54 protein-coding genes and 1 other RNA gene (1 of these 55 running past the window's edge) are annotated in these 57671 nt (G+C 50.5%); 17 read left to right on the top strand and 38 right to left on the bottom strand.

What is annotated here, in order from left to right; all coding sequences use genetic code 11:
* The 10 genes from AJE_RS14205 to AJE_RS14160 all read right to left on the bottom strand — a co-directional run.
* Nucleotides 1–142 carry the start of a methyl-accepting chemotaxis protein gene (locus tag AJE_RS14205; RefSeq protein WP_008951424.1) on the bottom strand. It extends 1787 nt beyond the left edge of the window, so 142 of the gene's 1929 nt are visible here — the first part of the coding sequence; the start codon lies at nt 140–142; the stop codon falls past the left edge of the window.
* Nucleotides 143–284: 142 nt separating this feature from the next.
* On the bottom strand, nt 285–2216 hold the full coding sequence (gene htpG, locus AJE_RS14200) for a molecular chaperone HtpG (protein WP_008951423.1): 1932 nt from the start codon (nt 2214–2216) through the stop codon (nt 285–287).
* A 111-nt stretch (nt 2217–2327) separates the two neighbouring features.
* Nucleotides 2328–2930 carry a recombination mediator RecR gene (gene recR, locus AJE_RS14195; protein ID WP_008951422.1) on the bottom strand — a complete coding sequence of 201 codons (603 nt, stop codon included), beginning with the start codon at nt 2928–2930 and terminating at the stop codon, nt 2328–2330.
* Nucleotides 2931–2935: 5 nt separating this feature from the next.
* On the bottom strand, nt 2936–3262 hold the full coding sequence (locus tag AJE_RS14190; RefSeq protein ID WP_008951421.1) for a YbaB/EbfC family nucleoid-associated protein: 327 nt from the start codon (nt 3260–3262) through the stop codon (nt 2936–2938).
* An 83-nt stretch (nt 3263–3345) separates the two neighbouring features.
* Entirely contained in the window at nt 3346–5562 is a 2217-nt protein-coding gene (gene dnaX / locus AJE_RS14185; protein WP_008951420.1) for a DNA polymerase III subunit gamma/tau, read from the bottom strand.
* Nucleotides 5563–5603: 41 nt separating this feature from the next.
* Complete coding sequence (gene apt / locus AJE_RS14180; protein WP_008951419.1) at nt 5604–6152, bottom strand: adenine phosphoribosyltransferase; 549 nt, start codon at nt 6150–6152, stop codon at nt 5604–5606.
* A 410-nt stretch (nt 6153–6562) separates the two neighbouring features.
* Entirely contained in the window at nt 6563–8962 is a 2400-nt protein-coding gene (locus AJE_RS14175) for a TonB-dependent receptor (protein WP_008951418.1), read from the bottom strand.
* A gap of 376 nt (nt 8963–9338) precedes the next feature.
* A complete protein-coding gene (locus AJE_RS14170) occupies nt 9339–11288 on the bottom strand; it encodes a S9 family peptidase (RefSeq protein ID WP_008951417.1) in 1950 nt (649 codons plus the stop codon).
* A 30-nt stretch (nt 11289–11318) separates the two neighbouring features.
* Entirely contained in the window at nt 11319–12275 is a 957-nt protein-coding gene (locus tag AJE_RS14165; protein WP_008951416.1) for a class I SAM-dependent methyltransferase, read from the bottom strand.
* Nucleotides 12276–12337: 62 nt separating this feature from the next.
* Nucleotides 12338–15022, bottom strand: a complete 2685-nt coding sequence (locus tag AJE_RS14160) for a TonB-dependent receptor plug domain-containing protein (RefSeq protein ID WP_008951415.1) — start codon at nt 15020–15022, stop codon at nt 12338–12340.
* Nucleotides 15023–15582: 560 nt separating this feature from the next.
* On the opposite strand from AJE_RS14160, the gene dinG reads away from it, so the two are divergent.
* The 4 genes from dinG to AJE_RS14135 are packed head-to-tail and all read left to right on the top strand — an operon-like array spanning nt 15583 to nt 19966.
* Complete coding sequence (dinG, locus tag AJE_RS14150; protein ID WP_008951413.1) at nt 15583–17643, top strand: ATP-dependent DNA helicase DinG; 2061 nt, start codon at nt 15583–15585, stop codon at nt 17641–17643.
* 33 nt (nt 17644–17676) lie between these two features.
* Nucleotides 17677–18465 (top strand): sulfite exporter TauE/SafE family protein, encoded by a 789-nt coding sequence (locus AJE_RS14145; protein WP_008951412.1) that lies wholly within the window; start codon nt 17677–17679, stop codon nt 18463–18465.
* Complete coding sequence (gene priC / locus AJE_RS14140) at nt 18462–19028, top strand: primosomal replication protein PriC (protein ID WP_008951411.1); 567 nt, start codon at nt 18462–18464, stop codon at nt 19026–19028. Before AJE_RS14145 ends, priC begins: the two co-directional genes overlap by 4 nt.
* Complete coding sequence (locus AJE_RS14135; protein WP_008951410.1) at nt 19028–19966, top strand: histone deacetylase family protein; 939 nt, start codon at nt 19028–19030, stop codon at nt 19964–19966. Before priC ends, AJE_RS14135 begins: the two co-directional genes overlap by 1 nt.
* Here AJE_RS14135 and AJE_RS14130 read toward each other — a convergent pair.
* The gene (locus tag AJE_RS14130; protein WP_008951409.1) at nt 19937–21034 is read right to left on the bottom strand and encodes a tryptophan 2,3-dioxygenase family protein; all 1098 of its coding nucleotides are present in this window, start codon (nt 21032–21034) and stop codon (nt 19937–19939) included. The two genes, AJE_RS14135 and AJE_RS14130, sit on opposite strands and share 30 nt — an antisense overlap.
* A 123-nt stretch (nt 21035–21157) precedes the next feature.
* Between AJE_RS14130 and AJE_RS14125 the strand changes: the two genes are divergently transcribed.
* Nucleotides 21158–21418 (top strand): late competence development ComFB family protein, encoded by a 261-nt coding sequence (locus AJE_RS14125; RefSeq protein ID WP_008607418.1) that lies wholly within the window; start codon nt 21158–21160, stop codon nt 21416–21418.
* Nucleotides 21419–21459: 41 nt separating this feature from the next.
* Here the strand turns inward: AJE_RS14125 and ffs are convergent.
* An RNA gene (gene ffs / locus AJE_RS18290) (signal recognition particle sRNA small type) lies at nt 21460–21556 on the bottom strand.
* 140 nt (nt 21557–21696) lie between these two features.
* Nucleotides 21697–22545, bottom strand: coding sequence for a DUF3014 domain-containing protein (locus AJE_RS14120; protein WP_008951408.1), 849 nt, complete (start codon nt 22543–22545; stop codon nt 21697–21699).
* 137 nt (nt 22546–22682) lie between these two features.
* Between AJE_RS14120 and AJE_RS14115 the strand changes: the two genes are divergently transcribed.
* On the top strand, nt 22683–23849 hold the full coding sequence (locus AJE_RS14115) for a patatin-like phospholipase family protein (protein ID WP_008951407.1): 1167 nt from the start codon (nt 22683–22685) through the stop codon (nt 23847–23849).
* Nucleotides 23850–23956: 107 nt separating this feature from the next.
* A complete protein-coding gene (locus tag AJE_RS14110) occupies nt 23957–24916 on the top strand; it encodes a GGDEF domain-containing protein (RefSeq protein WP_008951406.1) in 960 nt (319 codons plus the stop codon).
* Here AJE_RS14110 and tilS read toward each other — a convergent pair.
* The 18 genes from tilS to rpsB form a co-directional block, all read right to left on the bottom strand.
* On the bottom strand, nt 24894–26198 hold the full coding sequence (gene tilS, locus AJE_RS14105; RefSeq protein WP_008951405.1) for a tRNA lysidine(34) synthetase TilS: 1305 nt from the start codon (nt 26196–26198) through the stop codon (nt 24894–24896). The two genes, AJE_RS14110 and tilS, sit on opposite strands and share 23 nt — an antisense overlap.
* A gap of 11 nt (nt 26199–26209) precedes the next feature.
* Nucleotides 26210–27166, bottom strand: coding sequence for an acetyl-CoA carboxylase carboxyl transferase subunit alpha (gene accA, locus AJE_RS14100; RefSeq protein ID WP_008607413.1), 957 nt, complete (start codon nt 27164–27166; stop codon nt 26210–26212).
* An 18-nt stretch (nt 27167–27184) separates the two neighbouring features.
* Nucleotides 27185–30685 (bottom strand): DNA polymerase III subunit alpha, encoded by a 3501-nt coding sequence (gene dnaE / locus AJE_RS14095; RefSeq protein WP_008951404.1) that lies wholly within the window; start codon nt 30683–30685, stop codon nt 27185–27187.
* A complete protein-coding gene (gene rnhB / locus AJE_RS14090; RefSeq protein WP_008951403.1) occupies nt 30685–31287 on the bottom strand; it encodes a ribonuclease HII in 603 nt (200 codons plus the stop codon). Before rnhB ends, dnaE begins: the two co-directional genes overlap by 1 nt.
* On the bottom strand, nt 31284–32435 hold the full coding sequence (lpxB, locus tag AJE_RS14085) for a lipid-A-disaccharide synthase (RefSeq protein WP_008951402.1): 1152 nt from the start codon (nt 32433–32435) through the stop codon (nt 31284–31286). Before lpxB ends, rnhB begins: the two co-directional genes overlap by 4 nt.
* Before the next feature lie 143 nt (nt 32436–32578).
* Nucleotides 32579–33349, bottom strand: coding sequence for an acyl-ACP--UDP-N-acetylglucosamine O-acyltransferase (gene lpxA, locus AJE_RS14080; RefSeq protein ID WP_008951401.1), 771 nt, complete (start codon nt 33347–33349; stop codon nt 32579–32581).
* Between the two features lies 1 nt (nt 33350).
* Complete coding sequence (gene fabZ, locus AJE_RS14075) at nt 33351–33803, bottom strand: 3-hydroxyacyl-ACP dehydratase FabZ (RefSeq protein ID WP_008951400.1); 453 nt, start codon at nt 33801–33803, stop codon at nt 33351–33353.
* Nucleotides 33804–33805: 2 nt separating this feature from the next.
* Complete coding sequence (gene lpxD / locus AJE_RS14070) at nt 33806–34861, bottom strand: UDP-3-O-(3-hydroxymyristoyl)glucosamine N-acyltransferase (protein WP_008951399.1); 1056 nt, start codon at nt 34859–34861, stop codon at nt 33806–33808.
* Between the two features lie 3 nt (nt 34862–34864).
* Nucleotides 34865–35383 (bottom strand): OmpH/Skp family outer membrane protein, encoded by a 519-nt coding sequence (locus AJE_RS14065; protein ID WP_008951398.1) that lies wholly within the window; start codon nt 35381–35383, stop codon nt 34865–34867.
* 18 nt (nt 35384–35401) lie between these two features.
* On the bottom strand, nt 35402–37891 hold the full coding sequence (bamA, locus tag AJE_RS14060; RefSeq protein ID WP_008951397.1) for an outer membrane protein assembly factor BamA: 2490 nt from the start codon (nt 37889–37891) through the stop codon (nt 35402–35404).
* Nucleotides 37892–37917: 26 nt separating this feature from the next.
* Nucleotides 37918–39273 carry a sigma E protease regulator RseP gene (gene rseP, locus AJE_RS14055; RefSeq protein ID WP_008951396.1) on the bottom strand — a complete coding sequence of 452 codons (1356 nt, stop codon included), beginning with the start codon at nt 39271–39273 and terminating at the stop codon, nt 37918–37920.
* On the bottom strand, nt 39273–40463 hold the full coding sequence (ispC, locus tag AJE_RS14050; protein WP_008951395.1) for a 1-deoxy-D-xylulose-5-phosphate reductoisomerase: 1191 nt from the start codon (nt 40461–40463) through the stop codon (nt 39273–39275). The genes rseP and ispC overlap by 1 nt, the downstream gene beginning before the upstream one ends.
* Nucleotides 40460–41326 carry a phosphatidate cytidylyltransferase gene (locus tag AJE_RS14045; protein ID WP_008951394.1) on the bottom strand — a complete coding sequence of 289 codons (867 nt, stop codon included), beginning with the start codon at nt 41324–41326 and terminating at the stop codon, nt 40460–40462. The genes ispC and AJE_RS14045 overlap by 4 nt, the downstream gene beginning before the upstream one ends.
* A gap of 5 nt (nt 41327–41331) precedes the next feature.
* Nucleotides 41332–42102: a polyprenyl diphosphate synthase gene (gene uppS / locus AJE_RS14040; protein WP_008951393.1), complete on the bottom strand. Its 771-nt coding sequence runs from the start codon at nt 42100–42102 to the stop codon at nt 41332–41334.
* A gap of 154 nt (nt 42103–42256) precedes the next feature.
* Complete coding sequence (frr, locus tag AJE_RS14035) at nt 42257–42814, bottom strand: ribosome recycling factor (RefSeq protein ID WP_008607400.1); 558 nt, start codon at nt 42812–42814, stop codon at nt 42257–42259.
* Between the two features lie 59 nt (nt 42815–42873).
* Nucleotides 42874–43614: a UMP kinase gene (gene pyrH / locus AJE_RS14030; RefSeq protein ID WP_008607399.1), complete on the bottom strand. Its 741-nt coding sequence runs from the start codon at nt 43612–43614 to the stop codon at nt 42874–42876.
* 176 nt (nt 43615–43790) lie between these two features.
* Nucleotides 43791–44663, bottom strand: coding sequence for a translation elongation factor Ts (tsf, locus tag AJE_RS14020; protein ID WP_008607397.1), 873 nt, complete (start codon nt 44661–44663; stop codon nt 43791–43793).
* Nucleotides 44664–44768: 105 nt separating this feature from the next.
* A complete protein-coding gene (gene rpsB / locus AJE_RS14015; protein WP_008607395.1) occupies nt 44769–45497 on the bottom strand; it encodes a 30S ribosomal protein S2 in 729 nt (242 codons plus the stop codon).
* Between the two features lie 338 nt (nt 45498–45835).
* Between rpsB and map the strand changes: the two genes are divergently transcribed.
* The 5 genes from map to cysZ all read left to right on the top strand — a co-directional run bounded on the left by map (nt 45836) and on the right by cysZ (nt 51212).
* The gene (map, locus tag AJE_RS14010) at nt 45836–46624 is read left to right on the top strand and encodes a type I methionyl aminopeptidase (protein WP_008951391.1); all 789 of its coding nucleotides are present in this window, start codon (nt 45836–45838) and stop codon (nt 46622–46624) included.
* A gap of 30 nt (nt 46625–46654) precedes the next feature.
* Nucleotides 46655–49279, top strand: coding sequence for a [protein-PII] uridylyltransferase (gene glnD, locus AJE_RS14005; protein WP_008951390.1), 2625 nt, complete (start codon nt 46655–46657; stop codon nt 49277–49279).
* A gap of 7 nt (nt 49280–49286) precedes the next feature.
* Nucleotides 49287–50114 (top strand): 2,3,4,5-tetrahydropyridine-2,6-dicarboxylate N-succinyltransferase, encoded by an 828-nt coding sequence (dapD, locus tag AJE_RS14000; RefSeq protein ID WP_008951389.1) that lies wholly within the window; start codon nt 49287–49289, stop codon nt 50112–50114.
* 5 nt (nt 50115–50119) lie between these two features.
* Nucleotides 50120–50329: a hypothetical protein gene (locus AJE_RS13995; protein ID WP_008607391.1), complete on the top strand. Its 210-nt coding sequence runs from the start codon at nt 50120–50122 to the stop codon at nt 50327–50329.
* 124 nt (nt 50330–50453) lie between these two features.
* Nucleotides 50454–51212, top strand: a complete 759-nt coding sequence (gene cysZ, locus AJE_RS13990; protein ID WP_008951388.1) for a sulfate transporter CysZ — start codon at nt 50454–50456, stop codon at nt 51210–51212.
* Here the strand turns inward: cysZ and AJE_RS13985 are convergent.
* Genes AJE_RS13985 through AJE_RS13975 form a run of 3 tightly spaced genes read right to left on the bottom strand, consistent with a single transcriptional unit; the run spans nt 51209 to nt 52758 of the window.
* Nucleotides 51209–51649, bottom strand: a complete 441-nt coding sequence (locus tag AJE_RS13985) for a flavodoxin domain-containing protein (protein ID WP_008951387.1) — start codon at nt 51647–51649, stop codon at nt 51209–51211. The two genes, cysZ and AJE_RS13985, sit on opposite strands and share 4 nt — an antisense overlap.
* Nucleotides 51650–51655: 6 nt before the next feature.
* Nucleotides 51656–52456 (bottom strand): tRNA pseudouridine(65) synthase TruC, encoded by an 801-nt coding sequence (gene truC, locus AJE_RS13980; RefSeq protein WP_008951386.1) that lies wholly within the window; start codon nt 52454–52456, stop codon nt 51656–51658.
* Nucleotides 52438–52758, bottom strand: coding sequence for a YqcC family protein (locus tag AJE_RS13975; protein ID WP_008607385.1), 321 nt, complete (start codon nt 52756–52758; stop codon nt 52438–52440). Before AJE_RS13975 ends, truC begins: the two co-directional genes overlap by 19 nt.
* 131 nt (nt 52759–52889) lie before the next feature.
* Between AJE_RS13975 and AJE_RS13970 the strand changes: the two genes are divergently transcribed.
* On the top strand, nt 52890–53192 hold the full coding sequence (locus AJE_RS13970; protein ID WP_008607383.1) for a DUF3301 domain-containing protein: 303 nt from the start codon (nt 52890–52892) through the stop codon (nt 53190–53192).
* A gap of 14 nt (nt 53193–53206) precedes the next feature.
* On the opposite strand, the gene AJE_RS13965 is transcribed toward AJE_RS13970, so the two are convergent.
* Together AJE_RS13965 and AJE_RS13960 are read right to left on the bottom strand one after the other, a co-directional pair.
* Nucleotides 53207–53551 carry an Mpo1-like protein gene (locus AJE_RS13965; RefSeq protein WP_008951385.1) on the bottom strand — a complete coding sequence of 115 codons (345 nt, stop codon included), beginning with the start codon at nt 53549–53551 and terminating at the stop codon, nt 53207–53209.
* Between the two features lie 10 nt (nt 53552–53561).
* On the bottom strand, nt 53562–54206 hold the full coding sequence (locus AJE_RS13960; RefSeq protein WP_008951384.1) for a GNAT family N-acetyltransferase: 645 nt from the start codon (nt 54204–54206) through the stop codon (nt 53562–53564).
* Nucleotides 54207–54330: 124 nt separating this feature from the next.
* On the opposite strand from AJE_RS13960, the gene AJE_RS13955 reads away from it, so the two are divergent.
* Entirely contained in the window at nt 54331–54558 is a 228-nt protein-coding gene (locus AJE_RS13955) for a DUF2789 domain-containing protein (protein WP_008607378.1), read from the top strand.
* Nucleotides 54559–54566: 8 nt separating this feature from the next.
* Here AJE_RS13955 and AJE_RS13950 read toward each other — a convergent pair whose 3' ends face one another.
* Nucleotides 54567–54941 carry a DUF3192 domain-containing protein gene (locus AJE_RS13950; RefSeq protein WP_008951383.1) on the bottom strand — a complete coding sequence of 125 codons (375 nt, stop codon included), beginning with the start codon at nt 54939–54941 and terminating at the stop codon, nt 54567–54569.
* 164 nt (nt 54942–55105) lie between these two features.
* On the opposite strand from AJE_RS13950, the gene AJE_RS13945 reads away from it, so the two are divergent.
* On the top strand, nt 55106–55414 hold the full coding sequence (locus AJE_RS13945) for a hypothetical protein (RefSeq protein WP_237709367.1): 309 nt from the start codon (nt 55106–55108) through the stop codon (nt 55412–55414).
* Nucleotides 55401–56183 (top strand): DUF2310 family Zn-ribbon-containing protein, encoded by a 783-nt coding sequence (locus AJE_RS13940; protein ID WP_008951381.1) that lies wholly within the window; start codon nt 55401–55403, stop codon nt 56181–56183. The genes AJE_RS13945 and AJE_RS13940 overlap by 14 nt, the downstream gene beginning before the upstream one ends.
* On the opposite strand, the gene syd is transcribed toward AJE_RS13940, so the two are convergent.
* A complete protein-coding gene (gene syd, locus AJE_RS13935) occupies nt 56162–56719 on the bottom strand; it encodes a SecY-interacting protein (protein WP_008951380.1) in 558 nt (185 codons plus the stop codon). The genes AJE_RS13940 and syd overlap by 22 nt on opposite strands.
* 88 nt (nt 56720–56807) lie before the next feature.
* Between syd and queF the strand changes: the two genes are divergently transcribed.
* The gene (gene queF, locus AJE_RS13930) at nt 56808–57647 is read left to right on the top strand and encodes an NADPH-dependent 7-cyano-7-deazaguanine reductase QueF (RefSeq protein ID WP_008951379.1); all 840 of its coding nucleotides are present in this window, start codon (nt 56808–56810) and stop codon (nt 57645–57647) included.
* Nucleotides 57648–57671 lie beyond the last annotated feature (24 nt).

Raw genomic sequence — 57671 nt, 5'->3', positions numbered from 1 at the left:
AGCTCACGACGCCTTGAGTTTGTGATTCCTGATAGCGAAAAAAGAGTAAGCTGGTCAGCAACAAAATGGCTGCCAAAAACAACGAAATCATACTAAGGGTCAAACGGCCGCCAAAGCCAAGACGTTGCCATAACTGCTGCATAGATCACCTGTCTGTCGTTATTATGTTACTTAATAAAGTATAGACAGCGCAGACAGTAATAAAATGATGCAGAATAAGTTATCCGAACAATAAGCGTAAATAAGGGCTGGTCAGGCCAGCCCTTTTGGGGATATAGAATGGTTTATTTAGCCAAAGATAGTAGCAGGCTATTTAAGCGGGTGACAAAGCTGGCCGGATTTTTCAGGCTGCCACGCTCGGCCAGTAATGCCTGTTCAAACAGCACTTCCGCCCATTGCTGGAAGCGACTTTCGTCCTGCTCGTCGGCGATATGTTTCACCAGTTGATGCTCCGGATTCAGCTCAAAAATCGGTTTCACCTCTGGCACCTTCTGCCCTACCGATTCCATCAGCTTGATCATCTGGGTGCTCATATCAAACTCATCGGTCACCACACAGGCCGGGCTGTCGGTTAGACGATGGCTAACCTTAACATCTTTAACCTGCTCACCCAGCGCCTTTTTAAAGCGCTCCAGCACTGAGGTAAAGGCTTCTTCGGTTTTCTTCTGTTCTTCTTTGGTTTGCTCGTCATCCAGTTTCGACAAGTCCAAACCACCTTTGGCAACAGAGCGGAACTTCTTACCGTCGAATTCCGGCAGATGCTGCATCAGCCACTCATCGATGCGATCGGATAACAGTAATACTTCCAGCCCCTTCTTGCGGAACACTTCCAGATGTGGGCTGTGTTTCGCCGCTTCATGGCTATCCGCGACCAGGAAATAAATCTCGTCCTGGCCTTCTTTCATCCGGCTGACATAGTCGGCCAGTGCTACGTTTTGCGCACTGCTGTCGTTATGGGTAGAGGCGAAACGCAGCAAGGCGGCAATTTGCTCTTTATTGGCGAAATCTTCTGCCGGGCCCTCTTTTAGCACCTGACCAAACTCATTCCAGAACAGCTGATACTGCTCGCTGTCTTTAGCCAGCTTCTCCAGCATTTTCAGCGCGCGGCTGCTACAGCCTTTGCGCAGGCTCTGGCTGACTTTGGTATCCTGCAGAATTTCACGCGATACGTTCAGCGGCAGATCGCTGGAATCCAACACCCCCTTGATAAAGCGCAGGTAGCTTGGCATAAACTGCTCGGCATCATCCATAATAAAGACGCGCTGTACATAGAGCTTCAAGCCATGCTTGGCTTCACGGTTCCACATATCAAAGGGCGCTTTCTTCGGCACATACAACAGGCTGGTGTAGTTGTTGTTCCCCTCAACCTTGTTATGGCTCCAGCTTAACGGCTCGCTCCAGTCGTGGGAAATATGCTTATAGAACTCTTTGTATTCGTCATCAGTGATTTCTGACTTATCACGGGTCCACAGTGCTGTGGCCTTATTCACTGCCTGCCAGTGACCTTCGGTCGCCGGGATTGTTTCGCCGTCTTCTTCACGCTCCGGCGTGCCTTCCTGCCACATTTCCACCGGAATCGAGATATGATCTGAATACTTAGTGACGATACTTTCAACTTTCCAGCGACTTAGGAACTCATCCTCGCCATCACGCAGGTGCAGCACGATCTCGGTACCGCGACTGGCTTTATTGATCTTGCTAATGGTGTAGTCACCCTCACCGGCCGACTCCCACTCTACGGCGCTATCTGCCGGCAGACCAGCTTTACGGGTACGCACTGTAACCTTATCGGCTACGATAAAAGCAGAATAGAAACCCACACCAAACTGACCGATTAACTTGGAGTCTTTACTCTGATCACCTGACAGCTGGGAGAAAAACTCTTTGGTGCCGGATTTGGCGATTGTACCCAAATGGGCAATGACGTCGGCCTCATCCATACCGATACCGTTATCGCTGATAGTCAGGGTACGCGCCTGCTCATCCAGGCTGATCCTTACCCGCAACTCGCCATCATCACCGTATAAGCTACTGTCTGATAAAGCTAAAAAGCGCAGTTTGTCGGCAGCATCCGAGGCATTGGATACCAATTCACGCAGGAAGATTTCTTTGTTGGAATACAGCGAATGGATCATCAGCTGCAAAAGTTGTTTTACTTCTGCCTGAAAGCCATGAGTTTGCTTCTGGCCAGCAGCGTTGGCAGTGGTCTCACTCATCTTGGGGTCCTCTATAGGTATAACGAGACAAAAAGACGGCGCGGCGCGCCGATAACAGCACCAGATATGGGGGTATTCAGGATGATTTCAAGAGTGGATTAAAAGCGCTGATTAAAAACGTTTACGCCCGGATAAGGCATGCGCCAGGGTAGAACCGTCGATATATTCCAGCTCACCGCCGACCGGCAACCCTTGCGCCAGGCGGGTGACGGTACACTGATATTGCTGACACAGCTCAGCAATATAAAACGCCGTGGCTTCCCCTTCGACCGTCGGATTGGTAGCTAGAATCACCTCAGTGATGCCACCACTGGCCAGTTGCTTGGCCAGTAAGTCAAGGCCGAGTTGCTCCGGGCCTATGCCATCGAGCGGCGATAAATAGCCCATTAGCACAAAGTAGCGCCCCTGAAACTGGCCGGTTTGCTCGATGGCCAATTGATCAGCGGCCGAGCCAACAATACACAGCGTTTCTGCATTAGCCCGTCGCGGATCACTACAAATACTGCACAGTGCCTGTTCGCTAAAGGTTCGGCATTGTTGACACTGCCCAATCCCGGTCATGGCTGCGCTCAGGGCGGCGCCAAGCCGGGCACCACCACTGCGGTTACGCTCCAGCAGCTGCAACGCCATGCGTTGGGCTGATTTGGGCCCAACACCCGGTAACACTCGCAGTGCGTCAATCAGCTGCTGTAACAGCGGCGGGAGCTTAGCCATAATGCTTAGAACGGCAGCTTCATGCCCGGTGGCAATTGTAAGCCGCCGGTGATCTTGGCCATTTGTTCTTTATTATTTTCTTCAACCCGACGCACAGCATCGTTTAACGCAGCCGCGATCAGATCTTCCAACATTTCTTTATCATCGCTCATCAGGCTATCATCAATACTGACGCGACGTACGTTATGGTTACCGGTCATAGTGACCTTCACCAGACCGGCACCCGATTCACCGGTCACTTCCATATTGGCCACTTCAGCCTGCATCTTTTGCATCTTTTCCTGCATGGCCTGTGCTTGTTTGAGCATATTGCCCATACCGCCTTTAAACATAATCAGCTCTCTCTTGTTAATTTGCTAAAGTTAATCTGCCAAAGTTGGCGACAAGATAATGACTCAGCGTCCAAATTACAAGGTTAATTCACCTCTAGGGTGTCCAGTTGCAGCTCAGCGGCAAAACGCAACTGGATCGCCTGAATATGCGGATCCTGCTGTAATAAACGGCTGACATAGTCCTTGCGCTCCTGCTCAATCCGCTGCTGGATCGCCAGCGGTGACGTCGGCACCTCTTCCTGATACTGAATATCAAGTTGAAAACCCGGCGCAAATACCGGCGCTATCGCCTGATACACTTTACTACGAAACGTCGGGTTATCCAGATGTTGCTGATGCCGGGCCACCGTCAGCAACACCTGTTGCTCCTGCTGACTAAGTGCACTATTCAGCAAATAAAGCCGCAGCAGTCCTCCCAGCTCCAGCTGTTCAATCAGCCGCGCCCAGGCGTCGACCTGGGCCGCAAAACGGATAGAAAAACGTTGCTCATCCAGCACATCACTATCGGCTGCTGGCAAGCTGTCAAAATGCTGTGCCTGCCACCAGCCCTCGCTAAGTGCGGCTTGTGTATCGGCATCGTCGGCAAATTGTGCATCCGCTTGCTCATCTTGCTGTGCGTAATAAGCTGCCTGCTGCGACTCACTGCCGTCAGCAGAACGCAAGTCAGCACCTGCATTAACCTCAACCGGTGCCGCATACTCAACATCAGATGGTAGCCAATTATCGGGTTCAGGCTGTGCGTGCTGCTGTGGCTGTGGCTGGGGCTGTTGTGGCTTTAGCACAGCTGCTAGCTGGCCGATGGCCTGAGTTGCGGCACTGCCTGCAGCGGTATTCGTTATTGGGTTGGACTCCGGCGCCGCCTGGCGCTCAGACTTTTTTGCCGCAGTCTCCTGTGCTGCCAGAGTACCAGGTACCACTACACCACGTCTGGCCATAATACGGGCGGTAACCGGATCAATAGCGGCTGTCGCAGGTGTTAAGACCTCATCTGTACTGGTAACCACAGCGGTATCAGCAATCACTGCAGCAGGCTGCGGCTGAAGCGGTGTTGCTGGGTTGGTATCAGGCGGCATCACACTGGTTAGGGGCTCAGCGGCTGTGGGCGGTGCCGGCTGAACCGGCGTTGGCGCGACCGTTGTCACCACAGACGACTCAGTAGCGGGGCGCTGTGGGCTCAATGCCTTATTTTCGGTTAGCACTGGCGGCTGACCGCCTTGCGCCGCCGGCACAAAAGCCAGGGTGCGTAACAGCGCCATTTCCAGGCCTATTGCCGGCTCAGGCGCGTAAGGCAGATCTTTTTTGCCACTTAACAGCAATTGATAATACAGTTGGATGGCTTCCGGGCTTTGGCTGGCGGCAAAATGGCGCACCGCATCCGGATAATCACTGTGCTCAGCCAAGGCCGGCTGTAACTGACTCAGAGCGGTCAGATGCAACAGGCTTAACACATCGTCCAGTACTTGCAGATAATCCGCCTGCTGGCTTAACAGCTGCTGTAAACTGTGTTGCAGTGCCGCTAAATCAGCCGTGAGCAGGCTTTGCAGTAACTGCACTGCCCAGCTGGTATCTAACAGTCCCAACATCTCCCGCACCGGCTGCAACCTGACCTCACCGTTACCGAGCGCAATAGCCTGATCGGTCAGACTTAACGAATCGCGCAGGCTGCCTTTGGCCGCCTTGGCTAACAGTTGCAGCGCAGACTCATCAAAGGGTAAATCTTCGGCACTCAGCACCGCCGCCAGATGCTGCTGAATTTGACCGACGGTGAGCGCCTTTAAACTAAACTGCAAACAACGTGACAGTACCGTCACCGGCAGCTTTTGTGGATCCGTCGTGGCAAGTAAAAACTTAACGTGTGGTGGCGGCTCTTCCAGCGTCTTTAACAAGGCGTTAAAGCTGTGCCGCGACAGCATATGCACTTCGTCTATCAGGTATACCTTGTAACGGCCCCGGCTTGGTGCATATTGCACATTGTCCAGCAAGTCGCGGGTATCTTCGACCTTAGTCCGCGATGCGGCGTCGATTTCCATTAAATCAACATAGTTACCGCCATCTATCTCTAAGCAGGTGCTACATTGACCACAGGGCGTTGCGGTAATACCGGTCTCACAGTTCAGACTTTTGGCGAAAATGCGGGCGATGGTGGTTTTACCGACACCCCGGGTGCCGGTAAATAAATAGGCATGATGTAAACGGGCACTATTGAGCGCATTGGCCAGCGCTGTTTTCACATGCTGCTGTCCCACCAGTTCACTAAATTGGCGTGGCCGCCATTTCCTGGCCAGAACCTGATAACTCATGCCGGCATCCTGTGTTGTTGCGAAGTAACGCTAGCCTAACCCTATTCGCCGTGATACTCAACCAGACTACACAGGGTTAAACCGAGCTTTTCTAAGCGTGCAACACCGCCCAGTTCTGGTAAGGCGATCACAAAGGCGGCATCAGCTACAGTGCCACCTAAGCGACGTACCAGTTTTACCGTGGCGTCAATGGTGCCGCCGGTGGCCAGTAAATCGTCGACTAGCAATACCTTGTCGCCAGCGACGATAGCATCAGCATGCAGTTCCAGCGCATCTTCGCCGTACTCCAATGAATAGGCCTGTGAAATACGCTCGCGTGGTAACTTGCCGGGTTTACGTACCGGTACAAAGGCGACACCCAGCGCATAAGCCAGCGGAGCACCAAAAATAAAACCGCGCGACTCAGTACCGATAATTTTCGTGATACCGGCAGCCTGATACCGGGCGACGAAAGCATCAATCACCTTTTTAAAACTGGGGCCATCCTGCATCAGGCTGGTGACATCGCGAAAAGTAATGCCCGGTTTCGGATAATTCTCAACCGTTTTAATTACCTGCTGCAATTCGATAGCAAGCTGTTGGTAGTCCATCTCTATACCCTTAAATCAATACAGACAAAAAAGCCGCCCCGGTGGCGGCTCATACCCGATGTAACCTTACTTTTAGGAAAGTAACTGGATCCAGCGGAGGATCGGGGCCAGACATAACAGGCCAGCGAAACAAATAACGAATAATATTAACTGCTTCAGGTTGAAGCTGTCTTTAAAGTTTTCATCAGCCATACTGCTTTACCGCCTACAAGTTGATCTACATCAAAACCGGCGCCTATGGTAATGAATTTTGGCAGCATTGAAAAGCGTAGTAGCATACATAAGCTTTCTACTTGACAACATAGCATGCAACTAGAGCAATCCGAGAAGCTTCGCTTTATGAGTCACGCATAAAAAAAGCATGGTTTAACGAATTAAACCATGCTTAAGATCATTGAAACAAGTCTAACTTATAAGAACGTGTAATCAACACGTAAAGTAAAACTTCTCTCTGGTGCGAATAACACATTCAGATTGTTCGTGCTACCTGAGCGTGTACGAGCTTGACGGTAAAGATCGATTTGCTTGTCAAAAACGTTATTAATATAAAAACTTAAGCGAATATTATCATTTAACTCCATCCGGCTGGACAAGTTCACGCGCTGATAAGACGGTGAGGTATCGGAACCATCTAAACGGGCATTAAAATGCGATTTATATTCACCATAAGCTTCGATATCCAAACGCAAGTACGTTTGTTTATCAAACAGACTCAAGCCTTTATCAAGACCAAGATAGGCATTGTATTTAGGGACCTGGGTCATATCCTGCCCAGCTTTTGCCTGTAACGAAGGGACATCACTCAACATTTTGGAATTGGTATAAGACGCATTAAATACCAGATCCAAGTCGTGATCAAAACTGTACTTGCTTTCCCACTCCAGGCCGCGTGAGCGGGCTTTAGCGGCATTGGCTGTATAGCTGAAACCACAACTGGGCATATATACACTGGCCCATACGTCGCTCCAATTAATTTGATAGATTGCAGTTGAGAACTGTAATCGCCCTGTATTCGCTTTGTAACCAATTTCATAGTTGTCTATGCTATCACTCTTATAACGCTCCTGGAACGCCCCGGCAAATTCGTCATTCCGACAAGCATTAGCCAGAGGCGCATTATTACCACCTGGGCGATAGCCCTCTGAATAAAGAGCATAAATTGACATATTTGAAGAATCTGGTAACCAAGCGATGCTCACCTTCTTCCGATTGCCGGACTCCTCACCCTGACTCAATACTGCACGTCCTTCCCGAGCTTCCCAGATTCCAGAATAGCCATAAGAAGCATAGTCCTCTAAATCAAAATAGCGAATCCCACCTGTCAGCTCGAAACGACCAATATTGTCTGTTTTTATGATGTAACTGACTTCACCGAAAAGTGCGAACTCTCTCGCATACTGTCCATCATAGTAAAAATTATAATTCTTACTACTATCACCGTATAACGCCTGCCCTAACTGACCGACGTTAAAAATACCCAGTTCACCCCAGTAATCTTCCCAGTCTACCCAGTCGTTCCAGTCCGAAAAGACCGCTATACTGGCTGCATCCTTTTGATGATACTGGTACTGACTATTCGGGATTGCACCTCTCCAATTTTTGTCATAAAACGCACCGACGGTCCACTTTACGCTATCTTGTTGGCCATTATCCTGGATCCTGAATTCGTGAGTAACCCGAGAGATCTTGTCGTAATTGATAATCCAGGTTTTAACCATATCGGCCATATCCAATCGTGACCAATTATCGAGCGAATCTTCCTGAAACTGCCGATATGAACCTGCATAAGTTACGTCTGCAAAGTTGAAAACATTGTCTATATTGGCAGTCACAGTAAATAAGTTAGTTTCAGTTTCTAACCAGTTATCCATGCTCTCCCAAATCAGATAATCACGCTTTGACCTGTTCGTCACATTACCAAAGCACTCCGCGCGGTTCTGTCCCGCCGGGCACGGTTGTACGGTATAGGCAACGTCATAACCCCATAAAGAGTCAGGATTAGGTGTGGTACTTGCAATTCGTCTTCCGGTCGGCTGCGACAAATCGGCTATTCTTGTACCTATGGAGTTGCTGCTGACATTGTAATAACCGAAGTTAACATTGGTATCGTCGTTGATTTGCCAGAGCACCTGGGTGCGTAAATAACGATCTTCCACTTTACGTTGCACGCCTGTATTAGCATTAACGATTGCACCCGGTTTATGTGAGTTGTGCCCAGTAATGCGCATTGCAAGAGTGTCATCAATCAAAGGTATGTTAATCGCAGCCCATGCTTGCAGCTCGTTACCACCAACATTTTTGGTAGACTTTGTTTGTGCTGATGAAATAAACTCGAATGTATCCAGCCGCGGTTTCTGCGTAATCACGCGAATCGTGCCACCAATCGCATTTGACCCCCATAAAGTTCCTTGCGGTCCGCGCAGTACTTCAACTGCCTCGGTGTCATACAAATCGACAAAGTTAAATGGGATGTCATCGGTAAAAGAGGATGTGGTTGAAGGAGCAGCGCTGTTACCCCCAGATAATCCCCGAAGAATTAATACTCCCGTTGGAGAGGCTGCACCAGCTAACGTCCGCTGCAGATCATCTTTTGTAATAAGATTCCGATCTGCAATCTCCATTGCTGAAACAGACGTCACATTCATCGGTACTTCTACCAGCGTTTCAACCCTCTTGCGCGAAGTAACGGTAATAACCTCTATATCTTTGGTATCTTTAGCTTCTTCCTCATTAGCATAAGCAGTAGTCCCTGGAATTAATACGGATGCCATGGCCAATGACAAACAACTAAGTTTAAGTTTTTTATTCATTAGATTATCCTTCAATTTTATTATATTTGAGAGTTCATTGAACTCAATTTTAACTCAGTATACAAAACTCAAACATCATTGCCAGCCGCACGGCTTTGCTTAATTTATTATTGGTGAACATATTTTAGCTCCCTGGATAGCTTTACAAACTATCTCATTTTTGTTGGCAGACACGTTCGTGAGAGGAACGTGCTTAAAACATTCAGATAGTAACCTGAACTAAACAATTAATAATATGCAGCAAAAAAAATTCAGGTCAAGCTTAAATATTGATAAATAGTAGCAGGGATGCAACTTTTTTACGGTGAGATGGTCAGACGGCGCTGGCCACCCAGAACTTGGGAACAACTGAGTGGCCAGCGCAGCGATGCTGTTGTTAGTTTGCGCGATTTTCAACCGGCAGCGGCGTCTTCTGACCAATATGTTGGTTAAAGAATGTTAGCATGGTTTCGTATAACTCGACCCGATTGGCAACCTGATAGAAACCGTGTCCATCCTCCTTTACCAACCACTGATACTGTTTACCAGCAGCGTCCAGCGCACGACGTAAATTATTAGCGTGAACAATAGGAACCCGCACATCTTTCGAGCCGTGCACGATCAGCAGTGGAACCTGAATTTTATCGACATTATGCACCGGAGAAATACTCTGTAAATACTCCTGCCCTTCGCCAACATGAGAGCGCAGGTACTGCCCTATGTTGCGACTACGACTGGCGTCCGAACCGTCACCTTTGAAAAACAGCGGCATATCATACACACCAACATAGCCAACTGCGCAGCGATATAACTCCGGATCCTTAATTACGCCCCAAATGGCCGCATAACCGCCATAGCTACCACCATAAATACAAACACGCTCAGGATCGGCAATACCCTGTGCTACAGCCCAGTGCACGGCATCAGCCAAGTCATCTTGCATGGCGCGGCCCCACTGTAACCGACCAGCCCGTTGAAAGTCTTCGCCATAACCACCCGAACCTCGGAAATTCACTTGTAAAGTGGCATAGCCATGATGTGCAAAAAATTGTGCTTCAGCGTTAAAGCCCCAGCTATCATAAGGACCATAGGGGCCACCGTGTACATTAACGATCAGCGGCAACTTGCTGCTCTGCTGCTGCGGCAAGGTTAAATAACCGTGCAAAGCCAAGCCATCACGTGCCGCGAAACTTACCGTTTGCATTGGCACCAGCTGCTTAACATCCAGATTGGGTTTTACTGACGCCAAATAGCGCGCTTGCTTCTTCTGCATGTCATATAAATAAAACTCGCCGGGGTTGCGGTCACCGCTCACATGAAATAACGCCAATTGTCCTTTGCGATCAAAGGACGTTATAGTCACTTTTTGACCTTCAAACGCATTTTTCAGACCAGCCAATAACAAGGCACCCGGATGACTGGCGGTAATAAACTCATGTTCGGCTATCCCAGCAACATAATTGACTGCCAGTAATTCGCCATCATGTGCCACGGAGCGACCATTAATATCAGAGTATTCATGCCGAGCCACCAGCTCTAGCGTCTTATTGTCAAAGTCGTAGGCGAAAACGCCTTGCCGATCACCCTCTGCTAGGTCGAAATTAGAAATAAAATAGGCGATTTTGTTATCCGCACTAAAACCCAAAGGTTGCACCAGCGGATTGACTCTGCGGGACGGTAACTCCATACGTTGCCACTGCCCTTGTTGTTTGATATGCAGTACGGCTTTATTCTGGTCAAACTCTTTGCCTTCAATAAATTCGATTCCCATCCGTAAAGTGCCGCTATTATCGGCCATCAGGCTGGCCACCACGCCTGGTGGCTGGTCATCAAGGAAACGCTCTGTGCCGCGATTTACATCCAGCGTAAAAGCGCGCATACCGTTCTTTTCTGCCCAGTGATACTTACCAATCAAGATCCGATCAGGTTGGTCTGGTAATAGATGCAAAATGGTGTAGGTAGACATATTGGTTTGGAAAAGCTGAGTGCGGCGGCGACCGTCAGGATTGGCAGCATAGAGGTCAACACTGGTGCCCTGCATAGAGACTAGGTTGCCGGTTACCTCTGCCACTTCCATCAGTACGCGGTCATTGTTGGCCCAATGAAAGTTTAATACATGCTTATTCTCGCCAAAGGCAAAGCTACTCTTAATCTGCATATTACTCAGCTGCATTACCGCCAAGCGCACTTCTGAGCCCTCTTCGTAATTAAACGCCAGTTGTTTACCATCTGGCGATATTTTCATATTTTTTACTTTTGCATGATCGAAGAAATCTATGGTTTTAATCGCCGCGCCAGCAGCGAAGCTGGCTAAACACAGCAACAGGCTTAATACTAACTTTTGCATAACAGCTTCCAATCAACACAATTCCAATATTTACTGCTTTAAAACTGACAAATGCCAGCCAAACAGTTCCTTGTTAAGGTAAAGCGGCTCACAACTTACTTGGCACTTATACCTGGCAAAACAGCTTACCCAAAATTCACATTTTTTAACATCCCAGGCGGCAGCAATTTGATCTGCTAGCCGTAACCGGTAATAGCCCAGCTCAGTCAGAAAGAACGCCAGTTTATCCGGCGTTGCCAGCGATAAATCGACGAAGCAAGCAGCAAATTTTGCCAATACGTCCTGAAAATCATCGGCAATCCCCAGTTGTTCTGCCTGCAAATGCAGCTGACGGGCAGTTTCCAGCAGCTTGCGGTTAACAACTTCAAATTGCTGATAAGCCGGTTCAGAGTTATCACTAGCCAGTTGCAGCACGCTTTCTTTAAATTTAGCAAGCAGAGACAGAAAATCTGGCGTAGTAAAAGCGGTTAACAACTGTAATAGCTGACGGGACTGCTGCAGCAAGGGCGTCTCAGCATGATGAATTACCGCCTCTAAACGTCCTGCCGGCTTCAGTACACGCATACAGCTTTGTACCGCCTGACTTGGCTGCGCATACTCTAACGCAAACTGGCTGGTAATCAGACTCAGAGATCCATCAGCAAAGGGCAGGCTTTCAATTTTGGTTTCCGGGTAGAAATCAATTCGTGAAATATCCGCCCGTAAAGCAGGAAATTTTCTCATAATCAGTTCTTTGTCTATCTCAGCCGCATCAGATGCCCTGACTGTAAACTGAGATCCCGAGGCATCGGCGTACTGCAGCAGCATTAATGCCAGTGCACCATTTCCAGTCCCGACATCCAGAACCTCTGCCGCAGCGGGTAAGCAAGAAAAAATCTGATACCAAAAGTCTTTTAATTCTCCCTGATAGCCGGCTGCCATTTCACCTTCGCTAAAACTGTTCAGGCTTAACGCACTTTGCCAATAGGTAGACCAATGTTGTGCCATAACAACTCCAATAAAAAAGGGCAGTTAAACACTGCCCTTTTCGGATTTTACTTAATCAGCTATCAGAAACGTTGAGTGTAACGTACGTAAGAAATACGGCCTGAACCATCATACAAGGTGTAGTCAAAACCACGACCATCAGCTGCACCTGTATTTAATTGAGGATATTTCTCAAACAGGTTTTGTACACCAACTACGATATCAGCATTCCAACCCAGTGTGTAGCGCACTTGCGCATCATGAGTGATCCAAGTAGCGATATTTCCGGCTTTTACTAACTGACCGGCGTTTGGACCAGTAGTAGGTCGAGTCACACTATTGTACTGGTTGCCGATGGCATTGATATTCCAGGCAAAGTCAAAATCACCGTACGAGTATACGTTAGACAGTGATGCTCTTTGACGAGGCGTACCCGGATCGCGAACTAAATTCCGGCCACCATCAATAGAATACTCAAAGACATGACCAAACTGCAGATTATGAGTCAAACGCCCGACATTACCCAGATCAAAGTTGAAGCGAACATTAATGTCTAAACCATTTGTTTCGACAGAACCTCTGTTAGCATAACCGGTAGTTGCATCAACGATTACTCTCGTCACAGGGTCACGCACTATTCCCAGACCGGCAGGGAACGCATCACCAGCACGCTCAGTATTAATTAAAGCCTGTAAGCCAATGAATGAAATTGCATCTGTAATTTCAATGTCATAGTAGTCAACTGCAAAATTTACCCAATCAGTTGGCTGGTATGCCAGACCCAAGGCAATTTGGGTAGACTTCTCAGAAGCTAATTCAGAGTTTGATACAGTGGTAGCACGTAGCTGACCTTGAGGACAGGTAGTTTGACCTCTGAAATCACATAAAACAAAGTCACGAACTTGTGGATTACCAGGTGAAGGCTGCTGGGTCAAAATATCCAGAGTTGGAGCACGGAATCCCTTACCATAAGACGCGCGTAATACTAAGCCATCTAATGGCTCATAACGTAATGACGCTTTTGGTGAGAAATCTGAACCATAATCTGAATATTTATCATAACGGCCTGCGAAATTCAGCTCTAAATTGTCAAGCACCGGCACCAGTGTTTCAAAATAGGCAGCTCTTACATTACGGCCACCACCCGCTGAGCTACCTGCAGAACCACCTACAGTACCAGCTGCAGATTGCGAGTCATAAATATCAGCATAATCTTCTGAACGGTACTCAGTACCAACAAACATTTGCACCATACCATGCTGAAGCTCAAGCACGTCAAAAGATGCATTTGCAAACACTTCTTTCATATCAAACAGGTTGATACGTGAAATGGTGATATTCAGTGAGTCTAACAAGCGACGATATGCTGCGCGATCTTCTGGAGTAGTGAAACGAGAACCTAACGGATCATTTAACATATAGGTACCGTTTTCCATCGCTACGTTTGCAACTGAACGCAGCAGGTAACCATTACCCATGTTGTAAACTTTAGTTTTCGTTTTGCGGCCACCAAATTCAACTTCAACGTCGTTTACCATACCAGTAAAGCCCATTTGAACATCAGTTGTATAGTTGTCAACTTGACTATCACGTGTTCCTAAAGAAGCAAAACGATGATATACCGCAACTGGACGTGGAGCTGCAACGCCATCACGATTAGTAGCTGGGTTATACAATGGGCTATTTGGATTCGTTGGGTTATTCGGGCTGTTTGCCGAAATAACTGAACCTGGATCGTTCAGAGATGCTGCGTAACGACCAAAAGATTTTGATTTTACTGCAGAAGCGTTGGCATAAACCTGCCAATCATCAGTAATGTCCTGGCTGGCACGGAAAAACATTGATTGAGTGCCAACTGAGGAGTCATTCGCATTGGTTTGACGGAAATCGTAACTACACATATCGCCACCAATCCATGGGTTCTGTGTAGTAAACCAGTTTTCGTTTAAGCCTTCACAAGCAGCAGTACCCAAGGAAAGAGCATTAGATGAAGCTGGCGCTCTGCCAGAAGAAGTTACTTCTGCCCAGTTGTTACCATATGGCGAAATACCACGATTACCCTGATTCCATGGGAAGTGGCGTTCGAAAATAATATCCCGCTCATTCCAAGAGAAACCCGCTAACAAACGCGATTTGTTGGTAGAGGTACCAATTACAAAAGAACCTTCTTCACGGTCACCGCCTTCTGAAGGGATACTCACGCGACCAGCACCTAAACGAAGTTCTGCACCATCGTAATCTTTTCTAGTGATAATGTTAATAACACCACCAATTGCATCTGAACCATAAACTGCTGATGCACCATCACTTAACACCTCTACCCGCTCAACAGCAGCCAAAGGAACAGTGTTAAGATCCTGACCAGAACCACTGATAGGTGATGTAGGTAAGCGGCGGACATCAACAAGAATTAGAGTTCTGCTTGAACCAAGACCACGAAGACTAACTTGTGTAGTACCTTGAGACGCGTTGCCAGACGTTGAACGGTAAGAACCGAAAGAGTTAAAGGTAGTATTGCGTAACAAATCAGAAACGCTCATTTGACCAGATAAGTCAATTTGCTCACGGTCAATAACGGTTATTGGTAAAGCGCCTTCCAAATCGGTACGTTTAATACGCGAACCCGTTACTTCGATACGTTCTACTTTTGCAGATTCTTCTTCATTCTGTTGCGCTTGTTGAGCAACGGCACTACCAGCAAAGGCTGACACTGCACCGAAAGCGATGGCTAAGCGCACTGCCTTGGTTAATTTATTATTTGAGTACATGTATATCTCCCTGGACCACATTAATAAGTGATTCTGTTTTTTCAGTTACTAGCTTTTAAGCGAAGCGATTGCTGACTACAACAACACCCCGAGTAACGCGCCCTGATAATAAACGTAATTTTTCTCAAGGGTCAACCGCTTTTACGGAACAATTTTATAAATTCACTGTCCGCTGTCAGTAAAGAGCAAAAAGCATCTGCCGTATAAAGCACATATTGCTTACAAACCATGATCATCCGCTGCGAAAAATTTCCCTTAAAAAGGTATTTCGCCGCAGATGTGGCGATTAAGTGTACAAAAACACCCTGCCACAGCATGGTGGGCCGCTCGACTTGTAAACTTTATATTACCCAAAAGCACTGCTCTTACCAGATCTGATTGTTGCTAAATTCGGCAATCCAGATCGAACTTAGCGGCTGCAGCAAAGTAGCTAGGGCACCAATCTCAGCAGTACGGCCTAAAAATGTGAGAAAGCGGACCGAGCAAAGCGGCAACATCACAACGCTGGGCACGCAAGGTAACTCAGGCTAGAATAAGCAAAACGATAATATATCGATGCCATGCTCTCAGACCGCTTAAAGCAACAAATCCGTGATATTCACTCCCAGCTGCGGCAAAAGCTGCCAGGCTACCGCCCCAGACCCGGCCAGAATAAGTTAATTGCCGAAATCAGCAAAATTATTGCCGGTGACTACCACAGGCAACAACGTTTAGGCTTAATTGAAGCCGGTACCGGCACCGGTAAATCTCTGGCCTATATTTTGGGGAGCCTGCCCTATGCACTGGCCAATAATAAGAAGCTGGTCATCGCCACCGCGACAGTGGCATTGCAGGAACAACTGGTGAATAAGGATTTGCCGTTTTTTCTGACACACAGTGGCCTGCAGTTTAACTTTACCCTGGTTAAAGGCCGCCAGCGCTATGCTTGTATCGAACGCTTACAGCAATTAATTGAGCAACCCACCTTATTTGCCAGTGCCGATTTTTGCCCGGATGCGGCCCAGCAGGCCTTGTTACAACGGCTGCTTAGTGACTGGCAGCACCGCCGCTGGTTAGGCGATCGCGATACGCTAACCGAAGCGATGCCGGATTCACTGTGGCAACAGTTACAGGCCGATGCCCATATCTGTCATAAGCAACAACGGCAACATCATCATTGCCCCTTTCATCTGGCCCGCGCAGAAATCGCCGATTCAGAGGTGCTGGTGGTAAATCACAGCCTGCTGCTGTCCGATCTGCTGGCAGGTAATGCGGTATTACCGGCACCGGAAGACTGCATCTATGTGATAGACGAAGCCCATCATCTGGCTGATTGCGGCCGGGACTTACTCAGCGCCAGCGCGCAGTTAAGCCAGCAACAAGCCTGGCTGGAAAAAGCCCGTAAGCAACTGCAGTTACTGCAAGGGCTCTTGACCGAACGTAGCTTAAAAGACCTGTTAAAGTTAGATGATTTTCTCAGTGACTTTGCCGCTGCGCTTAAACCTGTTGAGCGCAGTTTAAAAGACTTCTTACCGCAGTGGTTTAAGCAAGCTGAGCAAACAGAGTACCGCTTTCCGCATGCGGCCCTACCGCGGCTATGGCAGCAACAGGCCGAACCCTTGGCGGAAACCAGCAATAAAGCCTTAACGACCACAGAGCGGCTACTTAACGAATTACAACAACAACTGACCGAGCAACCGAAATTGCTGCGCAGCCAACCGCAGCTGATCCATGAACTGGCCAGCCTGCGCTTAAGGCTCGAGCAGCAACAACAACTGTGGCAACTGCTGGCGCAACCACAAAAAGACATTGCCAGCCAGGCACGCTGGCTAAGCCGCACCAGTGCGCAGAGCCCGCTGTATTTACATGCCTGCCCGCTGAGTGTCAGTTACAAGCTACAACAGTTATTATTTCAGCCGGCCTTTGCCGTGGTGCTGTGCTCAGCCACACTCAGGCTACTGAACAGCTTTGAACATGCCAAACGCGAGCTGGGCTTACTGGACTTCGACGCACTGCAGTGTTTACAGGTCGACTCGCCCTTTGCCTATGCCGAGCAAGCGGAAATTATTTTACCTCCTACCCGCTGTGAGCCGACCGATCCAACCTTTAGCCAGGAGCTAATCCGTTTATTACCAGGTTATCTGGATCACCCCGCTGGCACCCTGGTGCTGTTTGCCTCTTACTGGCAGATGCAGGAAGTCGCCAGTGCGCTGCGTAGCAACGGTTTTTCGATACTGGTACAGGGGGAAGCCTCACGACAGGCCCTGTTGCAGCTGCATCAGGAAAAGGTACAGGCCGGTGGCAGCAGTATTTTATTCGGCACCCAAAGCTTTGCCGAAGGTCTGGATCTGCCGGGCAAGTTGCTGACTAACCTGATTATCACCAAGCTGCCGTTTGCGGTGCCGACCTCGCCGCTGGAGGCAGCCCAAAGCGAGGCGATTAGCGCCCGCGGCGGCAATGCGTTTTTACAACAGAGTTTACCGGCAACTGCGAAGAAACTGGTACAAGCTTGTGGTAGACTGCTGCGACAAGAGCAGGATCACGGTCGTATCGTGATCCTGGACCGGCGGCTGGTGACTAAAAGCTATGGCAAGGCTATGCTGGATACGCTGCCGCCGTTTCGCCGAACCATTCAATACTGACTGTTGCAGCAGTAAACCTAACAGGACCTGGCCTTGCTTGTGGATCTGAATCTGACCTTCGAACTCTTATTACTGCTCTGTGGTGTCGCCTTTATCGCCGGCTATATCGATGCCATTGCCGGTGGCGGTGGTTTATTGACGGTGCCTGCCCTGCTGACGGCCGGTTTACCGCCGCATGTGGTACTGGGCACTAATAAACTGGCGGCAACCTTTGGCTCCTTTACCGCCTCCTTAACCTACTATCGTAAGCAGCTATTTAACCCACATTACTGGCGCAACAGTTTAGTCTTTACCGCCATCGGTGCCCTGCTCGGCACACTGGTGGTCGATCAGCTCAGTACCGCCCTGTTAGAAAAGATCCTGCCGTTACTGATCCTATTTGCCGCCATCTATACCCTATTTAACCGGATGCAGCCGGATGACCGCCTGACACTGCCAAACGCTAGTCCAAAACTGTACTGGCAACAACGGGCCCAGGGCCTGACGCTGGGCTTTTATGATGGTGTCGCCGGCCCTGGCGCCGGTGCGTTCTGGATGGTGTCGACCATGGCGCTGTATAAAATTAATCTGCTGCTAACCAGTGGCGTTGCCCGAACCATGAACTTTGTCAGTAACGGCTTTTCGCTGGCAGCCTTTATCGTGCTGGGACATGTGCATTTTACCCTCGGTATTGCCATGGGGCTGTGTCTGATGCTGGGGGCTTATCTGGGCGCGCACTCGGCGATCCGCTTTGGCAGTAAGTTTATCCGGCCGGTATTTATCTGCGTGGTGATCGCCATAGCGGTGCGTCTGGCCTGGCAAGCCTGGAGTAACGGTGGATGAGCACCTTATCAAAGGCGCAACTGGCCCGGCTGGCGCAGCAGCTGCAGCAACTATGGCAACAGGCCAGTGAGTTAGACCGGCAACCGGCAGCAGGTAAACCGCAACACTGGTTTGACTCCGCCTTATTTAGCGTGCACTCGCCTTACCTGGCTGATTATGTGGCACAAAGCCAGCGTCATCTGGCGCATTTAACTGAACAAGGGCAGCAGTTATCGGCCGCAGCCAGACAGCGGCTAACCGAACGCTTGCAACAACAAATTGAGGCGCTGCTACGCGCCTTTGTGAATAGTCCGGTGCGGCAAAAGCATGCTAAAACCCTAAAGCAGCGCAGTAAAGCCGTGGTACAGCAACTAAGCGCCAGCAGCCAACAACTGTATCAGCAATTATCCGACTATCAGCAATTTGAAAGCCGGTTACAGGATATGCTGCGCCTGGCAACACAAGATCAGAGTCAGGAAGGCACCACCAAGCAATTACAGCTACAGGCCCGCCTCGGCCGCTGCCGGCGCGCCATCGATGAAGTGGAGCAGCAGATCCAGCAACTGGAAAGCGGGAAAAGCTAATGTCTGCCGTGCTACCGCCATTGGTCTATCACCCTTGCTACAGTGAACTGACGCTACCAGCAAACCATCGTTATCCGATTGGCAAATACCGCACCCTATATCAGCGACTGCTCGCGCTGGGCGTGCCGCAGAGCGCGTTTTATCTGCCACAAGCTATTAAAGCGCAGGCGCTGGAGCTTTTACATGAGCCGGCTTATGTCAACGCCCTGTGTCACGGCACCCTTGATGCCAGAGCAATGCGCCGGATTGGCTTTCCGTGGTCGCCACAGCTGATTGCACGTTCACTGACCTCGCTGGGTGGCACCTTACTTTGCGCTGAGCTGGCATTAGAGCATGGTTTGGCACTGCATTTAAGCGGCGGCTATCACCATGCCTTTTATGCTGAGGGCAGTGGCTTTTGCTTATTTAATGATTTGGCCTTTGCCGCCCTTAGCTTACAACAGCGCGGCATCGGGCCGATTCAGATTTTTGATTGTGACGTACATCAGGGCGATGGCAGCGCAGCGCTGTTTGCCGATAATAGCGGCATTATTACCGCCTCACTACACTGTGAAAAGAATTTCCCGGCGCGCAAGCAACGCTCAGACTGGGATATCGGCCTGGAGCGCGACTGCACCGATCAGACTTATCTGGAAGCCGTAAGCCAGAGCCTGGATACCTTATTGCGCTGGTATCAACCGGAGCTGGTGCTCTATGATGCCGGCGTCGATATTCACCGCCAGGATGACCTGGGCCTGCTAAATATCAGCACCGCCGGAGTATTGGCACGCGATACGTTGGTATTGCAACGTTGTCATGACGCCGGTATCCCTGTCGCAGCAGTGATAGGTGGCGGTTATCAACGCGATCTGCAGGCGCTGACTCAGGTGCACCTGCAGTTGTTTAAAGCCGCCTTTGCCGTTCAGGGCTCAGCGCTGTGGCGCGAAATAGAAACCTAGCTGGCGTTTAATACTCAGCGGTAATTCCGGCAACGCCGACTTCGGCAATAAAAAGGTAGCCATGGTAAAAAGATCGGTAAAGATCCGGTTTTTCTCGGTGGTTCGCTTTAAATAGTCATGGCCGGAAGAACCACCGGTGCCAATTTTACTGCCCAGCATTCGCTGCACCATCATCGCATGCTTATAACGCCAGATGGTCAGCTGTTCATCAATTTCCGTTAAGCAAGTCAATAACTGAAACGGCAGGTTAAACAACGGCTCTTCCTGATAGAGTTTAATAAATAGTGCCGACAGCATGGCCTTTTGGCTGAGCCGGAAACTCCCCTCTTGCTGTAACTGCTGATATTTATCGGCATCCAGTAAGGCGGCAAACTTTTCCCGGGTGCGGCCGATCTCGGCCAGTTGCAGTTGCCGTTCAGATTCTGCAATCTGCTCAATCTGCTCAACGATAGCCTGGTCCTGCTGCAGCATTTGCTCGGTAGCCTGTTGATACATCTGCCAGAAGCTGAAATCATCAAACTGTAAAAACGGCATCCGCTCCAGCCATTTTTCAATCCGCTCAAACAGGCTTGGCGCCTGCTCCAGCTGTTGTAAAAACTCCCTGTCAGCCTGTTTTAGGCGGCTATAGAAGGAGTTCTTATCAAAATCGATGCGATACTCGCTTTTTAAACCCAGGCCAATTTCCAGCATCTTAAACTGAATGCTCTGGAAGCCCGAGGCCGGCACCAAATAATCGCGAAACGCCATAAAATCCTGCGGTGTCATGGTTTCCAGTACCGCAATTTGTTGATTCAGTAATTGTTGAATACTGATAATGCGCTTTAGTTTATGCACTATGCCGGTCAGTTGCTGATCTTTGACTTCTGCCTCAGCAAATACTGCCATCACAGCCTTTAACTCATGCAGAATCTGCTTAAACCAGAGTTCATACACCTGATGCACAATAATAAACAGCGTTTCGTCATGTGCTTCCTGGCCATAACGGGCACTTTCCGGCGCCTGAGCAGTCAGGATTTTATCCAGCTGCAGATAATCGCCGTAATAACAGGGGGTGGTATTTTTTTGCATTTTTATGTTACCTGATGACCTTGACCGCGGCATTGTAACAAGGCCCTGACCTAACACAATCTTTCTGTGGCGTTTTGCCGGCAAGCTGATTATGCTTAAACAACATTATGACCGGAGTTAGCTATGAAACTCGATGATGATATTCACAACTATTATGAAAAACTGGTACTGGACCATATTGTGGAATTAGGCCTGGAGCAAGACAAGGACGCCGAATATCTGGCCGATCTTTGTTGTATCAGTTTAAATCTGCTGCCACCGCGTTATATTCGCTTTGAAGTGGATATGGCGTTTTATCTGCCGCAAAGTGAACGCTTTGAAATGATGATGCGGGTAAAAGAAGCGGTAAAGCGGGCGAGAGAATTTTTAGATCATCAACCCTAAGAAGTCACAACCTGGTATAAAGTGGGCTGTTTGGGTGGCAGCCCCACCAGCCACATCCCGGCACATACATCATAAACTATGGCTGCTTCCTTCCGGACCTGACCAGGTTCGCCTACTAGTATTGCGAGAGGACCAATGGAGCTACCATTGAACTGTCGTGATGACAGGCGCGCATTATCCGCAAATGGTCGAGGCAATGCAAGGGCTGTTACACTTAAGCTGAGGGCCTTGCTCAGAAAAGCAGCAAGGCCTACTCTGCTCACAGTATACTGCCGCAACTAATTGCCCAGCGCCTGCTGATAAGTGCGTAATAAGGCTTTAAAGCGCTGCTGTTGCTGCGGCGATAGGCGCAGCACCTGTTTTTGTGCTTCCGGTAGCTTTTCCAGTGCCGGATCAGCATAGGTAAACATCACCGAAGGCCGGCTTAACTCAGCGCCGGGTTTGACCTCAGGCGTGCTTAATAAAACGCTAATTGCCTGCCGTAAGCGCTGATCAAAGGTCAGATCAGGGTACCCTAACTCGGCGAACGCCTCGTCCAATAACGGCTGATAGCGACGTTTTAACGCCAGGATTTGCCGGGCCGGCACGCTTTCCAATAGCTGAAGGTAAGGCTCATAGCGTAAGGTGTTATCCGCAGCAGTAACATAACGATCATCGCCGAGTTGCTGCACCTTGTAACCATCGGCGGGTTTTGCCAATACCGGGTGGCCGGCGACCAAACGCCCTTGCGCCACATTATCCACCGTCACCACAAAATTACGGATCATCTCTTCGCGATTAAATAAGCCTGCTAAACCGGCTTTCCAGTTCAGTGCCAGTAGCGCCTGGCCAAGCTCGGTATCCGACTCGTCCAGCAGTGGTAAAGGTGCAGGCGGCGTCTGCTCCGGCTGTACACTTTCGGGTTCATCCGTAACCGCTGGTCCTGCTTCTGGCTCAGTGAGAGTAATTGGCGGCTCAGGCAGAGGAGTAGGTTCAACAATTTCAGGTAGGGTCACTGGTGGCAAAGGCGCTGGCTCTGTTACCGGTGAGCTATCGCGAAATAACAGCCAGACTGCAAGCACTATTACCAGTGCTACCGCAGCCAGACCCGCATAGTAAAAAGATTGCGCTGTCGCTTGTTTTGTCATAACGGTTACCCGCAAGTTGAGATAATTGTTTGCAATAGCGAAGTGGCAATTGCAATATCTTGCTAAATCAGCGATATATTAAACCAAGAACACCGGAGCGTAAAAAAGTTCCTTCGCGTTTATCATTAAAGGCCTTTATGTCAGACGCCAAAGTGTCAACCGAGAGTAAAACGGCATTGTTGCTTACCGGCGGCGGAGCCAGAACCGCTTATCAGGTAGGGGTATTAAAAGCTATTGCCAGCGCCTACCCGCGCAGTAGCCCGCTACCCTTTAAAATATTGTGTGGCACCTCAGCCGGTGCCCTTAATGTTGCGGGCCTGGGTTGTTACGCCTCCTGCTTTCATCTCGGCGTAAAGAAAATTGAATCCGTTTGGCGCAACTTTCATACTCAGCAGGTTTATTATGCGGATTACTGGCACCTGCTGTTGCATCAGGCCCGCAATTTATACAGTGCTTTCCAGGCCGACTATGCCAATAAAAAGCCGGTTAGTTTACTGGACAACCGTCCCTTAAAGCAGCTATTACAGCGGATCCTGGATCTGCCAAGAATTGACCGTAATATTATGCGCGGGCATTTATCGAGCCTGGCCGTAACGGCTTCCTGCTATAACAACGGCGACTCCATCACTTTTTTTCAATCAGACCGCGCCACCGACTGGCGGCGGGCGAAAAGATGTGGCCAACGCACGCTATTGGGGATCCATCATCTGATGGCCTCGGCAGCGATACCGCTGATTTTTCCTTCAGTGCGGATCCATCAGCAATACTTTGGCGATGGCTCGGTAAATCAACTGGCGCCGCTGAGTGCCCCGATCCACTTAGGTGCCGACAAAATTCTGATTATCGGGGTCGATGATCCGCGCCCTACTGAATCGGCAGATCGGCAATTACATCATCCGGATCTGGCCACTATTGCCGGTCATCTGCTGGATACCGTATTTACCGATACCCTGAATTCCGATATTGAGCGGATGCAAAGGATCAATAAAACAGTTGAACTGCTGCAACAGCACCAGATTGCGACTGAGCTAAAGCCGGTGCAGAGTTTACTGCTAAACCCAAGCCAAAACTTTAATCAGCTGGCAAGTGAATATTTCCTTTGTCTGCCGATGGCAATCCGTACCCTGTTACGGGCCTGTGGTATCAGACAGCATTCAGATTCCAGTATGGTCAGTTATCTGCTGTTTGAACAGAAATACACCAGGCGTCTGATTGAACTCGGCTATCAGGACGGCGTGCAGCAACTTGACCAAATTTTGCCGTTTTTAGCCGCGCCAGGGACTTTAGCAGCGGCAAAAACTTGACGCCCACTGCCGACGAGCCTTTAAAAAAGCTTAATATCAATAACTTAAAATAATGGTCTAAATATTGCTTTAGCTTACCTATGATAGGTTCTCAGGCAGAAACAGCAATGTGGCAAGATACAGCAGGTTTTAACTTCAGCGGTGCCGATTTAGCATTGGATAGTCAGTTACATGAGTTAGCCGATACCGGTGCCATTAGCTTGATCAGCCAGTTGCAAACTACGTTGGATCTGCAGCAACAGCTGGATATTTTTGCCATGCATGCCAGCCGGATCCTGCCGCTCACGGTATTAAACCTCAGAACAGCACAGGGGCATTTTGCCGCAGCCGGCTCAATAGCCGGTCAGTATCACTATCACACTGAGCTGCAACTCGAGCAACATTTGCTGGGGCAGCTGAGCTACCAAAGCAATCATCCTTTTAGTCCACTGGTACAACGGCAATTACTGTTGCTGGAATCTGAATGGCTCTATGCGCTGCGCAATGCGCTGCTGGTCAACCGCCTACAGCAAATGGCACTGAAAGATCCCTTGACCGGGCTTGGCAACAGACGGTTTTTTGACGATAGTTTCAGTAAAGCCATCCAATTGGCAAAGCGTCACCAACAGCCGTTTGCGCTGCTATTACTGGATCTGGATAACTTTAAGCAGGTAAATGATCTCTCTGGTCACAGTACCGGCGATCAGGTGCTGCTGGCTGTTGCCGATTGTATGCGTGAAACGCTGCGCGCTACCGATAGCTTATTCCGCTTTGGTGGTGATGAGTTTGCGCTGCTGTTACAAGACCAGGACGCTGAGCATGCTGAGTTGATAGCTTGTCGCTTACAACAAAAAATCAACCAGCATCCATTGCTAAAGCTGCATCAGGTTGGCTGTAGCATTGGCCTGGCATGGCTTGCTGCCGAACAAAAGGAACGCGATCTGTTCCATCAGGCCGACGAAGCCCTGTATCAGGCGAAAACCACAGGCAAAGGCAAGGTAGCGGCAGAAAGGCTGACTGTAAAAGGGCTGAGCCAGCCACGCTCCGGCATCAACAAAGTGAGCGCTAGCCTGGCAGCTGCCAGCTGATCCAGCAGCTAGCTGCACTCAGCGCAACACTACTCTGATAACCGGCCACCAACTGTATCTGCCCGTCTTGCAGCAATAGCGGGATCCGCTGTCGCTGCCACGGCGGCACCTGCCACAACTTAAACCATTGTTTTAACGGCTTGCCCGGTTGGTTAACCGGTTTAAATGTCTGGCTTAAGCTGCCAAAGGCTAACTGAAAGGCAGTTCCCGCCGCCGGCAAAGCTCCGCTCTCTGGCTGTAACTGACAGCTCAGCTCACCCAGGGCCGCCGCTAAAATCAGCCGCTGCCCACAATGCAAAGACGGCGTATAGTCTTTTGGCACGACTGGCAACTCAGGCAGCAGATATAAACGTTGCTGAAAACGTCGCAACTGCCAGTGTCCCAACATTAAACAAGGCTGAGCATCTTCCCTGGCTACTATTACTTGCTGTTTCAGCGTGCTTAACCACTGAGTTGATGGGTTAAGGCCGCTGCGTGCCAGCCATTTTCTAAGCAGCAAGTCCTGCTGCAACGCCGGCTGTAACGCCAGTTGTTGTAAATCGAGGTAATCAGCGGTTGCACAGTCAGCTAAAGCCCGTTCGGTATAGTAATCGGCTAACTCAAGCGCCTGCTGCAAATGCTGACTGGTTCTGGCGCAGGTAGTCGTAATCGCGGGCCAGCGCTCGCTAAGCTTGGGGATTACCTCAAGCCTTAAAAAATTCCGGTCAAATTCAGCACTTTGATTACTCTCGTCTTCCACCCAACTCAGCTGCAAAGCCCGGGCGACATGCTCTAGCTGCTGCCGGGAAAAGTTAAGCCAGGGTCGTAACAGCAGTCCATTACCGAACGGACGGCTTTCTGCCATACCGGCCATGCCGGCCAGGCCAGCGCCACGCTTTAACGCCAGCAATAAGGTTTCCAGTTGATCATTGGCATGATGCGCCGTCACCAGGGCGCTATCGCGCGCAGTCACATAGTCAGTGAGGACCTGATAACGGGCATCTCTCGCCTGCTGCTCCAGAGCGCTGCGGCCTTGTAGTTGTACCCGATGCAACTTAAAGTCAACGCCCAGCTTTTGGCATTGCTGTTGGCAAAACTCAGCCCAGGCATCGGCATGGCGACTGATGCCATGATGAATATGCACCGCGGTCAGGGTAATACCGAGAGTCTGGCAGGGGGCAACCAGTAAATGCAGTAACAGTTGAGAGTCCAAACCGCCGCTGTAGGCCAGCGTCAGTTGGCGGGGAGCGTAGCGCCGCAGCAGTTGCTGCAGCGCCAGCTGCAAGTCTGAAAGGTCAGACAAGGGCCTCAGCCTTAGCAGTAACCGTAAGACATCAGTCGCTGGTAACGCTTTTCCAGCAGCTCTTTGGTGCTCAATTTTTGCAGTTTTTCCAGATCGCGCACCAGAGCTGTTTTTAACGTTGCCGCCATTTGCTCCGGCGAGCGGTGGGCGCCGCCCAGTGGCTCGGCAATGACTTCATCAATCAGTTTCAGCTCTTTCAAACGATCTGCAGTAATGCCCATCGCATCAGCAGCCAATGGCGCTTTTTCGGCACTCTTCCACAGAATAGAGGCACAGCCTTCCGGTGAAATCACCGAATAGGTGCTGAACTGCAGCATATTGACCTTATCACCAACGCCAATGGCTAAAGCGCCACCCGAGCCGCCTTCGCCGACCACGGTACAGATCACCGGCACTTTCAGGCCAGCCATCACTTTCAGGTTACGGGCGATGGCTTCGGATTGGCCGCGCTCTTCGGCACCAATGCCCGGATAAGCACCCGGCGTATCGATAAAGGTAATAATCGGCAACTTAAAGCGCTCGGCCATTTCCATTAAGCGTAGTGCTTTACGATAACCCTCGGGGCGGGGCATACCAAAATTGCGGCGGATCTTCTCTTTGGTATCGCGACCTTTCTGATGGCCAATCACCATCACCGCCTGCTCACCTAAGCGGGCAGTACCACCGACAATGGCATTGTCGTTAGCAAAGGCGCGGTCACCGCAGAGTTCATCAAAGTCGCTGAACATATGCGCGATATAATCAAAGGTATAGGGGCGGCGTGGATGGCGCGCCAACTGGGCAATTTGCCAGGCTCCTAACTCAGAGAAGATTTTTTTGGTTAGCGTCAGGCTTTTTTCTTTTAGTTTGTTAATCTCTTCTTCTAACCCAAGATCATAATCGCCATTGCGACTGACATTGCGTAATTCGTCTATTTTTGCTTCCAGTTCGGCAATCGGTTGCTCAAACTCTAAATAATTCAGCATCATCGACTATCACTACCTAAATTAGTTAAATTCCAATTCTATTGTCGCCAGCTGCTTAAGCTGATGCAACAAAGCGTCGGCGGGCGTCACCCACCAGGCTGTCCCTAACTGCAGTCTAACCTGCCCTTCCTCACGCTGGTACCAAAGATAAACCGGTACTGTACCGGCACGATACTCCGCCAGCGCGTCTTGTAACTTTTGCAGATAATTCTGGTCTATCTGCTGCGATTGTACAGTGATATTCAGAGATTTCAGCGATTTTTCGCGCATAGCGGTAATTTCGCTGACATCGCGGCCGGACATTGTAAGGCCACCATTAAAATCATCAAAGCTGACCTGTCCGGTTACTACTAAAATGCGGTCTTTTTGCAGCAGATGTTCAAAGCTTTCCAGCTGTTCCGGGAAAAAGCGCACATCCAGCCGTGCCGACTTATCATCCAGTGTCACAATAGCCCAGCGCCGGCCTTTTTTGTTAATCATCACCCGCACCGACACGACGAGGCCAGCTACCTGAATGCTTTGATCTTTCTTGGTAGGCTGCAATTCAACCAGCCGGCAGTTCACGTAATGCTTTAGCTCGTCGCGATAGCGATTGATCGGATGGCCGGTTAAATATAAGCCCAGCGTCTCCCGCTCTCCATCCAGCCAAATTTCATCCGGCCACAGCGGTACCAGCTTATAGCTACTGCTACTGCTGTCAGTATCTGCTGCCAATAAGCCAAACAGGTCGTCCTGCCCTACCGCCTGCGCCTTGGCATGTTGCTCCGCCGCCCGCATCGCCTCTTCCAGATTAGCCATCAAAATAGCCCGCTGCGGACCGGCATGCTGACCTTTAGCCAGTGGCGGGCCGAGGCGGTCCATGGCGCCAGACAGGATCAGTTTTTCCATCACCCTTTTGTTCAGCCGCTTTAAATCGACCTTGGCACAGAAATCAAACAGGTCGCTAAAGCTGCCATGCTGATTACGCGCTTCAATAATGGCTTCAATCGGGCCTTCACCGACCCCTTTAATAGCGCCGATACCGTAAACAATATGCCCCTGCTCGTTAACGGTAAACTTGTACTGGCCGGTATTGACATCCGGCGGGATCAGCGTCAGCTGCATCCGCTCACACTCATCAACCAGGGTTACGATCTTGTCGGTATTGTCCATATCAGCCGACATTACGGCGGCCATAAACTCAGCCGGGTAATGCGCTTTCATCCACAGCGTTTGGTAGGAGACCAGTGCATAGGCAGCCGAGTGTGACTTGTTAAAGCCATAACCGGCAAATTTCTCTACCAAATCGAAGATTTTCATCGCCAGCTCGGGGTCAATACCGTTTTGTACCGCCCCGTCGCGGAAGGTATCACGCTGCTTGGCCATTTCCTCCGGCTTTTTCTTACCCATGGCACGACGTAATAAGTCGGCACCACCAAGTGAATAGCCGGACAAGACCTGGGCAATCTGCATCACCTGTTCCTGATACAGGATAATACCGTAGGTCGGTTCCAGAATGGGTTTTAACGACTCATGCTGCCAGGTCGCATCCGGATAGGAGATTTCTTCTCGGCCGCGTTTACGGTCGATAAAGTTATCTACCATGCCCGACTGCAGCGGCCCCGGCCGGAATAATGCCACCAATGCAATCATATCTTCGAAGCAGTCCGGTTGCAGGCGGCGGATCAGATCCTTCATACCACGCGATTCCAGCTGGAATACCGCTGTGGTATCGGCCCGCATCAACATCTGATAGCTTTTGCTATCCTGCAGCGGAATGCTGTTGATATCGACCAGCGGCTTACCTTCCTTGCGCAGCCGGGCATTGGCCATATTCACCGCCCACTGCAAAATGGTCAGGGTGCGCAGGCCGAGGAAGTCGAATTTTACCAGGCCGGCGTATTCCACATCGTTTTTATCAAACTGGGTAACCGGGTTCTGGCCATGCTCATCGCAATACAGCGGTGAGAAATCAGTAATTTTGGTCGGGGCTATCACCACACCACCAGCATGCTTGCCAGCATTGCGGGTTACGCCTTCCAGCCGCCGCGCCATATCAATCAGATCACGTACTTCTTCATCCGAGTCATACAGCTCGGGCAGGCGAGGCTCTTCTTTAAAGGCCTGCTCCAGCGTCATGCCGGGCGTCGGCGGGATCAGTTTCGAAATGCGATCGACAAAGCCATAAGGATGGCCCAGTACCCGGCCAACATCGCGGATCACCGCCTTGGCTGCCATAGTACCGAACGTAATAATCTGTGACACCGCTTCGCGGCCATACAGCTCGGCGACGTGGTCGATCACCTCATCGCGGCGATCCATACAGAAGTCGACGTCGAAGTCTGGCATCGATACCCGCTCCGGGTTTAGAAAGCGTTCGAATAGCAGGTCAAACTCAAGTGGATCCAAATCCGTGATCTTTAGCGCATAGGCCACCAGCGAGCCGGCGCCGGACCCCCGCCCCGGGCCTACCGGAATATCATTATCCTTACTCCACTGGATAAACTCCATTACCACCAGGAAGTAGCCAGGAAAGCCCATCTGGTTAATCACATCGAGTTCAATCTGTAGCCGCTCGTCATATTCGCCGCGCCGCGCTGCCCTGACCTGCTCATCCGGGAACAGCTGTAATAAGCGCTGCTCCAGACCCTCACGTGATTTCAGGACCAGATAATCGGCATCCGACAAGCCGCCGGTCGGAAAGGCGGGCAGGAAGTATTCCCCGAGCCGGATGGTGACATTACAGCGTTTGGCGATTTCGACGCTGTTTTCCAGTGCTTCAGGCAGATCGGCAAACAGCTCGGCCATCTCCTCGCTGCTACGCAGATATTGCTCTGCGGAGTAATTTTTTGGCCGGCGTTTATCATCCAGCGTAAAGCCATCATGAATGGCAACCCGGATCTCGTGGGCGGCAAAGTCTTCCGGCTTTAAAAACACCACCTCATTGGTCGCCACCACTGGCAACTGCTCCGCTTCAGCCAGTAGTACTGCTTTTTGTAAATACCGCTCTTCATCCGGACGATTAGTGCGTACCAGCTCCAGATAGAACCGCTCAGGAAAATGCTGCTGATAAAAATCCACCAGCGCTCTAACGCTGTGCGGATTTTCTTTTAGTAAGGCTTTGCCCAGCGGGCCGTCTTTGCCACCGGATAATACGATAATACCGTTACTATGCTCGGCCAGCCAGTCATGCTCCAGCTGTGGCTTGCCATCAACATGACCACGCAAATAGGCTTTGGATATCAGCTGAGTTAAATTCTGATAACCGGCATTGTCCGCTGCTAATAGCAGCAACCGGCTGCTTTCCCCAGGAAACAGCGGATGTAACACCCAGCAATCGACGCCAATAATCGGCTTGATGCCAGCTTCATGCGCGGTACTGTAAAAACGTACCAGACCGCAGAAGTTCATCTGATCGGTTAGTGCCAGAGCAGGCATCCCCTGCGCTGCCGCCGCTTTGATAATAGGTTTCGTTTTGGCCAGGCCATCGACCATTGAAAAGTCGCTATGCACCCGTAAATGGATAAAACGCGGTTCACTCATCAGCGACTGGCCTCTAGCTGCTCGGCGATCAGCCGCACCGGTTTAAAACTGCGCCGGTGCGCCAGCAAAATGCCGTGTTCACTAATGGCTTGCAGGTGTGCTGCGGTCGGGTAACCTTTATGGGCGGCAAAACCAAACTGTGGGTACAGCTGATCCAACTCGGCCATTTCCTGATCGCGCGCTACCTTGGCCAGAATCGAGGCAGCACTGATTTCCGGTACCAGACTATCACCTTTAACCACCGCACTGGCCGGCATAGCGAGCGCCGGACAACGGTTACCATCAATCAGCACCCACTCTGGCTGAATCGCCAAAGCCGCTACCGCGCGCTGCATCGCCAACATGGTAGCATGCAGGATATTTAACTGATCAATTTCCGCCGGCTCGGCCCGACCCAGCGCCCAGCACAGCGCCTTGGCTTTAATTTCTTCGGCGAGCAGCTGACGTTTTTTCTCGGTCAGTTTTTTCGAGTCAGTTAACCCCAGAATCGGCTGAGCCGGATCCAGAATCACCGCAGCCGTCACCACAGCACCAATCAGAGGGCCGCGCCCTACTTCATCGACACCAGCGATTAACTTAACGTCAGGACGTTGATAACTCATGGCGCCATCACCTCAGCGATAGTTGCGGCGGCAACCTGACTGGCATTCTGCCGCAATATCTGATGTAAAGCCTGGTATTCTGTCTGCAGTGTTGCTGGTGCACCCGCGACCAGCGGTTGCATCGCCTGCAGCAAGGCCGGCACTGTTAAGGCATCCTGTAGCAGTTCAGTCACCAGCTCACGCCCGGCCAGTAAATTTGGCAGGCTGACATGCTGCAGTTTCACCAGTCGCTTGGCAATTTGATAGGTTAGCCAGTTGGTGCGATACCCCACTACCATCGCGCATTTTGCTAACATGGCTTCTAAAGTCGCGGTGCCGGAAGCAATAAAGGTGCTGTCTGCGGCCAGTAATACCTGCCGCGCCTGGCCGGTAAATTCGCTGATCTCAAGCTCAGGCGCCACCTGCGCTTTAATACTTTGCCAAAGCGCCGCTTTTTCGGCGGTGACCATATTGGTCACCAGCTGTAACTGTGGATTTTGCTGTTGCAGCGACGCTGCAGCTTTTAGAAAATCCGGCGCCAGCAGTTTGATTTCATTAGTCCGGCTGCCTGGCATAATCGCCAGCACTGGCCTTAACGGATCTAGTCCCAATTCGGCTTTGGCCTTGGTTTTATCTACCGTTAGCGGCATGCTGTCAGCAAGGGTATGGCCGACAAAGGTACAAGGCACCTGATAGCGGTCGTAAAAGGCTTTTTCAAAGGGTAATAGCGATAACACCATATTGGTGGCTTTGGCAATTTTAAAAATCCGTTTATGGCGCCAGGCCCAGACCGAAGGGCTGACATAATGCACGGTTTTAATGCCTTGTTGCTTTAACGCCAACTCTACCGGCAGATTAAAATCCGGCGCATCGATGCCGATAAATACCGCTGGCTGCTCGGCTAAAATGGCGGCCGTGATCTGCTTTTTAATTTGCAGTAAGCGTCTAAGCCGGCCCAATACTTCAACCAACCCCATTACCGCCAGCTCTTCCATTTCAAACAAGGCCCGAAAGCCGAGTGCCTGCATCCGCGGGCCGCCAATACCAAAAAACTCCGCATCCGGATAGCGCTGTTTTAGCGCTGTAATCAAATCGGCACCGAGAATATCTCCGGAATGCTCACCGGCAATAAGCGCAATTTTTAACGGGGGTGTCTGTTGAACCATCATCCGGCGGTCTTTTCCTGAGTTCTGTGCTAAGCATCACGCTATTCTTATAGAAAGGTTTGCTATCTTAGCGGCTTGTGGCGGCGAGTTAAACCTTCAAATAAAAAACGCGCCCTCAGAGCGCGCTTTCGGATTGGCACTTTGCGTTAACGCACAATACCACGGCTGGCATTGGCGATAAAATCGGTAAAGACTTTTAGCTCTGGGAACTCTGCCGCTTTATCCACTAAGGCAGCTAAAGCTTCAGGTACCGTCTGGCCTTTACGATAGACTTCTTTATAGGCCCGGCGCAGCTCTAGCAGCACTTCAGCGCTAAAACCACGGCGTTTTAAGCCTTCAGTATTCATACCGGCCGGTACGCAGGGCGAACCATGCACCATCAGGTATGGCGGCACATCTTTTAATACGATAGAGCCACCACCGCAGAAACTGTGGGCGCCGATATGCACAAACTGATGCACGCCGGTCATACCACCTAAGATCGCCCAATCACCAATATGCACATGACCGGCCGCCTGCGCGCCACTGGCAAAAATAACATGGCTGCCAATTACACAGTCATGCGCGACATGGGTGGTATTCATAAACAGGTTATGGCTTCCGATGATGGTCTGGCCTTTATCCTGCACTGTACCGCGGTGCACCGAGCAGCCCTCACGGAATACGTTATAGTCGCCGATTAGTAACTCGGTTGGCTCACCTTTATATTTCTTGTCCTGACAGGCTTCACCAATACTGGCAAATTGATAAAAGTGATTACCTTTACCAATCTTTGACGGCCCTTTGATGGCGACATGCGACTCTAATACACAGTCATCACCCAGTTCGACATCATGGCCGACATAACAAAAGGGCCCGATCTTTACGTTCTGACCAAGTTTAGCGCTTGCTTCAATTACCGCGGTAGGATGGATCACGTTACATCTCTCTTCTGGCACACATCAGTTCAGCGCAGCACACTACCTGGCCGTCGACCTTGGCTTCGCCATAGAATTTCCACATGTTCCGCCGCTCCTTCAGGAACTTCACTTCCAGGATCATGGTATCACCTGGTACTACCGGTTTTTTAAAGCGCGCTTCGTCAATGGCTGCAAACAAATACAGCTCGTTTTCGCTACGCTCTGTGACGGTTTTAAAACCGAGGATACCGGTAGCTTGCGCCAGAGCTTCCAGGATCAGCACACCCGGGAAAATCGGCATCCCCGGGAAATGACCGGTAAATACCGGCTCATTCATGGTGACATTTTTCACCGCGGTCAGACTTTCACCCGGCGTATAATCCAGCACTTTATCAATTAACAAAAACGGATAACGATGCGGCAGCAATGCCATAATTTCCTGAATATCCAGGCTATTAAGTTGATTAGCCAAAATTAATCCTCTGTGGCTGCAGTAGGGTTGACACTACTGCCAGCTAATTGTTTTTCTAATTGTTTTACCCGCTGATACAGCTGATCAATCTGCCGTAATTTCGCCGTGTTGCGACGCCATTCGGCATTGGTCGTGGCCGGTAAACCTGAAGTATAGACGCCTTTTTCCGTCACTGGTTTCATAAGCATCGCCATGCCGGAAATCTGAGCGCCATCGCAGATCTCAATATGACCATTAATCACTGCTGCGCCACCTATTATACAGTATCGGCCGATGGTAGTACTGCCGGCGATAGTGGTACAACCAGCCATAGCCGTATAATCGCCAATCTTCACGTTATGGGCAATTTGGCATAGGTTATCGATAATCACATTATTGCCAATTAGCGTATCTTCAATAGCACCGCGATCGATACAGGTATTAGCGCCAATTTCACAATCATCGCCAATGACCACAGCGCCAGTTTGTGGGATCTTTAGCCAACGGCCCCGCTCATTAGCAAAGCCAAAACCATCAGCCCCGATTACGGCACCACTTTGGATCACGCAACGCTGACCGATCTTAACACGGTGATAAATCGTGACATTGGCCCACACTTTGGTTGCAGCACCAATCTCAGCCCCTTCACCGATAAAGCAGCCAGCACCAATCTGCGCACCGGCACCAATGACCGCCTGTGCCGAAATCACTGCCTTAGCGCCAATGGCGGCATCTGCAGCGATTTGTGCACTGGGATCGATAACGGCTGTCGGATGAATACCTGTTTGCGCACTGGCTGGGGTGGTATCCAATAATTGCGCCGCCTTAGCAAAGGCAACATAAGGATCGCCAACCACCAACACATTGACGCCAGGTGCAACAAAGGGCACATCATCGGCTTTTACCAGCACTGCACTGGCGGTAGTTTCAGACAAAAACGGACGATACTTACTATTGGACAGGAAACTGAGCTCACCTGCTGCGGCATTTTCCAGGGACGCAACAGCAGAAACGCCGCAAGCGGCGTTTCCAATCAGCTCTGCATTCAGCTTTTCAGCTAAGACAGATAATAAAATCACAGTTTAGTTCGCTCTGCTGACCTGCTGAATGACTTTTTCAGACAGATCATATTCTGGTTTCGCATACACCGCAGCATTAGCATTTAATACTACATCAAATTTTTCACGCTCTGCCACAGCATCAATAGCGGCTTTAATCAGGCCCAGGATGCGGTTACGTTCTTCAGCCTGACGTTGACGGATTTGCTCATCCAGCGGACGGGCTAATTCTTCATACTGTTGTTGTTGTTTGTTGATCGTTTCAGCCAGTTCTTTTTGCTGCTTTTCACTCATGGTTGGGCCATCACGACGCGCCTTTTCCATATTGAAGTTGATATCCCGCTCCAGCTTATTCACTTGCTCAATTTTGGCTGCAAATTCAGTGCGAATAGTTTCCTGCACTTGCTGAGCTTGTGGAATACTGGCAGCAACCGCCTGCACATCAACAAAACCAATCTTCACTTCTTTTGCCTGCAGGCTGCCAGCAGCTAACATTGTTGCAACAACAAAGACGGCAGACTTAAATAAATTACTGTTAAACATCTTAATTCCTGTCATGTTTTAGAAAGTTGTACCAATATTGAAACTAAAGTTTTCTTGTAAATCGCCTTCGTATTTTTTAATAATTTTCGCCAGGCTGAAGGTGAGAGGGCCCATTGGCGAAATCCATTGAACTGACACGCCAGCCGATGCTCGGATCAGGCTAGGATCAGAATAATCCACAAGCAATGGCTCACGATTATCCTGCCGCAACTGTATCAAATTGGCATAGCGATTAATATCAAATTCTGTATCCCAAACGTTACCCGCATCAATAAATAAACTAGTACGCACTGAGTTGCGGTTTTCGTCTTTCAGGAACGGCGTTGGCGTAATTAACTCCAGCGTTAACATCGCCATAGCATTACCACCGATCGAGCGACTAGACACATTATAGTTATCATTGACCGGATCTGATGGGAAGAAATTCCCACCGCCAATAGGATCAGGTACGCCTGGCACTATCGTTGCGCTGCGGAAAATCGCATGAGGACCGATAATTCGGTTTTCGAATCCACGTAAGTTCTGACCACCGCCGTAGAAATTCTCAGTAAATGGCAGGGTATAATCGTAGCCATTCTTGCTACCATAACCATTACCATAGCCCAGCTCGAGCTTACTGCGGAATGACCACTGATGATCGCGGCTTAGCGGAATATATTGCTGCGCCTCAAATAATGTTTTGTAGTACTGAATATCTGAGTTTGGCGTGGTAGCGCGTAAAGTTAAACTTACCATACGGCCGGCCGTGGGGAACAAACCACGGTTTAACGTACTATGCAACCAGCCCGCGCTGAGTTCATAGTTAGTGAAGTTATAACCGCCGTCAGGATTACGGGCATCAATTAACACGGCCCGGAAATGCCGTAACTGATCATATTCATTAATCGAATTAATCTTATTCACCGTAATATTACCGCCAAAGTTTAAGCGGTTATATTCGTTGATTGGATAACCGATATTAGCACCTACGCCATAGCGACGTTGATTATAAGCTTCAAGGTTAGACGAGGCTCGGGTGTAGTCGAGATCAGAGTAGAATAACTGGCCTCCCAAGCTAACCCCATCTAGCGTAAAATAAGGGTCGGTAAAGGATAAACTGACGCTTTTCTGATATTTGTTGGTGCTTAGGCTAATGCCGGCCGCATTACCTGAGCCGAAGAAGTTATTTTGCTCCACGCCTACCTGGAATGACAGCCCTTGGAAACTACCGTAAGAGATACCGGCATTAAAACTACCTGATGGTTGTTCTTTAATGGTAAAGCCAATATCTACCAAGTCATCAACACCTGGTACCGGCGTAGTGGCAAAATCTACTTTCTCGATATACATCAGGCGTTGGATCCGCTCTTTCGACAGCTCCAGCGCATCATTTGATAACCAGGCCCCTTCCATTTGCCTTAGCTCGCGGCGAATGACTTCATCTCTGGTATTAGCGTTACCCTTAACATCAATCCGTCTGACATAGACTCGTTTGCCCGGATCGACACTGATTGTTAATGCCACTTCCTTAGTATCATCATTGATATTCGGGATAGTACGCACCCGCGAATTCGCATAACCAAAGCGCGCCAGCACCCGGGCAATACTCTCTTCAGTAAAGGTGACCAGGGCGCCGTTATACAGCTGACCTTTTTGTAACGGCACTATGGCGCGGATAATTTCATCCTGACCAATCAAATCACCGACAAAGTTAATATCGCTGATATTGTATTGTTCACCCTCAGTGACATTGAGTGTGACATAGACTGAGGTTTTATCGGGGCTGACGGCGACCTGAGACGACTCAACACCAAAGCGCAGATAACCACGATCCAGATAATAGCTGTTGATTTTCTCGATATCGCCTTGCAGTGTTTGCTTTTGATAGCGATCAGAGGTCCAGAACCGCCACCAGGGCATATCCTGCTTCGATTCAACGACGCTTAACAATTCCTCATTACTGAAAATATTGTTACCGACGATATTAATCTGCCTGACGGAAGCAGCATCTCCCTCTTCGAACTCAAAAACCAGGTTTACCCGGTTTCGCGGCAGATAATTCACCTTAACTTCGACCTTGGCCTGATACTTACCGACACCGTGGTAGAATTCAGTTAAACCATTTTCGATATTACGCAGGATAGTTTTATCCAGTGGTTCACCCACTATGATACGGTTGCCGGTTAAGCTCTCTGTTAGCTGCTCATCTTTAATATCTTTGTTGCCTTTGAACTCGATATTATTGATGGTTGGCCGCTCGCGCAGGCGATAGATGATGGTATTACCATCGCGAAATACGCGGATATCATCAAAATGACCCGCGCTGTAAAGCGTACGGATACTGCGGGACAACGTAAAGTCGCTGACGGTATCACCAATAGTAAAAGGTAAGTTATTTAGCGCCGCTCCCAAAGCTACACGCTGCAGACCTTCAACCTGAATGTCTTGTACTGTAAAAGATTCTTCAGCAAACACAGAGTGGCTGCCTGTAGCAAGCAAGATCGCAGCTACTAATCGCTTAATTGTCATTATTTGAACTACTTATGATTAGTTTATTACAAACGAGAAATATCGTTGAGCAGCGCAATTCCCATTAACATCAGCAGGACTAAAGCACCGAAGCGAAAACCTATTTCCTGCGCTCTCTCAGAGACAGGTTTACCGCGTATTAGTTCCACCACAAGATACATTAAATGGCCGCCATCCAAAATAGGCAGCGGCAATAAATTGATAACCGCCAGGTTGACACTAATCAGTGCCATAAAGGACAGGAAAGCAATCAAACCAATACTGGCCGTAGTACCCGCCCCCTGCGCTATTGAAATAGGACCGCTCAGATGCTTAACCGACACATCGCCGGTAAGCAGCTTGCCAATCATCGCAAAGCTTAGGCGCGTTAACTGCCAGGTTTGGGCTATACCCTCGCCAATGGCGGCCAGTATGCCATAACGTTGGGTATAGAGCAGCCCTTCCGGCCAGGGTGATATCTGTGGCACCACTCCTAATAACCCCTGACTAAAGCCATCTGCTGCTGTGGTTAGCTGCGGTATCGCCCGCAGTTCTAACAGCTCGCCGGCACGGCTGATCTGTAACACTAACTCGCGCTCCGCACTATTGCGGATCCGTTGCTCCAGCTGCGACCATTCGCTTATGGTCTCACCATCAATAGCAAGTATCGTATCGCCAGCCTGCAGACCGGCGCGCTCGGCGGCAGAATCAGGTGCAATCTGCGCCAGCGTCGTTGTCGCCTCCGGCAACAGCATCTTTAAACCAAGACTTTGAAATACCGATTGTTGGTCAGGATTAAATTGCCAGTTGCGGGTATCTAATACCAGTTCGCGCTCAGCCAGCGTCTGGCGCTGCTGTAGTTGCAACCGGATCTGTGGCCGCCCTAACTGTTCAACCAGTAACAGATTGGCGCTGCGGATATCCCGTACCGGCCGGCCATTAATTGCCAGGATTTGTTCATCCGGCCGCACCCCGGCCTGATAAGCGATAGACTGCGGCGCTGCGCCTGCCAAGACCGGTTTCACTTCCGGTACGCCAATCAGATACATCAACCAAAGCAAAACGATCGCAAAAATAAAGTTAGCGCCTGGCCCGGCCGCGATAATCGCCATCCGTTGCCGCACTGTCTTATGATTAAACGCCAAATCCCGAAATTGCGGTAATACCGGATCAATCCGCTCGTCCAGCATCCGCACATAACCGCCCAGAGGAATGGCCGCTATCACAAACTCGGTGCCCTGTCGATCACGCCAGCTAAATAACGCCTTGCCAAAACCAATCGAAAACCGCTTTACCAGCACACCGTTTTTCCGTGCCACCCAAAAATGACCGAACTCATGTACGGTAACCAGCACACCGAGGGCAACGACAAAACTGAGCAGGTTCCACAACAACGCAGACATCAGAACTTTCCTATTAGCGCACGGGCAAAGGCACGGCTTTGTTGATCAACCGCCAATATAGCATCCAGACACTGCGCGTCATAGTGCGCAAATTCTGCCAGACAGTGCTGATTAACCTCGCTGATCCGGTTAAAAGCCAGCTGCCCCTGTAAGAAAGCCGCTACTGCCTCTTCATTGGCGGCGTTTAACGCCGTAGTCGCACCCTGTCCGGCGGCACAGGCGTCGATTGCCAGATAAAGATTGGGATAACGCGCCGGCTCAGGTTCGGTAAAGGTAAAGGCCGCTAACTTACTAAAGTCCAGTGCCGGAACCGGACTACTGATCCGCTGTGGGTAGGCCAGAGCATGTGCGATAGGGGTTCGCATATCCGGCTGTCCCAGCTGCGCCAGCACTGAGCCGTCACTGTACTGCACCATAGAGTGGATAATGCTTTGCGGGTGGATCACCACCTGGATATCTTGCGGCGCACAGTTGAATAACCAGCGCGCTTCAATAAACTCCAGCCCCTTGTTCATCATGGTGGCACTATCAACCGAAATCTTCTGACCCATACTCCAGTTCGGATGCGCTACCGCTTCCGCCGGCGTAATAGCGGCGAAACTGTCCAACGGCCGGGTTAAAAAGGGGCCGCCACTGCCGGTAAGCAGCAAACGGCTGATACCGTGCTCAGCTAACTGGCCCTGGCTGGCCGCTTGTTGCAGTGCCGGTGGTAAGCATTGAAAGATCGCATTATGTTCGCTGTCAATTGGCAGCAAGGTTGCGCCATGCTGCGCCACCTTGGCCATAAAGAGGCCACCACTCATCACCAGCGCTTCTTTATTGGCCAGCAAAACCTTTTTGCCGGCCTCAACGGCCGCCAGGGTTGGTAGCAAGCCGGCCGCACCGACAATAGCGGCCATCACGATATCGGCGTCCTGATGCGCCGCCAGTGCCGTTAAACCGGCAGTACCCGATAACACTTCTGTTGTCAGCCCGGCTTGTTGCAAGCGGAACTTGAGCTCAGCCGCAGCCTTACTATCTTGCATAGCTGCATAACGCGGTTTTACTGCCAGACACTGCTCGAATAGCTTATCGACTGCGGTCGCCGCCGTCAGAGCCAGCACCTGAAATTTATCCGGATGCGCTGCGACTACCGATAAGGTACTGCAGCCAATAGAACCGGTTGCTCCAAGGATCACCAACTGCTTCATAAAAATTGTTTACCCAGAAACGCCAGCAGTAACGCATACAGGGGTGCCGTGGCAGTTAAACTGTCGATACGATCCAAAATTCCACCGTGTCCCGGTAAAAAAGCACCGCTGTCCTTTTTACCCGCCACCCGTTTAAACATACTCTCACTCAGATCGCCAAATACCGACAATACCGTTAGCGCTATAGCAGCCAGATACCAGTGCCAGCTTACGCCTGGCCAGTCACGCCAGACCAGTAACGCCGTCAGCACCAAGAGTACAAAACCAAGACCGCCAAGCATACCTTCCAGCGTTTTACCGGGGCTGACTTTAGGCAACAACTTAGTTTTACCAAAGGGCTTACCGACCAGATAGCCACCGATATCTGCGGCCCATACCAGACCCAGTAACGCGAAAATCAGCCAGGCACCATAGAAAGAGGACTGCTCGTAACCAAGACCGCGGATATATAACAACGCAGCCCAGGCCGGCAACAAGGTGCACCAGCCCATCAAAGCACGACGCCAATCACTGCTGGCCCATAGCCGCTGACTGGCTGGAAAGGTTAATACCAGCACAATCGCCAGTAACCACCAGGCGGCGCCAAGCATTAAAATTGAAAATAACGGCAAGTTATGTAGCACCAGTTGGTTAGGATCAAGTGGCGTTACGGCATAGAACAAGGCCATTAGCGCGGCGGTAAATACCACATACAGTGCCCGGCTACGCTTATTAGTCAGGCCACAAAAACCACTCCATTCCCAAGCACCGAGTAAAAAGGCTGCAGACAATACGGCAGCAAATAAATACAGGGGCAGATAAAATACCGCTGCCAGCGCCAGCGGCGCCAGGATCAGGGCTGTTATCAGACGTTGTTTAAACAATATGCTTATCCTTTATTATTATTGGCTGCGGCAAGCTCACGGATCTGAGCACCGGTACAACCGAAGCGGCGCTCCCGGTTAATAAAAGCGGCAATGGCTTCAGAAAATACCTGTTGATCAAAATCCGGCCATAAAGTCTCGGTAAACCATAGCTCCGCATAAGCCGCCTGCCACAACAGAAAATTACTGATGCGTAAATCGCCACCGGTACGGATCAGCAGATCCAACTCCGGTTGCTCAGCCATCTGCATCTGGCTACCCAGCAAGGCTTCAGTGATCTGCTCAGGCTTAAGATTACCGCTTTGCACCCGCTCTGCCAACTTGCGACTGGCATTGGCAATATCCCAGCGGCCGCCATAGTTAGCCGCAATATTTAGCGTCATAGCCGTATTCTCTGCCGTTAACTGCTCAGCTTTGCGGATACTTTGTACCAGCTTATCGCTAAATGCCGACAAATCGCCAACAATTTTCAACCGAATATTATGTTTATGCAGCGCCTTCACTTCTTTTTGCAGCACCATTAAAAACAGCTGCATCAGCGTACTGACTTCGTCTTCTGGCCGCCGCCAGTTTTCACTGCTAAAAGCAAATAACGTCAGCGACTGGATGCCCAACTCACGGCAAAAACTAACACTACGCCGCACCGCTTCCACACCTTTTTTATGGCCCCAGACCCGCGGCTTACCTTGCCGCTCGGCCCAGCGTCCATTGCCATCCATGATAATTGCCACATGTTGCGGCAAGCTGTGCTGTCTTAGCTGGGTTACTCCAGTCATCCGTAAAACCTGTGTAAGAATAGTGCCATAAACCGCTTAGTCAGCTGTTCCCGTTGCAGAGTTCAGCTTGCGCTTAACAAAAAGCGCCGCGAAGTAAAACTGGCACGGCGCTTTTTTAAGTATTCAACCGAACAGTAGCAACAGAAGTCTACAATCAGACTTCCATCAGCTCCCGCTCTTTTTCCGCTAACACTTCATCGATTTTCTTTACAAAGATATCGGTCAGCTTTTGAATTTCATCTGCAGCTTTACGCTCATCATCTTCACTGATTTCTTTATCTTTCAGTAAGGCTTTAAAGTCAGCATTGGCATCACGACGAATATTACGCACAGCAACCCGGCCGCCTTCCGCTTCGCCACGTACCAGCTTGACCAGATCTTTACGACGCTCCTCGGTCAGCGGTGGTAATGGCACCCGGATCACAGTACCGGCTGACATCGGATTTAATCCCAGATTCGAGGCCATAATGGCTTTTTCTACCGCCTGGGTCAGGCTTTTATCAAATACGGTGATCGCCAGCGTACGAGAGTCTTCAATCGACACGTTAGCAACCTGGCGTAACGGGGTGTCGGCACCGTAGTACGACACTTGAATACCGTCCAGCAAGCTGGGGTGGGCCCGGCCAGTGCGAACCTTAGTAAGTTGGCTTTTCAGCGCTTCAACGCTTTTATCCATCCGGACTTTTGCATCAGCAATAATGTCGTTAATCACGATCGTTATCCTTTTATTGATCCAGCTGTGGCGCCAACGGCGCCATTAGGCCGGCTAGTTTACTGTAAATTTTCCTGATGGTCGATGGTTGTGCCTTCGGCCTCACCCATAATCACCCGCTTCAGCGCGCCAGGTTTGTTCATATTAAAGACGCGGATTTGCAGATTATGGTCGCGTGCCAGAGTAAAGGCTGCCAGATCCATGACCTTCAGTTCTTTATCCAATACCTCGTTATAGGTCAGTTGGCTGTATAGCGTCGCGGCAGGATCCTTTACCGGATCCGCAGAATAAACGCCGTCCACCTTGGTGGCTTTTAAAACTGCATCGGCTTCAATCTCGATACCGCGTAAACAGGCAGCTGAATCCGTAGTAAAGAACGGATTACCGGTACCGGCGGAGAAAATGACTACCCGGCCCGATTTTAATAAACTGATGGCCTCAGCCCAGCTATAGGCATCACAGACGCCGTTTAATGGGATGGCGCTCATCATCCGCGCGTTGACATACGCCCGGTGCAGGGCATCACGCATCGCCAGGCCGTTCATTACGGTAGCCAACATGCCCATATGGTCGCCGACAACACGGTTCATACCGGCTTTGGCTAAACCTTCGCCACGAAAGATATTACCGCCACCTATGACGATACCTACCTGCACGCCCAGTTCGACTAATTCTTTGATTTCCTGAGCCATCCGATCCAACACCTTAGGATCGATACCAAAGCCTTCATCCCCCATCAGGGCCTCGCCACTGAGTTTTAACAGGATGCGCCGATACATTGGTTTTGGATTGATACTCATGGTTACCCCTAGTGCTGTTGGTGTTGTTATGCAGTTATACCCTTTAACCCTGCAGATGCGGGGTGTTGGCTACCCGGATCTGCAAGGCTTTTGGGTGTATGCGAGCCGGGCAAAAAAAAACCGCGACTTAGGTCGCGGTTATTTTAGCGTTTTTACGCCATTTGCTAAAGCGCAAATTACTTCTTAGCAGCAGCGATCTGAGCCGCAACTTCAGCTGCGAAGTCTTCTTCTTTCTTCTCAATACCTTCGCCTACTTCCAGACGAATGAAAGAAATGGCTTTCGCGCCATTTTGCTTCAGGAATTCGCCAGTGGTGATTGACGGATCTTTCACGAATGGCTGGCCAGTTAAGCTCACTTCGCCAGTGAACTTGGTCATCCGGCCGGCAACCATTTTCTCAGCGATTTCTTGTGGCTTGCCTGAGTTAACTGCGATTTCAACCTGGATTTGACGCTCACGCTCTACCACTTCGGCAGATACGTCTTCCGGGTTAACATAACCTGGGTTATTCGCTGCAACGTGCATTGCCACATCTTTAGCGATATCTTCGTTACCGCCTTCCAGCACAGCTAATACACCAATGCGGCCAGAGTGGATATACTGACCAATCACCGCGCCTTCAACTTTGGCAATGCGACGTACGTTGATGTTTTCACCGATTTTGGCTACCAGAGTAGCGCGGGTATCTTCCACAGAAGTACCGTTCAGATCCGCGGCTAACAGCGCTTCAACGTTGTCGATGTTCTGAGCCTGGGCCAGATCAGCAACGCTATTGGCAAAGGCCAGGAAGCTGGTGTCACGTGCTACGAAGTCAGTTTCGCAGTTAAATTCAATCGCCAGACCAACACCGTTAGCAACGCGGGTTAATACCACGCCTTCAGCAGCGATACGGCCAGCTTTTTTAGCCGCCTTGGCTAAACCGCTTTTACGCATGGCGTCGATTGCCGCTTCGATATCACCTGCGGTTTCTTCCAGCGCTTTTTTACAATCCATCATGCCAGCGCCAGTGCGCTCGCGTAATTCTTTTACTAATGCGGCAGTTACAGCCATGGGAGCTTCCTCGTAATTTAGTTCAGACAAACAGGGGCGAGACGCCCCTGTTGCAAAGTGATCCTGAATCTCAGCCGAGCTTACACCCGGCTGATGACAGAATAATTATTCTGCTTCAACGAAGGCTTCGGCTTCAGCCTGGACTTCGATGGTTTTGTCACGACCTTCCTGGATCGCCTGGCCAACAGCGCCCAGATATAACTGGATAGCGCGGATAGCGTCGTCGTTACCAGGGATTACGTAGTCAACACCTTTAGGATCTGAGTTAGTATCTACAATAGCTACTACCGGAATACCCAGGTTGTTGGCTTCTTTGATCGCGATATGCTCGTGGTCAGCGTCGATAACGAACAGTACGTCCGGTAAGCCGCCCATCTCTTTGATACCGCCTAAGCTCTTTTCCAGCTTGTCCATCTCACGGGTACGGTCTAAAGCTTCTTTCTTGGTCAGCTTGTCGAAAGTACCGTCCTGGCTTTGTGCTTCCAGGTCTTTTAAACGCTTGATTGACTGACGAACAGTTTTCCAGTTAGTCAGCATACCACCTAACCAGCGGTGGTTTACGTAGAACTGGTCAACTTTAACTGCGGCTTCTTTGATCGCTTCTGAGGCAGCGCGCTTGGTACCTACGAACAGGATCTTGCCCTTTTTCGCTGATACTTGCTGAATGAAAGCCAGGGCGTCATTCATCATTGGAACAGTTTGTTCCAGGTTGATGATATGTACACGGTTACGGGCGCCGAAAATGAATGGCTTCATTTTTGGGTTCCAGTAACGGGTTTGGTGACCGAAGTGTACGCCCGCCTGGAGCATGTCGCGCATTGAAACTTTTGCCATGATAATTTTCCTGTTTAGGGGTTAGGCCTCCATGCATCCCATATGCCGACCCGGTTTTCACCAGGCACCCCGGAATACGTGTCGATGCATGTGTGTTGTTTAATTAAGTGTTTTGCAGTTTGCTAACGTCAAAAACGACTCACTTATAACCAGAAATTCTGTAAAGCTACAGCACTCCGGCGCTAAGTTAGGGTACAATGCCATTTGCGAAATTGCGGCGCGCTTTATACCATAATGCCGTATTAAATACAATCTGATGGGCAAATAAACAGCAGTTTATAGCCAATGGATTTCAAGATGCACGGCGATATCCGCGCGATAAGTTAGAGAGAACAAGCATGACAGCACCGATTAAAACTCCGGCCGAAATAGAAAAAATGCGCATTGCAGGTCGTTTGGCCGCCGAAGTGCTGGAAATGATCGAACCCCATGTTAAAGCCGGTGTCACTACCGACGAGCTGAATACCATCTGCCATGACTATATTGTCAATGTGCAGCAGGCTGTACCGGCACCATTAAACTACCACGGCTTTCCAAAATCCATCTGTACCTCGGTAAACCATGTGATCTGTCACGGTATCCCTGGCGACAAGGTGCTAAAAGACGGCGATATTATCAATATCGATATCACCGTGATAAAAGATGGCTATCACGGTGATACCTCTAAGATGTTTGTGGTGGGTAAACCGAGCATTCTGGCTGAGCGCTTGATCCGCATCACCCAGGAGGCGATGTATCTTGGGATTAAAAAAGTCAAAGACGGTGCCCGTTTGGGTGATATTGGCCATGTGATCCAACAACACGCCGAAAAACATAGCTACTCGATAGTACGCGAATATTGCGGCCACGGTATTGGTGCCGTGTTCCATGAAGAGCCGCAGGTGCTGCACTATGGTAAGCCGGGAACCGGTGAGGTGTTAAAAAGCGGTATGTGCTTAACCATCGAACCGATGATTAATGCCGGAGCCCGCCACAGCAAGCTGTTAAAAGATGGCTGGACAGTCGTCACCAAGGATCGCAGTTTATCCGCCCAGTTTGAACATACCATTCTGGTCACCGATACCGGTTGCGAAATTTTAACACTGCGCAGCGATGACACCATCGACCGGATTGTTACCGCAGAGTAACCTAACAATACACAGCAGAAGGAGTTCCCCTTGAGTCAGGTCTTAAGTTTTAACCGCCCCCTGCCCGAGCGGTACTCCCTGGATGCCTATAAAAAGCACTTCGCAGAATTTCAGGAATTTCAGGCCCGCGCCTTTCACAGCCAGCCAATTAATGCACTGGTCAAAGCCCGCGCCCGCTTCGTCGATGAGGTACTGCTGCAGCTGTGGCAATACTGCGATCTGGCAAAAGATAAAAGTATCAGCCTGCTAGCCGTTGGCGGTTATGGCCGTGGCGAACTACATCCCTATTCCGATATCGATTTATTACTGCTGGTCGAAAAAAGGCCCGGCAGCGCGCAGCACGAAGCCATCGGCCGCTTTATTACACTGCTGTGGGATCTGCGGCTGGAAGTCGGCCACAGTGTCCGCACCCTAAAAGAAACTCTGAGTCTGGGCAAAGAAGACATTACCATTGCCACCAATTTGCTGGAAATGCGGCTGCTCACTGGCAATAAGCAACTGTTTAACGAGTTGCACGAAGCTGCGATGAGTGAGAGTTTCTGGACCAGTCAGGCGTTTTTTCAGGCGAAACGGCACGAACAGCAACAGCGCCATGCCCAGTATCATGGCACTGCCTATAACCTGGAACCGAATCTGAAAGCCAACCCGGGCGGACTGCGTGATATCCAGACCATCGGTTGGGTCGCCAAAAAACACTTTAATACCCGTACCATGCGCGAACTGGTGGCCTATCAGTACCTGACGGAAGATGAATATCAGGAACTGATGGAGTGTGAGGCTTATCTGTGGCAAATGCGTTTTGCGCTGCATTTGGAAGCAGGCCGTAACGAAAACCGGATCCTGTTCGATTATCAGCCAGCTGCCGCCGAACGGCTGGGTTTTGGTGCCGATGGTAAGGCCTCGGTCGAGCGGATGATGAAGCGGTTTTTCCGCACCGTACAGCGGGTCAGCGAACTGAACGAAATGCTGTTACAACACTTTGAAGGCAGCATTCTGAATTCGCAGCAAAAAGTTAAAGTCAGCCAACTGGACGATTACTTTGAATTACATGGCCATCTGATTAAAGCCAGTGATAATGCGGTCTTTGCCAAGCGTGATAATTTACTGCGGCTATTCTGGCATATTGCCAATAACTCCAATATTACCGGCGTGCACTCGACGACGATCCGGCTCATTCGCCAGGTGCGGCGGCGTTTGATGGGTGACCTGCAGGATTATGAAGCCTGTCGCCAGTTGTTTCTGGCGCTACTGCGCCATCCGCGCGGCATGGACAAAGCCATTACCCTGATGCACCGCTACGGCATTCTGGCCGCTTATCTGCCACAGTGGCGTAATATCGAAGGCCAGATGCAGTTCGACTTGTTTCATGCCTACACCGTGGATGAACATACGCACCGGCTGTTAAAAAACCTGTACAAGTACAGCTTGCCAGAGCATGACAGCGAATTTCCGCTCTGCTCCGATATTGTCAAAAAAATGGAGAAACCGGAGCTGCTGTACCTGGCCGGGATCTTCCACGATATTGCCAAAGGCCGCGGCGGCGATCACTCCGAACTGGGCGCCATGGATGTGCGCGAATTTGCCAAGCTGCATAAACTCAGTGACTTTGACAGCAAGCTGATTGCCTGGTTAGTCGAAAACCATCTGTTAATGTCGGTGACGGCACAGCGCCGCGATATTCATGACCCGCAGGTGGTGGCCGAATTTGCCGAAAAGGTGCGCGATGAAACCCGGCTTAATTATCTGTATTGCCTGACGCTGGCTGACATCCGCGCCACCAACGATAATTTGTGGAACGACTGGAAAGGCTCACTGTTACGCGAACTGTTTTTAGCGACCCAGAAAGCCTTCCGCCGCGGTTTGGAAAAACCGATGGATCTGCGCGATCTGATCCGTGAAAACCAGGCCGAAGCCCTGCCACTGCTGATAAAACAAAGCTTTATCGAAAGTGAGATCCTACAGCTGTGGAGCCGGATCAAAGCCGATTATTTTGCCCGTTACAGCCCAAAGCAAATTGTCTGGCATACCGAACATATTCTGCGGCACAAAGATCCCAATGAACCCCTGGTGCTGGTTAGCAAAGCGCCGATTAAAGGCGGCACCCAGGTGTTTGTTTATACCCGCGACCAGGCTGGCCTGTTTGCGCGGATGGTGGCGGCTTTAGACAGTAAAAAGGTTAATATCTACGACGCCCAGATTATGACCAATAAAGATGGCTTTGCCATGGATACCTTTGTGGTACTGGAGCAAAACGGTGAAGCGGTGACCTCGCCCAGCCGCCAGCAAAGTATCAAGAAGGCGCTGGAGCAGTTTATTGCCGGTAAGCCGGATCTGTCGCGGCAAAAACCGCGGCTATCACGCCAGATGCGTCAGTTTAGCGTGCCGCCCAAGGTGGTGTTTTTACCCGGCAATACCAAACACCGCACCATGCTGGAAATCGCCGCGCTGGATACACCAGGCCTGCTTTGCGATCTTGGCCAGGTATTTCAACAGTGCGGGGTCAATATCCATGCCGCAAAAATTACTACTATCGGCGAGCGTGCCGAAGACTTTTTCTTAATATCCAACGCAGCAGATGATGCTTTAACGCCTGAGCAACAAAGCGAGTTAAAGCGTAGCCTGATTGCACAACTCTCACAGCAAACAGAAGGTTAAGTAACGAATGTCTGATTTAAAAAGCCTTATTGAGACCGCATTTGAACAGCGTGCCGACATTACGCCGAAAACAGTCAGCGCCGAAGTCAAACAGGCGGTGGAGCAGGTGCTAAGCATGCTGGACAACGGCAGCGCCCGTGTCGCCGAGAAAATTGCCGGCGAGTGGGTGGTCCATCAATGGCTGAAAAAGGCAGTGTTACTGTCATTCCGGATCAATGATAACGAAGTAATGGACGGTGCCGAAAACCGCTTCTTCGACAAAGTACCGATGAAATATGCCGGCTACACCGATGCGCAGTTCCGCGCTGATGGCGTAAGAATTGTACCGCCAGCCGCAGTGCGTCGCGGCAGCTATATCGGCAAAAATGTGGTGGTAATGCCGTCATACGTCAATATTGGCGCCTATGTCGGCGAAGGCTCCATGGTAGACACCTGGGCCACCGTCGGTAGCTGTGCACAAATTGGTAAAAATGTGCACCTCTCTGGTGGTGTTGGTATCGGTGGCGTATTGGAGCCGCTGCAAGCGAATCCAACCATTATCGAAGATAACTGTTTTATCGGTGCCCGCTCTGAAGTGGTGGAAGGCGTGATTGTGGAAGAAGGCGCTGTGCTGTCAATGGGCGTCTACATCAGCCAGAGCACGCGGATTTACGATCGCGAAACAGGCGAAATCAGCTATGGCCGGGTACCTGCCGGCGCCGTAGTGGTACCAGGTACTATTCCAGCTAAAGATGGCAGCCACAGCCTGTATACCGCCATTATCGTGAAGAAAGTCGATGCCCAAACCCGCGCCAAAGTCGGCATTAATGCCCTGCTGCGCAGTATTGAAGAGTAATTAAGATGGCAAATTGGTTAGCAGTACTTTGCCCGGCGCTGTGGTTTACGCTGCAGCTGCTGTTATTACTGGCAGCGCTGATTTGCGCTGTGTTAATCGTTTTTCCGTCGAGCAGCGAGGATCCTGAAAAGCGCTTTGAGCAGCGGCTGGAATATGTGATTTTTACCATCGGTATGACGGTGCTGTGGTTGTTAGTGACCTTTGCCCCGCGCTAGCAGTATCAACAGGAGCCTGCTTCGGGCTCCTGCCTTTCCCCTGACATAGCTTGTTACGCTTTCCTGCTCGGCTCTGACCGAACTGCGGGCTATACTCCGATTTCAACATCAGGGGAGGCCGTGTATGGGCTTTTTTTTAAAAGGCTTACTGTTATTAAAGCAAAAAGGCTTAAAGCGTTTTGTGCTGATCCCACTGTTAATTAATATCGTGCTGTTTAGCATCGCCTTTTATTGGCTGTGGCAATTGTTGCGGCAACTGATTACGGCGGTGCAAAGTGCGCTGCCGGCCTGGCTACACTGGCTGGAGTATTTACTGATCCCGCTGGGTATCATGTCACTGCTACTGAGTTTTGCCTATAGCTTTACCATGCTGGCCAATTTTATCGCCGCGCCCTTTAATGGCCTGCTGAGTGAAAAAACCGAAGCCCTGCTTACCGGCAAGCCACTGCACAACAACTGGCAACAATTTCTGCAACAGGCGGGCCGCACACTGAGCCGGGAATGGCAAAAGCTTTGCTATGTGCTGCCACGGCTGGTGATCCTGTTTATCCTGTGCTGGTTTATTCCGGTGGTTGGTACCCTAGTGTGGTTTTTCTGCAGTGCCTGGTTTTATAGCCTGCAGTATCTGGATTATCCCTACGATAACCATCAGGTGGCCTTTATTGAGCTGCGTAAAAATATGCGCCAGCAACCCCTACTGAGCCTGTCTTTTGGCAGCGCGGTTGCGCTCAGTAGTATGGTGCCGGTACTGAATTTGCTGGTGATGCCGGCTGCGGTCTGTGGCGCCACCGCGCTCTGGTGTGAGCGCTTAAGCGAGCTACACGACCCGGCCTTACAGGCACCGGGCGCGCGCAGTTACCGTAAGCTGGATAAGTATTGCTAGAACTGCTCAGCTAACCAGGGTAAGGCGACATCTTCCGCCTGCAGGGTTTCGCCGGCGTCGATTTCCAGCATCTCGGCTTTCGGGCTGCCTTGCAGTTCGGTCAACAGCTCAAACCACTGGCGGCCAGCAGCACAGAAGGTATCACCATAGCTGCTGTCACCCAGACCAATTACCGCAAACTGCTTGCCGGTTAATAATGGAAAACGATCGCGGCAGTCGGCATAAAATGGAAACAGATTATCCGGAATATCGCCCTGACCGGTGGTCGAAGTAATCACTAACCAGCAATCGGCCGCAAAGGTCTGCACTGCATCCAGCTCTGCGGGCTGAAACCACCTGGCCTGATAGCCTTTTTTTGACAATAATTCCACGGCCTGCTCGGCCACATACTCGGCGCCACCGTACACACTACCGACCATAATGGCGATTTTTTGCATGCTACCCTACTCCAAAAATTGCTGAAAAACCTGTTGATAATACGCGATGTTATCCGGCCAGCCAAATTGCCGGCACAAGGCAGCCAGCTCCGCCAGACTAGCCTGTAACTGCAGCGTTACGCCGCTGACCGGATGCGGCAGCTGCAACATAACAGCGCAAAGCAGTAAGCGGTCACTATCAAATTGCTGGCGGAAAAACGCGTTGTGTTTGCCATCGCCATGGCTGGTATCGCCGACAATCGGATGGCGCAAATGCGCCAGATGACGGCGCAGCTGATGCTTACGGCCGGTTAACGGCTGCAGCGCCACTAAACTATAGCGGCTGGTAGGATAACGACTCACCGCAAACGGCAGCTCAACCTGCTGCAGCGGTAAATAGCGGGTTACTGCACTTTGCGCCGCTTTATCACTGCGGGCCTTTTTATCAGCAATCGCATCCAGCTGCTCTTTTAACGGATAATCCAGCGTACCAGCCGTTTTCACCAGGCCCCGTACTATCGCCAGATACCCTTTACGCCATTGCCCGGCTTCAATTTGTTGACTAAGTAACCGGGCAATCTCCGGCGATAACGCAAATACCAAGACACCTGAGGTGGGACGATCCAGCCGGTGCACCGGATACACATGACAGCCCAATTGATCGCGCAGGCTTTGCAGCACAAAACGGGTTTCATGTTTATCTAAAAAAGAGCGGTGTACCAGCATGCCACTGGGCTTATCCACCGCCACCAGGTACTGATCCTGATACAGAATGGTCAGTAGCGGTTCGGTAGCGGCTGGCACCGGACTCAGGCTTGATTCAGACACTGATCAATCTCCCCGATTACGCTGAGTAAAACGCCCAGCTGCTGAGCACGCTCTGCATAAACAAGTTCTGCCAGCGGCAGGATCGCGACCTTAGTGGGTAGTGGCAGCTTGCCATCTAACAACGCATTAAGCCTTGGGATCAGGATAAACTGTAACCACTGCTCTAAAGGCAGTGTATCGCAGCAAAAAGGGGCGGTACTGGTAAGCGCGTCTGGCGCCGGCGGCTGGGCCGACCATAGCGCTGCGGCTCTGAGTTCAGTTTCCAGTTGCTGTAACAATAGCGGGAGTTGTTGCCGGGACATAGCATCCTTTTGCGGTCAGACTGCGGCTAATCAGGGCTGGCAGTTTAGCAAATAACGGCCCGGGTCGCAGCCAAAGCCTTGTAAAAAGCCAGCACCGCCAGCATTATGCTTTACCCCGGACAGAGGTATTCATGACCAGTATTATACTTTTACTTATTGTTATCACTATCGGTTACGGCTTTTGGTTGCAACGTAAACAGGACGAACGCGCCATCCTGTTAGCGCGCCAATTATGCCGTCAGCATCAATTACAGTATCTGGAATGTGGTCGCAGTTGCTATCGCTTTCGCAAAATCGGCCAACGCCAGCGCTTTGTCACCTGCTATCAGGTCGATTTTAGCGCTGACGGCGAAAGCCGGTATCAGGCTGAATTGGTTTTAAGTGGCTTGCATCTGGCAGCCTTTAACCTGCCGCCCCACCGGATCCCATCCTGATCCGGTGCCACACCCTATGCCTGCGCCAGCGCGGCCTTGAGTTTGCGCTCCAGTTGCCCGGTAAGAAAGTCTTTATACATCACCCAATCGGCGGCCAGACTATAAAACGGATACTTAAAGGTAGCCGGCCGGTTATGTTCAAAGCCAAAATGACCCAGCCAGGCAAAGCCATAGCCGATTAGCGGCAGGCTGCAAAGCCAGAGCCACTGCTGGCTTAATATCACCCACGCCAGCACCAGTAACACCAGGCTACTGCCAATATAGTGCAAGGCCCGGCAGATCGGATTAGCATGCTCCCGCAGATAAAATGGGTAAAAATCCTGAAAACGTTGGAATGGTTGCTCTGACAATTTCTGCATCGCCTCCCGCTTAATGTTGTTGCCGTGACCGGAACATCAGACTGCCCTGCACGGTATTAAAGCTCAGTGTCGTGACGTGTTGATAATGATCATCGGCAAAAAACGCCTGATATTTTTGCAAGGTCACGAAAACCCCGATGCCGGCAGACGATGGATCTTCATCTACCAGACTGTCAACCGCCTCCAGTAAGTAATGCCCCAGACCCGCATGCTGATACTTTGGCACCACGGCAATAAAGGCCAGCATATGATAGCGTTTAGCCGGCATCGCGGCATGAATTTTCTCTTCTTTATTTAGCATCTGGCGGGTAGACAGTAGGCCCGCAGTCAGCAACATCTTCATCCGCCAATGCCAAAGCCGGCTGCTGCCAATACCGGAGTCAGGGCCAACCACACAGGCGACGCCCAGCAGTTGTTCGCCCTGAAACAAACCAATAATCGGCTGCCCGGCCTGCCAAAAGGTGCTGAGCTCTTCCCGGATCGCCGAGCGCAGCCGTGCCTCATATTCCCGCTCTGCCGCGCGAAAGATTTCCATAAAAAGCGGATCATCGTGATAAGACTGGTACAGCACCGAGGCGGCAAGTTTAAGATCTTCACCGCCTAATAGCGCGGCCTTTAATTGACTGGGTTCGATATGACTGACCTGGGCTAACATCGCTCACCTGTTATTGTTGTTTTTTTATTCACAATAGCAGTCGCCTCTGAGCTTGCCAAGCACGATTTCATTAGCACAAACTCAGCTATACTTTTTAAAGCGAAAGCCAAAACGGAGGAGCACCATGGATACCAGTAAACACACTCTGAGCACCCTGTTTGCCCAGCTGGGTTTAGAAAACAGCCCGGAACAGATCCAGGCGTTTGTGCGGCGGCATAAACTTAGCGCCGGGATGGAGCTGGCCGATGCGCCGTTCTGGAACCGCGCTCAGGCCAGCTTTTTACGCGAAGCCTGGCGCGCTGATTCTGATTGGTCTGACGTTATTGATGAGCTAAATACCTTATTGCATTAACAGACCACTTACAGATATTGATAAGCCTTATCACCCCAACCGGTTAAACGGTTATCTTTAAACACCAAAGGCGTGCATTCGTCTTTGGTGGTTTTACCATCGCTGTGCCGGTGATGAGTGCGATAAAATAAAACTTGCACCTGCTGGCCATCTTTTTGAAACAGCTCGGTGAAATCCGGCGCTCCCAGCATATTGCGCACCTCTTCACTGCTGACGCCCAAGGCCAGTTGATTAATGGTTTGCAGATTAAATTGCTGGGTTTTACGCCAGCCACTTTCCGATGAGGTTTCGGTTTTATCACCAATGGCAACCACACAGCCAGATAACGCCAGGGTGGCAGCAGTAACGATAAGTAATTTTTGCACGGCGGCAGCAGAAAACATAAAAAACTCCTGAATTATTGTTGTTTTGGCGCTATTAGCACCGACAATGCCAAACTAAGCAAAACTAAGGCCAAAATAAAATAGCGATATAATACAGAGCCTTAATAAAACGCCGCTATTCAGCATCAGGCTAAAGTGCTAAATTAAACGAAATTTTAGCGAAAATGACGAAACGAATGAGCAAAGCGCTGCAACTGGTGCAAGTCACCGCCAGACAACTGCAACAAGAGGGTAAAACCGTCAATCTGGCATTGTTACGCGGCCGCCTGGCAGGACAGTTAGCAGGGCCGGATTTATTCAGCGCCTATCAGCAGTGGCGTAATAATCCCGGCTTGCCGCCGGCAGACGAGGCACAGGACGGCGAGACAACACCCGTCGTAGCAGAAGAGCCGCTAAGCGCCCGCCTGACACGGATAGAACAAAAACTCGACCGGCTATTACAGCTGCTGGAGCGCCCTGATGTATCTGGCTGAGCTGCGCTTTACGCTGATTGCCGATACCGAGTTCAGCCTGGCCGAGCAAGCCATTCGCCGCTATCTGGAAGCCTTGATTTTTAATGGTCAGATGCTGGGGCGTGAGTTTCCTACCGCCTTTACCGGCGAAGCATTTTGCAGCCGGCTGGTGTTGCCAACTGCGGATGCGCTAAGCGGTCAGCACGCCAGTGCTCGGGTTAAGGCCGCAGAACAACAACTGGCTGCCGCTGGCCTGGGTTACCCGCAATGCCAACTGCTGGGCCAGGATCTGATGTCGCAGCAAACTGTCACAGAACTACCGGCTGAGCTGGTGCTCTTTACCACCTATGCCGATACCTGCTCGCCACTGCGCTGCGCCGATACACTGCAACCCGTGCCTTTGTTTTGGCTTAAAGCTGCAGCGGCCGATTATGAAGCGCTGATCCGCTGGCAGCTGCAGTTTCAGGCGCTGGACGAAATTCAGCTGCAGCAAGATCGGGTGCTGCACAAAACCGCTGAAAACAGTCTGCAGCAATACCAGAGCAAACTTAACCGCCAGGGCCGGAAGTTGGCGGCACAATTGGCCAGACAAAACCAGCGGCCGATTTGGTATGCTCTCTATAGCGGCAGTAGTGCCGATTGCCAGGCTGAAGCCGATAAATGCTGCCCCGGCTGTGGTGGTAACTGGCGTTTAGCCGCGCCGCAAGCCGGAGTCTTCGATTTTCGCTGTGACAACTGTCAGTTGCTGTCGAATATCGCCTGGGAATGTCAGTCAAACAGCGGCGAATAAGCCAGCGGCTTTAGCTCGGCCAGAAAAGCGGCCAAATTGTCGGCCAGCTTAACCTTCACCTCCTGGCCGACACTTTCCTGAAACACTTCGCCACTGCTATTGAGCACCGACAGCATAATATTTTCATCATCGGTTACCGCAAAAAACACCGTCTCCTGCTGGCGTAAACGGCGCTTCATCAAAATATGACCGATAATATTTTCCTGCAAGCGGGCGATATCGGCGGCATGCCAGGGCATTAGTAATGCCAGCTTACCTTTGGCATGCTCCGCTGCCAGATTGGCACCAAACCAGCTACTGTAAAAGGCTTTAATATCAGGGTGCAGTTTCAGCTCCAGTGCCAGCTCGACATTACTAAAATCTGCGGCCGGTTGCTGCGGTACCGGTTGCCAGCTTACCTGCTCGTCATTCAGCTGCGACACTTCACAGGGCGACGCCTGAGCCGGATCGCGCCAGGTTTGCATGCTAATGCCTTCAGCGCTGTGCCAGGCCAGACTTTGTTCGATAAATTTTGCGTAAGCTTGTTCGACAGACACCTCTACTCCCGGGGTTGGTTATGCTAAAATCAGCCCATTGTAGCGAAAAACGCCTGTGAGCGAAAAACCTAGCGAAAAAGAATCCGAAATGACCCGAAGCCACACCGATGTTCTGGCCGAGCTCAGTCTTGGCAAAATCACTGAGTATGTTGATCAGTATGATGCTGCGCTGTTACAAGCCGTCCCCCGTAGCCTTGGCCGCGACGCTATCGGTCTTGGTCAGCAACTGCCTTTTGTCGGGCAGGATATCTGGCATGGTTATGAACTGTCGTGGCTTAATAGCAAGGGTAAACCGCAGGTGGCACTGGCCACCTTTGTGGTGCCGTTCGACTCACCAAATCTGATTGAGTCCAAGTCATTCAAGCTGTACCTGAACAGCTTTAACCAAAGCCGCTTTGCCGATGTCGGTCAGGTTTATCAAACGATGCAACGCGATCTGTCGGCCTGTGCCGGCAAAACGGTCAAGGTCAGCCTGCATAATGTCAGTGAGATTATGACGTTCCAGCCCACCTGGATCCCGGGCGTCTGTCTGGATGAGCTGGACATCAGCGTCGATCAGTATCAATACCAACCCGCGTTGCTCGCGCTGGATCCCGCCCGGGGTCAGGTTGAGGAAAAACTGCACTCACATTTACTAAAATCGAACTGCTTAATCACCTCTCAGCCAGACTGGGCCAGTGTCTTTATTCACTACCGTGGTGCCGCCTTGTCACACGAAGCACTGCTGAAGTATCTGATTAGCTTTCGCAGCCATAACGAATTTCATGAACAATGTGTCGAGCGCATTTATAACGATATCTGGCAGCTGGCGAAACCAGATTTTCTGGCGGTGTATGCCCGCTATACCCGCCGCGGCGGCCTGGATATCAATCCGCTACGCAGCAGTGAGCCCTACAGCCCGCCCAATATCCGCTTAAGCCGGCAATAAATTGTAACCCAAGCTGTCGCAAAT

The sequence above is a fragment of the Alishewanella jeotgali KCTC 22429 genome (genome assembly GCF_000245735.1).
GTDB lineage: Bacteria > Pseudomonadota > Gammaproteobacteria > Enterobacterales > Alteromonadaceae > Alishewanella > Alishewanella jeotgali.
Note: the sequence above shows the minus strand (reverse complement) of the source record. Positions and strands in the feature narration are given on the sequence as shown.

What these genes read in the sequence shown, in the direction of transcription:
- htpG (WP_008951423.1), bottom strand. Translation starts at nt 2,216, where the DNA reads ATGAGTGAGACCACTGCCAACGCTGCTGGCCAGAAGCAAACTCATGGC.
- recR (WP_008951422.1), bottom strand. Translation starts at nt 2,930, where the DNA reads ATGGCTAAGCTCCCGCCGCTGTTACAGCAGCTGATTGACGCACTGCGA.
- AJE_RS14190 (WP_008951421.1), bottom strand. Translation starts at nt 3,262, where the DNA reads ATGTTTAAAGGCGGTATGGGCAATATGCTCAAACAAGCACAGGCCATG.
- dnaX (WP_008951420.1), bottom strand. Translation starts at nt 5,562, where the DNA reads ATGAGTTATCAGGTTCTGGCCAGGAAATGGCGGCCACGCCAATTTAGT.
- apt (WP_008951419.1), bottom strand. Translation starts at nt 6,152, where the DNA reads ATGGACTACCAACAGCTTGCTATCGAATTGCAGCAGGTAATTAAAACG.
- AJE_RS14175 (WP_008951418.1), bottom strand. Translation starts at nt 8,962, where the DNA reads ATGAATAAAAAACTTAAACTTAGTTGTTTGTCATTGGCCATGGCATCC.
- AJE_RS14170 (WP_008951417.1), bottom strand. Translation starts at nt 11,288, where the DNA reads ATGCAAAAGTTAGTATTAAGCCTGTTGCTGTGTTTAGCCAGCTTCGCT.
- AJE_RS14165 (WP_008951416.1), bottom strand. Translation starts at nt 12,275, where the DNA reads ATGGCACAACATTGGTCTACCTATTGGCAAAGTGCGTTAAGCCTGAAC.
- AJE_RS14160 (WP_008951415.1), bottom strand. Translation starts at nt 15,022, where the DNA reads ATGTACTCAAATAATAAATTAACCAAGGCAGTGCGCTTAGCCATCGCT.
- dinG (WP_008951413.1), top strand. Translation starts at nt 15,583, where the DNA reads ATGCTCTCAGACCGCTTAAAGCAACAAATCCGTGATATTCACTCCCAG.
- priC (WP_008951411.1), top strand. Translation starts at nt 18,462, where the DNA reads ATGAGCACCTTATCAAAGGCGCAACTGGCCCGGCTGGCGCAGCAGCTG.
- AJE_RS14135 (WP_008951410.1), top strand. Translation starts at nt 19,028, where the DNA reads ATGTCTGCCGTGCTACCGCCATTGGTCTATCACCCTTGCTACAGTGAA.
- AJE_RS14130 (WP_008951409.1), bottom strand. Translation starts at nt 21,034, where the DNA reads ATGCAAAAAAATACCACCCCCTGTTATTACGGCGATTATCTGCAGCTG.
- AJE_RS14125 (WP_008607418.1), top strand. Translation starts at nt 21,158, where the DNA reads ATGAAACTCGATGATGATATTCACAACTATTATGAAAAACTGGTACTG.
- AJE_RS14120 (WP_008951408.1), bottom strand. Translation starts at nt 22,545, where the DNA reads ATGACAAAACAAGCGACAGCGCAATCTTTTTACTATGCGGGTCTGGCT.
- AJE_RS14115 (WP_008951407.1), top strand. Translation starts at nt 22,683, where the DNA reads ATGTCAGACGCCAAAGTGTCAACCGAGAGTAAAACGGCATTGTTGCTT.
- AJE_RS14110 (WP_008951406.1), top strand. Translation starts at nt 23,957, where the DNA reads ATGTGGCAAGATACAGCAGGTTTTAACTTCAGCGGTGCCGATTTAGCA.
- accA (WP_008607413.1), bottom strand. Translation starts at nt 27,166, where the DNA reads ATGATGCTGAATTATTTAGAGTTTGAGCAACCGATTGCCGAACTGGAA.
- dnaE (WP_008951404.1), bottom strand. Translation starts at nt 30,685, where the DNA reads ATGAGTGAACCGCGTTTTATCCATTTACGGGTGCATAGCGACTTTTCA.
- rnhB (WP_008951403.1), bottom strand. Translation starts at nt 31,287, where the DNA reads ATGAGTTATCAACGTCCTGACGTTAAGTTAATCGCTGGTGTCGATGAA.
- lpxB (WP_008951402.1), bottom strand. Translation starts at nt 32,435, where the DNA reads ATGATGGTTCAACAGACACCCCCGTTAAAAATTGCGCTTATTGCCGGT.
- AJE_RS14065 (WP_008951398.1), bottom strand. Translation starts at nt 35,383, where the DNA reads ATGTTTAACAGTAATTTATTTAAGTCTGCCGTCTTTGTTGTTGCAACA.
- bamA (WP_008951397.1), bottom strand. Translation starts at nt 37,891, where the DNA reads ATGACAATTAAGCGATTAGTAGCTGCGATCTTGCTTGCTACAGGCAGC.
- rseP (WP_008951396.1), bottom strand. Translation starts at nt 39,273, where the DNA reads ATGTCTGCGTTGTTGTGGAACCTGCTCAGTTTTGTCGTTGCCCTCGGT.
- ispC (WP_008951395.1), bottom strand. Translation starts at nt 40,463, where the DNA reads ATGAAGCAGTTGGTGATCCTTGGAGCAACCGGTTCTATTGGCTGCAGT.
- uppS (WP_008951393.1), bottom strand. Translation starts at nt 42,102, where the DNA reads ATGACTGGAGTAACCCAGCTAAGACAGCACAGCTTGCCGCAACATGTG.
- pyrH (WP_008607399.1), bottom strand. Translation starts at nt 43,614, where the DNA reads ATGAGTATCAATCCAAAACCAATGTATCGGCGCATCCTGTTAAAACTC.
- tsf (WP_008607397.1), bottom strand. Translation starts at nt 44,663, where the DNA reads ATGGCTGTAACTGCCGCATTAGTAAAAGAATTACGCGAGCGCACTGGC.
- rpsB (WP_008607395.1), bottom strand. Translation starts at nt 45,497, where the DNA reads ATGGCAAAAGTTTCAATGCGCGACATGCTCCAGGCGGGCGTACACTTC.
- map (WP_008951391.1), top strand. Translation starts at nt 45,836, where the DNA reads ATGACAGCACCGATTAAAACTCCGGCCGAAATAGAAAAAATGCGCATT.
- dapD (WP_008951389.1), top strand. Translation starts at nt 49,287, where the DNA reads ATGTCTGATTTAAAAAGCCTTATTGAGACCGCATTTGAACAGCGTGCC.
- AJE_RS13995 (WP_008607391.1), top strand. Translation starts at nt 50,120, where the DNA reads ATGGCAAATTGGTTAGCAGTACTTTGCCCGGCGCTGTGGTTTACGCTG.
- cysZ (WP_008951388.1), top strand. Translation starts at nt 50,454, where the DNA reads ATGGGCTTTTTTTTAAAAGGCTTACTGTTATTAAAGCAAAAAGGCTTA.
- AJE_RS13985 (WP_008951387.1), bottom strand. Translation starts at nt 51,649, where the DNA reads ATGCAAAAAATCGCCATTATGGTCGGTAGTGTGTACGGTGGCGCCGAG.
- AJE_RS13975 (WP_008607385.1), bottom strand. Translation starts at nt 52,758, where the DNA reads ATGTCCCGGCAACAACTCCCGCTATTGTTACAGCAACTGGAAACTGAA.
- AJE_RS13970 (WP_008607383.1), top strand. Translation starts at nt 52,890, where the DNA reads ATGACCAGTATTATACTTTTACTTATTGTTATCACTATCGGTTACGGC.
- AJE_RS13965 (WP_008951385.1), bottom strand. Translation starts at nt 53,551, where the DNA reads ATGCAGAAATTGTCAGAGCAACCATTCCAACGTTTTCAGGATTTTTAC.
- AJE_RS13960 (WP_008951384.1), bottom strand. Translation starts at nt 54,206, where the DNA reads ATGTTAGCCCAGGTCAGTCATATCGAACCCAGTCAATTAAAGGCCGCG.
- AJE_RS13955 (WP_008607378.1), top strand. Translation starts at nt 54,331, where the DNA reads ATGGATACCAGTAAACACACTCTGAGCACCCTGTTTGCCCAGCTGGGT.
- AJE_RS13950 (WP_008951383.1), bottom strand. Translation starts at nt 54,941, where the DNA reads ATGTTTTCTGCTGCCGCCGTGCAAAAATTACTTATCGTTACTGCTGCC.
- AJE_RS13945 (WP_237709367.1), top strand. Translation starts at nt 55,106, where the DNA reads ATGACGAAACGAATGAGCAAAGCGCTGCAACTGGTGCAAGTCACCGCC.
- AJE_RS13940 (WP_008951381.1), top strand. Translation starts at nt 55,401, where the DNA reads ATGTATCTGGCTGAGCTGCGCTTTACGCTGATTGCCGATACCGAGTTC.
- queF (WP_008951379.1), top strand. Translation starts at nt 56,808, where the DNA reads ATGACCCGAAGCCACACCGATGTTCTGGCCGAGCTCAGTCTTGGCAAA.